Annotated in this window: 60 protein-coding genes and 1 pseudogene (1 of these 61 running past the window's edge); 17 read left to right on the top strand and 44 right to left on the bottom strand. The window is 64.2% G+C overall.

The features are described 5' to 3' along the window. The 3 genes and pseudogenes from AC4D1W_RS14965 to AC4D1W_RS14975 all read left to right on the top strand — a co-directional run. Positions 1-124 (top strand): annotated as a pseudogene (locus AC4D1W_RS14965) (pyridoxal 5'-phosphate synthase lyase subunit PdxS); the annotation flags it as partial. 179 nt (positions 125-303) lie between these two features. After that, positions 304-1407, top strand: a complete 1104-nt coding sequence (locus tag AC4D1W_RS14970) for an S-(hydroxymethyl)mycothiol dehydrogenase (protein ID WP_490899246.1) — start codon at positions 304-306, stop codon at positions 1405-1407. Beyond that, positions 1407-2030 carry an MBL fold metallo-hydrolase gene (locus tag AC4D1W_RS14975; RefSeq protein ID WP_490899247.1) on the top strand — a complete coding sequence of 208 codons (624 nt, stop codon included), beginning with the start codon at positions 1407-1409 and terminating at the stop codon, positions 2028-2030. Before AC4D1W_RS14970 ends, AC4D1W_RS14975 begins: the two co-directional genes overlap by 1 nt. A 34-nt stretch (positions 2031-2064) precedes the next feature. Here AC4D1W_RS14975 and AC4D1W_RS14980 read toward each other — a convergent pair whose 3' ends face one another. Both AC4D1W_RS14980 and AC4D1W_RS14985 read right to left on the bottom strand, forming a co-directional pair. Beyond that, on the bottom strand, positions 2065-3417 hold the full coding sequence (locus AC4D1W_RS14980) for a permease prefix domain 1-containing protein (protein ID WP_490899310.1): 1353 nt from the start codon (positions 3415-3417) through the stop codon (positions 2065-2067). Then, positions 3417-3779 carry a PadR family transcriptional regulator gene (locus AC4D1W_RS14985; RefSeq protein ID WP_490890392.1) on the bottom strand — a complete coding sequence of 121 codons (363 nt, stop codon included), beginning with the start codon at positions 3777-3779 and terminating at the stop codon, positions 3417-3419. Before AC4D1W_RS14985 ends, AC4D1W_RS14980 begins: the two co-directional genes overlap by 1 nt. A 114-nt stretch (positions 3780-3893) precedes the next feature. Between AC4D1W_RS14985 and AC4D1W_RS14990 the strand changes: the two genes are divergently transcribed. Continuing rightward, positions 3894-4097 (top strand): hypothetical protein, encoded by a 204-nt coding sequence (locus AC4D1W_RS14990; RefSeq protein WP_490890391.1) that lies wholly within the window; start codon positions 3894-3896, stop codon positions 4095-4097. Positions 4098-4215: 118 nt separating this feature from the next. Here AC4D1W_RS14990 and AC4D1W_RS14995 read toward each other — a convergent pair whose 3' ends face one another. From AC4D1W_RS14995 to AC4D1W_RS15060, 14 genes are all read right to left on the bottom strand, one after another. Beyond that, on the bottom strand, positions 4216-5229 hold the full coding sequence (locus AC4D1W_RS14995) for a pirin family protein (protein ID WP_490899248.1): 1014 nt from the start codon (positions 5227-5229) through the stop codon (positions 4216-4218). Positions 5230-5305: 76 nt separating this feature from the next. Continuing rightward, entirely contained in the window at positions 5306-5689 is a 384-nt protein-coding gene (gene rbsD / locus AC4D1W_RS15000) for a D-ribose pyranase (protein ID WP_490899249.1), read from the bottom strand. After that, positions 5686-6636 (bottom strand): ribokinase, encoded by a 951-nt coding sequence (locus AC4D1W_RS15005; protein WP_490899250.1) that lies wholly within the window; start codon positions 6634-6636, stop codon positions 5686-5688. Before AC4D1W_RS15005 ends, rbsD begins: the two co-directional genes overlap by 4 nt. Next, positions 6633-7577 carry a substrate-binding domain-containing protein gene (locus AC4D1W_RS15010; protein ID WP_490899251.1) on the bottom strand — a complete coding sequence of 315 codons (945 nt, stop codon included), beginning with the start codon at positions 7575-7577 and terminating at the stop codon, positions 6633-6635. Before AC4D1W_RS15010 ends, AC4D1W_RS15005 begins: the two co-directional genes overlap by 4 nt. A gap of 55 nt (positions 7578-7632) precedes the next feature. Beyond that, the gene (locus tag AC4D1W_RS15015) at positions 7633-8619 is read right to left on the bottom strand and encodes an ABC transporter permease (protein WP_490899252.1); all 987 of its coding nucleotides are present in this window, start codon (positions 8617-8619) and stop codon (positions 7633-7635) included. Then, positions 8612-10162: a sugar ABC transporter ATP-binding protein gene (locus AC4D1W_RS15020; protein WP_490899253.1), complete on the bottom strand. Its 1551-nt coding sequence runs from the start codon at positions 10160-10162 to the stop codon at positions 8612-8614. The genes AC4D1W_RS15015 and AC4D1W_RS15020 overlap by 8 nt, the downstream gene beginning before the upstream one ends. Continuing rightward, positions 10152-11162 (bottom strand): LacI family DNA-binding transcriptional regulator, encoded by a 1011-nt coding sequence (locus AC4D1W_RS15025; protein ID WP_490890377.1) that lies wholly within the window; start codon positions 11160-11162, stop codon positions 10152-10154. The genes AC4D1W_RS15020 and AC4D1W_RS15025 overlap by 11 nt, the downstream gene beginning before the upstream one ends. A 229-nt stretch (positions 11163-11391) precedes the next feature. After that, on the bottom strand, positions 11392-11856 hold the full coding sequence (locus tag AC4D1W_RS15030) for a cupin domain-containing protein (RefSeq protein WP_490899254.1): 465 nt from the start codon (positions 11854-11856) through the stop codon (positions 11392-11394). 244 nt (positions 11857-12100) lie between these two features. Further along, positions 12101-13021, bottom strand: a complete 921-nt coding sequence (locus AC4D1W_RS15035; RefSeq protein ID WP_490899255.1) for an alpha/beta hydrolase — start codon at positions 13019-13021, stop codon at positions 12101-12103. Between the two features lie 55 nt (positions 13022-13076). Further along, positions 13077-14042: a glycine betaine ABC transporter substrate-binding protein gene (locus tag AC4D1W_RS15040; protein WP_490899256.1), complete on the bottom strand. Its 966-nt coding sequence runs from the start codon at positions 14040-14042 to the stop codon at positions 13077-13079. A 25-nt stretch (positions 14043-14067) separates the two neighbouring features. Further along, positions 14068-14850 (bottom strand): ABC transporter permease, encoded by a 783-nt coding sequence (locus AC4D1W_RS15045; protein WP_490899257.1) that lies wholly within the window; start codon positions 14848-14850, stop codon positions 14068-14070. Further along, positions 14847-16064 (bottom strand): ABC transporter ATP-binding protein, encoded by a 1218-nt coding sequence (locus AC4D1W_RS15050; RefSeq protein WP_490899258.1) that lies wholly within the window; start codon positions 16062-16064, stop codon positions 14847-14849. Before AC4D1W_RS15050 ends, AC4D1W_RS15045 begins: the two co-directional genes overlap by 4 nt. Then, positions 16061-16705: an ABC transporter permease gene (locus AC4D1W_RS15055; protein WP_490890365.1), complete on the bottom strand. Its 645-nt coding sequence runs from the start codon at positions 16703-16705 to the stop codon at positions 16061-16063. Before AC4D1W_RS15055 ends, AC4D1W_RS15050 begins: the two co-directional genes overlap by 4 nt. 67 nt (positions 16706-16772) lie before the next feature. Then, entirely contained in the window at positions 16773-17594 is an 822-nt protein-coding gene (locus AC4D1W_RS15060; RefSeq protein ID WP_490899259.1) for a DUF6282 family protein, read from the bottom strand. A gap of 226 nt (positions 17595-17820) precedes the next feature. Here AC4D1W_RS15060 and AC4D1W_RS15065 point away from each other — a divergent pair, with 226 nt between their 5' ends. Genes AC4D1W_RS15065 through gdhA form a run of 3 tightly spaced genes read left to right on the top strand, consistent with a single transcriptional unit; the run spans position 17821 to position 20824 of the window. Further along, positions 17821-18666 (top strand): nitrilase-related carbon-nitrogen hydrolase, encoded by an 846-nt coding sequence (locus tag AC4D1W_RS15065; RefSeq protein WP_490899260.1) that lies wholly within the window; start codon positions 17821-17823, stop codon positions 18664-18666. A gap of 6 nt (positions 18667-18672) precedes the next feature. Then, complete coding sequence (locus AC4D1W_RS15070; protein ID WP_490899261.1) at positions 18673-19428, top strand: IclR family transcriptional regulator; 756 nt, start codon at positions 18673-18675, stop codon at positions 19426-19428. 55 nt (positions 19429-19483) lie between these two features. After that, positions 19484-20824, top strand: coding sequence for an NADP-specific glutamate dehydrogenase (gene gdhA / locus AC4D1W_RS15075; protein ID WP_490890357.1), 1341 nt, complete (start codon positions 19484-19486; stop codon positions 20822-20824). A 20-nt stretch (positions 20825-20844) separates the two neighbouring features. On the opposite strand, the gene AC4D1W_RS15080 is transcribed toward gdhA, so the two are convergent. Together AC4D1W_RS15080 and AC4D1W_RS15085 are read right to left on the bottom strand one after the other, a co-directional pair. Continuing rightward, a complete protein-coding gene (locus tag AC4D1W_RS15080; RefSeq protein WP_490899262.1) occupies positions 20845-21918 on the bottom strand; it encodes an Ldh family oxidoreductase in 1074 nt (357 codons plus the stop codon). A gap of 85 nt (positions 21919-22003) precedes the next feature. Beyond that, positions 22004-22948: an AraC family transcriptional regulator gene (locus AC4D1W_RS15085; RefSeq protein WP_490899263.1), complete on the bottom strand. Its 945-nt coding sequence runs from the start codon at positions 22946-22948 to the stop codon at positions 22004-22006. An 81-nt stretch (positions 22949-23029) separates the two neighbouring features. Between AC4D1W_RS15085 and AC4D1W_RS15090 the strand changes: the two genes are divergently transcribed. Together AC4D1W_RS15090 and AC4D1W_RS15095 are read left to right on the top strand one after the other, a co-directional pair. Continuing rightward, on the top strand, positions 23030-23503 hold the full coding sequence (locus AC4D1W_RS15090) for an anthrone oxygenase family protein (RefSeq protein WP_490899264.1): 474 nt from the start codon (positions 23030-23032) through the stop codon (positions 23501-23503). A gap of 39 nt (positions 23504-23542) precedes the next feature. After that, a complete protein-coding gene (locus AC4D1W_RS15095) occupies positions 23543-23941 on the top strand; it encodes a RidA family protein (RefSeq protein WP_490899265.1) in 399 nt (132 codons plus the stop codon). A gap of 9 nt (positions 23942-23950) precedes the next feature. On the opposite strand, the gene AC4D1W_RS15100 is transcribed toward AC4D1W_RS15095, so the two are convergent. The 3 genes from AC4D1W_RS15100 to AC4D1W_RS15110 all read right to left on the bottom strand — a co-directional run bounded on the left by AC4D1W_RS15100 (position 23951) and on the right by AC4D1W_RS15110 (position 25776). Continuing rightward, positions 23951-24601 (bottom strand): class F sortase, encoded by a 651-nt coding sequence (locus AC4D1W_RS15100; RefSeq protein ID WP_490899266.1) that lies wholly within the window; start codon positions 24599-24601, stop codon positions 23951-23953. Between the two features lie 28 nt (positions 24602-24629). Further along, positions 24630-25406 carry a hypothetical protein gene (locus tag AC4D1W_RS15105; RefSeq protein WP_490890344.1) on the bottom strand — a complete coding sequence of 259 codons (777 nt, stop codon included), beginning with the start codon at positions 25404-25406 and terminating at the stop codon, positions 24630-24632. Positions 25407-25596: 190 nt separating this feature from the next. Further along, positions 25597-25776, bottom strand: a complete 180-nt coding sequence (locus AC4D1W_RS15110) for a hypothetical protein (RefSeq protein ID WP_490899267.1) — start codon at positions 25774-25776, stop codon at positions 25597-25599. 549 nt (positions 25777-26325) lie between these two features. Here AC4D1W_RS15110 and AC4D1W_RS15115 point away from each other — a divergent pair. Beyond that, complete coding sequence (locus AC4D1W_RS15115; RefSeq protein WP_490899268.1) at positions 26326-27264, top strand: DUF368 domain-containing protein; 939 nt, start codon at positions 26326-26328, stop codon at positions 27262-27264. A gap of 87 nt (positions 27265-27351) precedes the next feature. Here the strand turns inward: AC4D1W_RS15115 and AC4D1W_RS15120 are convergent, their stop codons facing one another. Both AC4D1W_RS15120 and AC4D1W_RS15125 read right to left on the bottom strand, forming a co-directional pair. After that, positions 27352-28008 carry a hypothetical protein gene (locus AC4D1W_RS15120; RefSeq protein ID WP_490890332.1) on the bottom strand — a complete coding sequence of 219 codons (657 nt, stop codon included), beginning with the start codon at positions 28006-28008 and terminating at the stop codon, positions 27352-27354. A 206-nt stretch (positions 28009-28214) separates the two neighbouring features. After that, the gene (locus AC4D1W_RS15125; RefSeq protein WP_490899311.1) at positions 28215-29525 is read right to left on the bottom strand and encodes an MFS transporter; all 1311 of its coding nucleotides are present in this window, start codon (positions 29523-29525) and stop codon (positions 28215-28217) included. A gap of 327 nt (positions 29526-29852) precedes the next feature. Between AC4D1W_RS15125 and AC4D1W_RS15130 the strand changes: the two genes are divergently transcribed. Further along, entirely contained in the window at positions 29853-30536 is a 684-nt protein-coding gene (locus AC4D1W_RS15130; RefSeq protein WP_490899269.1) for a DNA alkylation repair protein, read from the top strand. Positions 30537-30562: 26 nt separating this feature from the next. Here AC4D1W_RS15130 and AC4D1W_RS15135 read toward each other — a convergent pair whose 3' ends face one another. Both AC4D1W_RS15135 and AC4D1W_RS15140 read right to left on the bottom strand, forming a co-directional pair. Next, complete coding sequence (locus AC4D1W_RS15135; protein ID WP_490899270.1) at positions 30563-30973, bottom strand: VOC family protein; 411 nt, start codon at positions 30971-30973, stop codon at positions 30563-30565. A 20-nt stretch (positions 30974-30993) separates the two neighbouring features. Beyond that, a complete protein-coding gene (locus AC4D1W_RS15140; RefSeq protein WP_490899271.1) occupies positions 30994-31425 on the bottom strand; it encodes a helix-turn-helix transcriptional regulator in 432 nt (143 codons plus the stop codon). A 166-nt stretch (positions 31426-31591) separates the two neighbouring features. Here AC4D1W_RS15140 and AC4D1W_RS15145 point away from each other — a divergent pair, with 166 nt between their 5' ends. Continuing rightward, positions 31592-31777, top strand: a complete 186-nt coding sequence (locus tag AC4D1W_RS15145; protein ID WP_490899272.1) for a PspC domain-containing protein — start codon at positions 31592-31594, stop codon at positions 31775-31777. 93 nt (positions 31778-31870) lie between these two features. Here the strand turns inward: AC4D1W_RS15145 and AC4D1W_RS15150 are convergent, their stop codons facing one another. From AC4D1W_RS15150 to AC4D1W_RS15175, 6 genes are all read right to left on the bottom strand, one after another. Then, entirely contained in the window at positions 31871-32200 is a 330-nt protein-coding gene (locus AC4D1W_RS15150) for a hypothetical protein (RefSeq protein WP_490890323.1), read from the bottom strand. 76 nt (positions 32201-32276) lie between these two features. Further along, a complete protein-coding gene (locus AC4D1W_RS15155; protein ID WP_490899273.1) occupies positions 32277-33002 on the bottom strand; it encodes a hypothetical protein in 726 nt (241 codons plus the stop codon). A gap of 124 nt (positions 33003-33126) precedes the next feature. Beyond that, complete coding sequence (locus tag AC4D1W_RS15160) at positions 33127-34068, bottom strand: sugar kinase (protein WP_490890319.1); 942 nt, start codon at positions 34066-34068, stop codon at positions 33127-33129. Then, a complete protein-coding gene (locus AC4D1W_RS15165) occupies positions 34065-34694 on the bottom strand; it encodes a bifunctional 4-hydroxy-2-oxoglutarate aldolase/2-dehydro-3-deoxy-phosphogluconate aldolase (RefSeq protein WP_490899274.1) in 630 nt (209 codons plus the stop codon). The genes AC4D1W_RS15160 and AC4D1W_RS15165 overlap by 4 nt, the downstream gene beginning before the upstream one ends. After that, on the bottom strand, positions 34691-35446 hold the full coding sequence (locus AC4D1W_RS15170) for an SDR family oxidoreductase (RefSeq protein WP_490890315.1): 756 nt from the start codon (positions 35444-35446) through the stop codon (positions 34691-34693). The genes AC4D1W_RS15165 and AC4D1W_RS15170 overlap by 4 nt, the downstream gene beginning before the upstream one ends. Next, the gene (locus AC4D1W_RS15175; RefSeq protein ID WP_490899275.1) at positions 35443-36468 is read right to left on the bottom strand and encodes a zinc-dependent alcohol dehydrogenase; all 1026 of its coding nucleotides are present in this window, start codon (positions 36466-36468) and stop codon (positions 35443-35445) included. The genes AC4D1W_RS15170 and AC4D1W_RS15175 overlap by 4 nt, the downstream gene beginning before the upstream one ends. 157 nt (positions 36469-36625) lie before the next feature. Here AC4D1W_RS15175 and AC4D1W_RS15180 point away from each other — a divergent pair, with 157 nt between their 5' ends. Genes AC4D1W_RS15180 through AC4D1W_RS15200 form a run of 5 tightly spaced genes read left to right on the top strand, consistent with a single transcriptional unit; the run spans position 36626 to position 41134 of the window. After that, positions 36626-37636 (top strand): TRAP transporter substrate-binding protein, encoded by a 1011-nt coding sequence (locus AC4D1W_RS15180; protein ID WP_490899276.1) that lies wholly within the window; start codon positions 36626-36628, stop codon positions 37634-37636. Further along, a complete protein-coding gene (locus AC4D1W_RS15185; RefSeq protein ID WP_490899277.1) occupies positions 37636-38169 on the top strand; it encodes a TRAP transporter small permease in 534 nt (177 codons plus the stop codon). The genes AC4D1W_RS15180 and AC4D1W_RS15185 overlap by 1 nt, the downstream gene beginning before the upstream one ends. After that, entirely contained in the window at positions 38166-39473 is a 1308-nt protein-coding gene (locus AC4D1W_RS15190) for a TRAP transporter large permease (protein ID WP_490890310.1), read from the top strand. Before AC4D1W_RS15185 ends, AC4D1W_RS15190 begins: the two co-directional genes overlap by 4 nt. Positions 39474-39494: 21 nt before the next feature. After that, positions 39495-40328, top strand: a complete 834-nt coding sequence (gene kduI, locus AC4D1W_RS15195; protein ID WP_490899278.1) for a 5-dehydro-4-deoxy-D-glucuronate isomerase — start codon at positions 39495-39497, stop codon at positions 40326-40328. Between the two features lie 8 nt (positions 40329-40336). After that, positions 40337-41134, top strand: coding sequence for an IclR family transcriptional regulator (locus AC4D1W_RS15200; protein WP_490899279.1), 798 nt, complete (start codon positions 40337-40339; stop codon positions 41132-41134). 100 nt (positions 41135-41234) lie between these two features. Here the strand turns inward: AC4D1W_RS15200 and AC4D1W_RS15205 are convergent, their stop codons facing one another. From AC4D1W_RS15205 to AC4D1W_RS15265, 13 genes are all read right to left on the bottom strand, one after another. Next, entirely contained in the window at positions 41235-42071 is an 837-nt protein-coding gene (locus AC4D1W_RS15205; protein WP_490899280.1) for a class I SAM-dependent methyltransferase, read from the bottom strand. 53 nt (positions 42072-42124) lie between these two features. Beyond that, complete coding sequence (locus AC4D1W_RS15210; RefSeq protein ID WP_490899281.1) at positions 42125-43021, bottom strand: alpha/beta fold hydrolase; 897 nt, start codon at positions 43019-43021, stop codon at positions 42125-42127. Positions 43022-43193: 172 nt separating this feature from the next. After that, the gene (locus tag AC4D1W_RS15215; RefSeq protein WP_490899282.1) at positions 43194-44834 is read right to left on the bottom strand and encodes a helix-turn-helix transcriptional regulator; all 1641 of its coding nucleotides are present in this window, start codon (positions 44832-44834) and stop codon (positions 43194-43196) included. Positions 44835-44929: 95 nt separating this feature from the next. Beyond that, positions 44930-46297, bottom strand: coding sequence for an aldehyde dehydrogenase family protein (locus AC4D1W_RS15220; RefSeq protein WP_490899283.1), 1368 nt, complete (start codon positions 46295-46297; stop codon positions 44930-44932). Continuing rightward, complete coding sequence (locus AC4D1W_RS15225) at positions 46294-47136, bottom strand: SDR family NAD(P)-dependent oxidoreductase (RefSeq protein WP_490899312.1); 843 nt, start codon at positions 47134-47136, stop codon at positions 46294-46296. Before AC4D1W_RS15225 ends, AC4D1W_RS15220 begins: the two co-directional genes overlap by 4 nt. 219 nt (positions 47137-47355) lie before the next feature. Continuing rightward, on the bottom strand, positions 47356-48237 hold the full coding sequence (locus tag AC4D1W_RS15230; protein WP_490899284.1) for a hypothetical protein: 882 nt from the start codon (positions 48235-48237) through the stop codon (positions 47356-47358). Positions 48238-48365: 128 nt separating this feature from the next. Continuing rightward, the gene (locus AC4D1W_RS15235; protein ID WP_490899285.1) at positions 48366-49100 is read right to left on the bottom strand and encodes a DUF72 domain-containing protein; all 735 of its coding nucleotides are present in this window, start codon (positions 49098-49100) and stop codon (positions 48366-48368) included. A gap of 24 nt (positions 49101-49124) precedes the next feature. Next, positions 49125-50201 (bottom strand): Ldh family oxidoreductase, encoded by a 1077-nt coding sequence (locus AC4D1W_RS15240; protein WP_490899286.1) that lies wholly within the window; start codon positions 50199-50201, stop codon positions 49125-49127. Positions 50202-50228: 27 nt separating this feature from the next. Continuing rightward, on the bottom strand, positions 50229-51395 hold the full coding sequence (locus AC4D1W_RS15245; RefSeq protein ID WP_490899287.1) for an MFS transporter: 1167 nt from the start codon (positions 51393-51395) through the stop codon (positions 50229-50231). 13 nt (positions 51396-51408) lie between these two features. Beyond that, entirely contained in the window at positions 51409-52203 is a 795-nt protein-coding gene (locus AC4D1W_RS15250) for an IclR family transcriptional regulator (RefSeq protein WP_490899288.1), read from the bottom strand. Positions 52204-52273: 70 nt separating this feature from the next. Next, positions 52274-52936: an RraA family protein gene (locus AC4D1W_RS15255; protein ID WP_490899289.1), complete on the bottom strand. Its 663-nt coding sequence runs from the start codon at positions 52934-52936 to the stop codon at positions 52274-52276. Next, positions 52937-53938 (bottom strand): tripartite tricarboxylate transporter substrate binding protein, encoded by a 1002-nt coding sequence (locus tag AC4D1W_RS15260; protein ID WP_490899290.1) that lies wholly within the window; start codon positions 53936-53938, stop codon positions 52937-52939. It abuts the gene before it with no gap. Between the two features lie 51 nt (positions 53939-53989). After that, positions 53990-54878: the 3' portion of a tripartite tricarboxylate transporter permease gene (locus AC4D1W_RS15265; protein WP_490899291.1), read on the bottom strand. The gene runs 617 nt beyond the window's last position; 889 of the gene's 1506 nt are visible here — the last part of the coding sequence; its start codon lies beyond the right edge, outside the window — the gene reads right to left on this strand; it ends in the stop codon at positions 53990-53992.

Consider the following 54878-nt stretch of genomic DNA (forward strand, 5'->3'; position numbering starts at 1 on the left):
CACCACGTTCCATGATGATCCGGACATGCTCGCGAAGGTCTCCCGGGGCCTGGGCGAGGCTATGGTCGGTATCAACGTTGAGGAGATCCCGCAGCCGCACCGCCTCGCCGAACGCGGCTGGTAAAACAGTGGATATCATGTCATGCGTTGACAGCCTATGGGCGCCAGATTAGCGTACTCATATATCAGTTGTCGCATAAGCGTTATACCCGCATTCTGGAATCGTTGCACAGGTGCCGAACTGCGCTCGACCGACCATCTACCATCCCCTGAGTCCCTGCGTCTCTGGAAAGGAACCAACTCATGGTTCATAAAGTCCAAGCTGTCATCGCCAAGGAAAAAAACGCTCCGGTCACACTGGAGACGATCCTGGTGCCGGATCCGGGTCCGGGAGAGGCGCTGGTGGACATCCTCACCTGCGGGGTGTGCCACACCGACCTGCACTACCTGCAGGGGGGCATCTCTGACGACTTTCCTTTCCTGCTGGGTCACGAGGCCACAGGCGTGGTCAGCGCCGTCGGTCCGGACGTCACCGAGGTGGCTCCCGGCGACCGCGTCATCCTGAACTGGCGTGCCGTCTGCGGTCATTGCCGTGCATGTGCAAAGGGCCAGCCCCAGTACTGCTTCAACACGCACAACGCCACGCAGAAGATGACCCTCGAGGATGGCACGGAGCTTTCCCCGGCGCTGGGTATCGGCGCCTTCGCGGAGAAGACCCTGGTTGCTGCCGGGCAGTGCACCAAGGTGGACGAGGAAGTCGATCCCGCCGCCGTCGGGCTGCTGGGCTGCGGTGTCATGGCAGGCATCGGCGCGGCCATCAACACCGGTGAGGTCAAGCGCGGTGAATCCGTGGCCGTGATCGGCTGCGGCGGCGTGGGTATCGCCGCGATCGCCGGCGCAAAGCTGGCCGGGGCCACCACGATCATTGCCGTGGACATCGACGCCAACAAGATCGAGATGGCGAAGGAGCTGGGAGCAACCCATGGCGTGGACTCCCGGGCCGAAGATCCGATCGAGGCAATCCGGGCACTGACCGGAGGCAACGGCGCGGACGTGGTGATCGACGCCGTCGGCCGTCCTGAGACCTACAAGCAGGCGTTCTACGCCCGCGACCTCGCCGGTCGCGTGGTGCTGGTAGGTGTCCCGACGCCGGATATGAAGCTGGAACTGCCGCTGCTCGATGTCTTCGGCCGGGGCGGTTCGCTGAAGTCGTCCTGGTACGGGGACTGCCTGCCCTCGCGTGACTTCCCCATGCTCGTCAGCCACTACAAGCAGGGCAACCTGGACCTGGACGCGTTCGTCACGGAACGCATCGGCATCGACCAGGTGGATGAGGCCTTTGCCAAGATGCACGAAGGTAAAGTTCTCCGCTCCGTCGTCGAGATCGATCGGTCGGTGGTCTCCTGATGAGCCTGCGTATCGAGAAGCTGGTCACGTCGGGCACGTTTTCCCTCGACGGCGGCACCTGGGACGTGGACAACAACGTCTGGCTCGTGGGTAACGACGACGAATGCGTCATCATCGACTGCCCGCACGACGCCGCCGCCATCATCAACCAGGTTGGCAGCCGTAAAGTCCTGGCCATCCTGCTGACCCACGCGCACAACGACCACATCGGCGCAGCCCGCGAAGTTGCCGAAGCGGTCAAGGCACCCCTCTATCTGCACCCCGAGGATCACGTGCTGTGGGAGCAGGTCTACACGGACCTACAGCCGGATAATGAGCTGAATGACGGCGACGTTTTTCGGATTGCGGGTGGGGAATTGCGAGCGCTGCACACGCCCGGCCATTCGCCCGGCTCCACGTGCTTCTATCTGGAGAGCAAAGGAAGGGTCTTCACGGGCGACACGCTGTTCAACGGCGGTCCGGGTGCAACAGGGCGGTCCTACAGCGATTACCCGACCATCGTGGCCTCAATCCAGGAGAAACTCCTCACGCTGCCCGAAGACACCGTGGTTCACACGGGTCACGGTGATGACACGACCATCGCGGCTGAGCGACTGACGCTGGCTGCGGCTGAGAAGGGGTAACTCACGTGAGCCCTGAGCCGCTGCCAGGGTCAGGTCAGGAGAACGCGAACAGGGGCGGAAACACAACGACGACGACGGCGGCCCACGCGCCGTAGACCGGCAGGTACCGTGTCTGCCAGTTTTCGAGCTGCGCAAACGGGCGCCGTCTGCGCAGGAAGCTGACTGTCAGCCATGCCGCCCGGATCAGATGCACAAGCAGGAGAACGTTCAGCCCGAGCGCAGCAATCTTGTTGGCGCTGAAGCCGAACTCGGCGATCCGGGTGAGCATTGCAGTCAGCATCACCGCGTCGACCGCAATCGCCGCCACGACCAGAACGAGTTGCAACCCATCGAACAGGTTGGGACGGGCGAGAGAGTCCCGCGCGGAGATCGAGTACAGCAGCAGGCTCAGGACGAGCACGAGGATCGCGTCCATGAGGATGAGCAGTTCACGGTCGACGTCCACCAGGCCGCCCGACGCAGCAATCACTCCCAGCAGGGCCAGCAGCATCACAATGGTCAGCGGGGTGAAGATGCGCGTGAGCACGGGGGCGATGTTCTCGACGACGTTCTGCTTGGCCTCGACGAGCCAGGTTGCCACCACCAGTGCCCCCGGCACAGCGAACGGCAGGATCCATTCGCCGAGGATCGGCTCGAAGTCGGTGCCAATGAGCGCGAAGGCGCCGATTGTGAGGCCGATCAGCACGCCGCCGCCGAGGGCAATCAGCGTGTAGTAGATCGCGAACTCGCCCGTGAAGCGGACAAAGTCCATGCGGCGGCTGTCGGACCGCCACCGGCCGCCGACATACGCAAGCCCCGCCAGCAGCCACAGGACCACCGGGGCATGGAGAACCGCGAGTAGCTCCGTGGAACCGCCGGGAGAGAACGGATACAGGTTGAGTACCGCGGCGAGGGCTACGAAAGGGATCAGCAGCGCCGCGCCGACATAGGAGGTGAGCTGCCGCTTCCAGGCGAAGTAGCCGGCCAGGAACGGGAACACGAGCAGACCAAGGTTTCGCGCGAACACGTTTTCGTTCTCGATGAGCGAGAGACCCACCTTCACTGCGATGCCCGCACCCACAGCCAGGGCGAGGACCACGGCCAGTTCGCGCCAGGGCGGGGTGGCGCCGTCGTCGTTTGTTGATCCGGGGAGCAGCACAAGCTGCTTCCACAGCCGGTCGGTGTGTTCGCGGGCAAATTCGCGGGACACGGCGTCGAGGTTGCCGAGGCGCTTGATGGCGACGAGGAACGCTTCCTCGTCGTCGAGGCCTGTGGCCTGCCGCTCGGCGATCTGTTCGCGGAGGTGGTCTTCGAGCTCGTCGACGTCGGCGGGGGAGATCGCCTGGCTGCGTTGAACGTAGCTGCGCCAGCGGTCGATCTGCGCCTCGAGCTCTGCGTGCATCGCCATCACGCCCACCCCTCGGTCACTGCGGGTGGTCTCGGCGCAGTGTTCCATACCTGCCGCAGCGCGTCGGCGACGACGGTCCACTGCTGCTGGCGTTCGGCGAGGGCTTCCCGCCCGGTCTGTGTGATGGCGTAATGCTTACGACGGCGACCGGCCTCCGAGGTGCCCCACGATGAGTCCACGTAACCGAGCCGTTCGAGCCGGTGCAGCAGCGGGTAGAGCATTCCGTCGGTCCATTGCATGCTGCCGCCGGAGAGCTCGCCGACGCGTTTGAGGATGGCATAACCGTAAAGGTCGCCCTCCGCCAGGATGCCCAGAACGAGCGGGGTGGCGGAGGCCGCCACAAGGTCTTTATCAATGCGCACTGGATCTCCAGATACCTAGAGGTGTTAGGTAAGCAAAGCATAGCAGCGCTAGGTATGTTGCCACCGCGTGTGCAGGCCTACCGTGGAAGCCCAGACTGATTCGAGGGGTGCGTCATGGCAGAGCTTCGCATTGAGCAGTGGTGGATACTTCTGGACACCAGGCACAAGGAATGGTTCCGCGAGAATCTGCGGGCGCCGGAGGTTGACCCGGGTGCCGCGAACGCCGTGCGTGAGGCGGGCGGGCCGGACCTGAGCGGGTCCACGCTTGATCCGCGGGACTGGGACTTCATCGAGATCCAGTCGGAGTTCGTGGACTGAGTCCTCCGCTTACCGCATCACCAGGCCGCCGTCGACAGATCGGCACATCAGGTGATGAAACTGGACCAGCCGCTCGCCAAGAACAGGACAGCCTGCGCGCTCGCCGCGCTCCGCGTGCCTAGCCCCGGGGACGCAATCGTACTGTGGGCATCACCGGCGCCGGCAGCGGAGCAGGCTGCCCCTCCGGGTAAGGGCCGAAGCGAGGGTAGGGGGCACCGTCGTCGTAGTGGTCGTCAGCGGGTGCGCCGGACCGTTCCGCGCCGATTTCGGCCTGCCAGGCAGCACGGTAGGCGACCACCTCGTCATGGGTACGCCCGATGAAGTTCCACCACATGACAATCTGCTCGCCCAGGGGCTCGCCTCCGATCAGGATGAGCCGGGCCGGTTGTTCTCCGGCCTCCAGCATCAGGGAGCGCTGCTCGGGCGGGAGGTAGGCCAGGTGGTTTCCCGGAACCTCTGAGCCGTTGAGGGTGAGGTCGCCGCTGTCCAGCAGTACGCCGTGCTCGAACTTCGGGTCCAGGTTCAGTTCCAACCGGGCTGCGGCCTCCAAATTGACTTCGGCGGCCAGCAGCGGCGGTGTGTAGGTCTCGACCGGTGACGTGGACCCCGCCAGGGATCCGAGGAACACCCGGAGCAGCGTTCCCTCGCCTGTGATCGGCTCGGGTTCGTAGTGTTCGAATGTCGCCGGCATGTGGCGGGTTGCGTCGGGCAGTGCGTACCAGAGCTGTACGCCGTGCAGGAGAGAGGTGTCGGGTGTGGAGAATTCCTGATGGGAGATTCCGCGCCCGGCGATCATCAGGTTGACCTCTCCGGGGCGCACCAGCGCGTGGGCGCCGGAGGAATCGTGATGGCTGATCCCCCCGGTGAAGAGCAGGCTCACAGTGGCCAGTCCGGTGTGAGGGTGCCGGGGCACGCTCATTCCGCCGGACTCCGACACCGGGTCCGGGCCGTAATGATCCAGAAAACACCATGAGCCGATCATGCTGCGCTGCCGCTGCGGCAGGGTCCGGCGCACGGTCATTGCCCGCGGCCCTCCCAGCGGCACGTCGCGGGGGGCCAGCAGCTCAGCAGCAACCGGGGTTGGGTTTCCCGCACAGAGCATTTCCTGCGGGTGCGCGTCCAGATTGGTCATCACAATCCTCTGCTGCGGTGGCGGGTAGGTTCAGAGTGGCCTGCAAGAAATCTAGCAGGGTCGGCCCTGGCGGCCTCTAGAACGTGACCCCGCAGCGGAGCGCAACGTTTGCGTACGACGTCGCCTCGCCCGTTCGGATGATGAGCCGCGCTTGAGTGAGCAGTTCCTTCAGCTCCTCGTGACTTACCGAGTCGGGGGAGAGGCCCTCGGCCCGCACAGTTTCCTCCACAACGGTCCCGGATGCTTCCGCTGCGATGACCGAACCTTCAACCTCGAGGTCGGCCAGCACCGCGCGGAGCACCTCCGCGAATGCCGGCGTCCCCTTCACCAGGGCGAGGTCGACGACGGCGGCAGAATCTGGCAGCGGCATGCCGCAGTCCGTGATCATCACCAGATGCCCGTGACCCAGAGTGCTGAGCCGGGCGCTGATGGGGCCGTTCAGTATTCCGTTCTTCTTCAAGCTTCGGCTCCTTGCGGGGTCGGTGCCTCGGGGAGCGTATCGGTCAGCGACGGGTAGGAAGGCTGTGCGCCCTCGGCACCGACGGCGAACGCGCCGACCCGAACAGCGACACGAACGGCGTCGGGCAGCGCGTCTCCGACAACCAGCCGGGCAGCCAGCGCTCCCACAAAGGCGTCCCCGGCGCCGGTGGTATCCACCACCGCTACCGACGGCGCGGGCACCTCGAGGACACCGGCAGTATCCGACAGCAGCGCGCCCGCACCGCCCAGCGTCATGACAACGGACTGGAAGCCGCACTCGGTAAGCGCCCTGGCTGTCTCGGCGTGATCGGAGGGTGCCGGAGCGCCGGTGAGCTGCGCCAGTACCAGCGCCCCCTCGTGCTCATTGACCACCAGCGGGTCTGCGCGTAGCAGCGTCTCACGGTCCAGCTCGATCACGGGTGCAAGGTTGATCAGCACCCGCGTATGACCGCCCGAAAGCACAGCCCCAACCGCCGCAGCGACCGAGGCGGCAGGGATCTCGCCCTGCAGGACCAGCACCCCGGCGTCGGCAATCCGATCCGCGGCTGAGGCGACCATCGAAGGCGTGACTTCGCCGTTCGCGCCGGGGATGACGACGATAGTGTTCTCGCCGGCGTCGTCGACCTCCACAATGGCGACGCCGGTAGTGGTCCCTACGCGCTGCACGGCGTCAGTATTGACGCCGGCCGCATGCAGACCGGAAAGTGCGACGTCGGTGTAGGAGTCTTGACCGACCGCACCGATCATCGTGGTTGGGGCTCCCAGCTTCGCCGCAGCTACGGCCTGGTTGGCGCCCTTGCCGCCGGGCATCACTGTCATGGTTCGTCCCAGCAGGGTCTCGCCCGGCTGGGGGTGGCGTTCCAGTGTTACTACGAGGTCGGCGTTGATGGACCCTACAACGACGACGCCCGGCGACTGAGTGCTCATTCGGTGAATTCACCAACGTTCTCCGAGTTCACGGTGGTGACCGGAACAGGGATGGTTTCTTCGACGGTCTCACCGGCAAGGACCTGCTGGAGGACCTCGACGGAGCGCTTGCCGAGCTCGGCCGGCTGCTGCGCGATGGTGGCCGTCATGGTGCCTTCCTGGATGGCGGCGAGGCCGTCCTCGGTGCCGTCGAAGCCGACAACCTTTACCTCGGACCCGGCTTTGTCGCCGAGAGCCTGGATGGCGCCGAGGGCCATTTCGTCGTTCTCCGCGAAGATGCCGGTAACGTCGGGGTTGGCCTGCAGCAGGTTGGTGGCAACGTTGAGGGCTTCAGCGCGGTCGAAGTTGGCGGTCTGCATGGCTACCACCTCGATGTTCGGGTACGCGGCAATGCCCTCTTCGAAGCCTGCGCCGCGGTCCCGGCTGGCGGAGGTGCCGGCAACGCCCTGCAGGACGATGACCTTGCCCTCTTCACCCATGGCCTTGGCGAGCTCGTCCGCTGCCTGCTTGCCACCGGCTACGTTGTCGCTGGAAACGAGGGAGGCCACCTCGGCGCCGTTGACTGCGCGGTCGACGGCGACGACCGGGATGTCTCCCTGGACCAACGGTGCAACTGCGGCCGCAGCGGCGTCGGAGTCAACCGGGTTGATGATGACGCCGTCGGTTCCGCTGGTTTCGGCGGTGGCCAGCTGGTTGGTCTGGGTCGCGGAGTCGTTCTGCGCGTCGACCACCTCAAGTTCAATGCCCGCCTCTTCCGCGGCGGCTTCGGCACCGTCGCGCAGTTCAACGAAGAACGGGTTGTTCAGGGTGGACAGGGCGAGGGTGGCCGACGTCGATCCTTCGGCTCCCTCTTCGCCGCCGCGGTTGCACGCGGTGGCGGAGAAAGCGAGTGCCAGCGACATGGTGAGTACTGCTGCCTTGCGGGGGGAAGTGAACTTCATTGTTGGTTCCTTTTCTGTGTTTTCCGTGTGAGGACGGTTTTCGGACGGGAAGTCTTTAGTGCGGGGTGTTCTTGCGGCGCAGGGAGTCGATTCCGACGGCCACGGCAATCACCAGGCCGATGACCACCTGCTGCCAGAAGGAGGAGACGTTGAGGAGGTTGAGGCCGTTGCGGATCACCACGAGCACCAGCGCGCCTACCAGCGTGCCGCTGATGCGCCCGATACCGCCCGCGAGCGAAGCGCCACCGATGACGACGGCGGCAATCGCGTCGAGCTCGTAGCCCGCGGCCGCTTGTGGCTGGGCGGAATCGAGGCGCCCGGAGAGCAGGAGCCCGGCGAGCCCGGCGAAGAGCCCGGAGAGCGCGAACACGGTGACGAGGACCTTGCGGACGGGAACACCGGAGAGGCGCGCCGCTTCCTTGTTTCCGCCGACCGCGTACATGTAGCGGCCCATGACGGTGAAGTTCAGGATGAACGCGGCAACCAGTCCCGCAACGACCAGCACGATGATCGGCATGGGGATGACGCCGAGATCGCCGCCGAGGAAGGACACAGCGGGCGCGGTGCCGATCGGGCGGCCGTCGGAGATGACGAGGGTGAGCCCGCGGGCGATGCTGAGCATGGCAAGCGTGGCGATGAAGGAGGGGAGCCTGCCATAGGCGACGGCGAAACCGCTGACCGCGCCGGCGAGCGCACCGATAGCAAGCCCGCCGATCAGCGCGATCCAGCCGGGCATGGAGCCCTGCGAGAACATCCATGCCGAACCCATGGCCGAGAGTGCTGCGACTGAACCGACCGAGAGGTCGATGCCGGCGGCCACGATGACGAAGGTCAGCCCGAACGCGAGGACCGCGATGACGGAGGCCTGGATGCCGATGTTCAGCAGGTTGGGCCCGGTGAGAAAGTCCGGCGTCGCAATGAACAGCGCCAGTCCGAGGACGAAGAGTCCCACCAGTGCGCCGTTGTCGGCCAGGAACCTGCCTACCCGTGAGCCGCCGTCGCGCGTTTTCTTCGGCGCCGCCGCGGTTGCAACCTTATTCATGACCGTCCTCCATCAGCTTGTCTTCAAGATCGCGCTGTACATCGCGCACCGCCAGCGACATCACGGCGTCCTGCGTGGCGTCGTCGGCGCTCAATTCACCGGAAATATGTCCACCGCTCATCACCAGCACGCGGTCGCTCATGCCGAGCACCTCCGGCAGTTCGCTCGACACCATGACGACGGCGCCGCCTGCTGCGGTGATTGCGTTCATCAGTTCGTAGATTTCGACCTTGGCGCCGACGTCGACGCCGCGGGTAGGCTCATCCAGCAGCAGGACGTTGGAACCCGCCACGATCCAGCGGGCGAAGACCGCCTTCTGCTGGTTGCCGCCCGAGAGCGAGCCGACCACCTGGTCGAGGTTGTGCATGCGGATGCGCAACTTGTCCGAGACGTCCTGTGCGCGCTTGCGCTGACCCGTGCGGTCCACGAGTCCGGATTTCGCCGTCGCTGCGAGCGTTGCGTAGCCGATGTTCTCGTTGACCGGTGCGCCGAGCACCAGCCCGTGTGCCTTCCGGTCTTCCGGGACGTGCCCGACGCCGGCACGAATGGCCGCGCCGATGCTGGACTTGGGCAGTTCCTTGCCGCGCACGCGGACGGACCCGCTGATGTAGGGGTCGACACCCGCGACAGCACGGATCACCTCGGTGCGTCCGGCGCCGACCAGCCCAGCAAGCCCCACGATCTCACCGGCCCGCACGGTAAAGGAAACGTTGTTCACCAGGCCCTTGGTGGAGAGGCCTTCCACTTCGAGGAGTGTGTCGGCCGGGCCGTCGTACTCACGGCGACGGGGGAACTGCTGTTCGATGGAGCGTCCGACCATGAGCCGGACAAGTTCGTCCTCGTGCGTGTCCGCGGGAACCTCGGCGACGAATTCGCCGTCGCGCAGCACCGACACGGAGTCGCCGATTGCGGCGATTTCGTCCAGGTGGTGCGAGATGAAGACCATGCCCACGCCGCGCTGGCGAAGGTCCTTCACAACCGAGAACAGGGCGGAGATTTCTCGTTTGGTGAGTGCCGCCGTCGGCTCGTCAAGAATGAGCATGCGGGCGTTCAGGCTGAGCGCCTTCGCGATCTCGACCAGCTGCTGGCGGGCGATGCCGAGTTCGCTGACCTTGTGGTCCACATCGATGTCCAGTCCGATCATGCCGAGCGCTTCCCGGGCGATCTCGCGCATTTTCCGTCGGTCCACCAGCCCAAAGCGGCGGGGAAAGCGTCCCATGCAGATGTTCTCGGCGACGGTCATTGAACCCACGAGGTTGAGTTCCTGGTGAATGGTGGCAATACCCAGGGCTTCGGAGGCGTTGGTGTCGGGGAGGCGGACTTCCTTGCCGTCGACGAGGATTCGGCCGCCATCAGGCTGGTACACGCCGGCCATCATCTTGATGAGCGTGGACTTGCCGGCGCCGTTCTCTCCGAGGAGCACCTGTACTTTGCCGGGGTAGACGCTGACGGTCACACCCTTGATTACTGTCACGGGTCCGAAGGATTTGGTGACGTCTTCCAACGTCAGGATGGGATTGTCGGTCCCTGAGTTATCGCTCACGATGAATGCCTCCTGGAAGGGTCGTGGTGGAACCGCGGACAATGAGGCGGCTGGGGAGTATCACGGAATCCGGGGTTTCACCGGCGATGACCTGCGTAAGGAGGTCCACGGCGAGACGGCCCATGGCGTCGACGTCGTGGGCGATCACGGTGAGAGCCGGGTTGATGAGGGTGAAGGCTTCGATGTCGTCGTAGGCAACGAATGCCAGGTCAGTGCCGATGGCCAGACCGCGTTCGTTGCAGACACCGATGGCACCGATGCTCATGAGGCTGTCGGCTGCGAGCAGGGCGGTAGGCGGCTGGGGGAGTTCCAGCAGGTGGCGGGCACCTGCTGCACCGCTGGCTGACTGGAAGTCGCCGAAGAAGATGAGGCCGGCGTCGTCGTCTGCGTTGGTGTCCGCGAGTGCGTCCTGGTAAGCGGCGAGGCGTTCGCGCCCGGTCGAGGTGGACTGGGGGCCGGCGATGTAACCGATGCGGCGGTGGCCCAGGTTGGTCAGGTGACGGACTGCTTCCTGGATGCCGGTGGTGTTGTCCGGCGTCACGCTCGGAACGGCGGTGCCGGGGATGACACGGTCAACGAAGACGGTGGGAACGCCGCTGTCGAGGACCGCCTGAAGGTCAGCAATGTCTCCCTGCGGGGCCGCGATGAGGCCGTCGACGCGCTGCGTGAGCATGATGTCGAAGTAGCGGTCCTGCTGTTCGGCGTCCTCGTTGGCGTTGCCGAACAGCGTGAGGTATTTGAAGTCGCGGGCACGCTGTTCGACGGCGTGGGCAAGGTCCGCGAAGAAGGGGTTGCGGACGTCGGGGAGCACCAGGCCGATGGTCTGGGTGCTGGTCTTGCGGAGCGATCGCGCCTGCGCGTTGGGGCGGAAGCCGAGTTTATTGGCCGCACCATTGACCGCTGTGCGCGCTTCCTCGGAAGTGGAAGGGTGGCCGGAGAGCACGCGGGAGGCGGTGGCTACTGAAACGCCCGCCATGTCGGCGACGTTCTTGATCGTCACTGATCGCACCTGTGCTCCTACGCTTGCTCATGGAATCGTTTCCATGGAATCGATTACAAACTATGGCACAGGTCACTGGTGGAGGTCAACAGCGGCATCAGGCGCGTTATCGTTTGCACCGCGGACCACCTTCCCCGGGTTCTGACCTGCCCGGCGGCGTGTCTCTGCGACACGCCGCCGTTGGGACTGTCTGCAGGCAGGAGTTGGGGAATCCGGGGCGGGATGAGCTTCAGAGTTCGGCGGGAGGCGGTCCCAGGATTTCAATATTGTGGCGCGTCGCCGCTGCGCCGAGCGCCGCAGGATCAACGGGCCCAGGGTGCGGAAGTTCACGCTCAAGGGCGGGCTGGCCCGCCTCGGCGGTGAACTCCTCGAAGCCGGCAGGCACCGTGATCTGGAGGGACCTCAGTGGTTTCTCTCCGAGAACCTTGAAGGTGTGGGTCGATCCGACCGGCAGGAAGACGTGGCCGCCGGGGCCCGCGTCGAAGGTTTCGCCGTCGCACTGGAACCTCGCGGACCCGGAAATGATGTAGAAGCACTCGTCCTCGGAGACATGGCGGTGCACGGGGGGTGAGAATCCGGCGGGGTTGACGAACTCGATGACGGTCAGCTTGCCCCTGGTCTGCTCGCCGGAAACCTTGACGGTGGCCAGACTGCCGAGGAACCAGTAGGCGGCGCCGTCGTCGTCGTGGAGCACTGTTCCCTTTACGGTGGATCGACGCGCTATGGATCCACAATGACCCGGCCCTCTATCGCGCTCTGGTTCTCACCTGTGGATGGACGGAAGAGTCGTACAAGCGGTGGCTGACCAGACAATTGAAGACGTCGCTCGCCGAGCCGCTGAACGGTGGTTAGCCCATCGGGGCACGAAAGAGGCCCACTACGCGTGCATGCGGTGAGCCCATTTCGTTGCCGTTGAACGCCGTGCCGTTGGAACGCCGTCAGGCGGAGATGCTCCGCGGGGGAGAGGCGCTGAAGGCGAAGGCGTTGTCGAAGAACGTCTGCAGCTCGTCGCACAACAGCACGAACTCCGGATGGTCGACATACATGAAGTCGTTGTGCCGCCCATCGATCGTGTAGAGCGTCTTTGGCGAAGACGCTGCAGCATACAGCGAAGCCGCTTCACTGAACGGGTGGAGCGTGTTCCGTGAACCGTGGCCGATGAACAGCGGAACCGGAGCGAGGCCGGCGACCACCTTCTCTACGTTCAGGTCCATGATCGACTCCGTGAACTGGATTCGCGTCGGATGGCCGAAACCATACACCTGGGAAAGTTCCTTCCCCACGTAGTCCTTGGTGGCGGGGTCCAGCGGGTAGTGCTCAAATGTGTCGGCGAGCCGGGATTCCCCCTCGAGCACCCGGTGGATGCGGTCCTGCTGCACCTCGTCAAGGATTTTCGTCCACTCGTCATAGGTGTGGATGGACTGCAGCCACCGCTCGCCGTCGTAAAAGCCGTTCAGAGCTGCTACGCCGGCAACGTTCCGGGCGCGTTCTCCGGCGACAATCACGTTCGCCGCCCCCATGCCCCACCCGACCAAGCCCAGACGGGCGTCATCCACGTCCTCCTGGGACTGCATGAAGGTGACCGCATTGCGGACGTCCTCGACCTGCTGCTCAATGAGAACCGTGCCCTTTTCCCCCTCGCTGTCGGCAAACCCGCGGTAGTCGAAACCGAGGCAGATGTAGCCGCGCCGAGTGAGTTGCTTCGCGAACATTCTCGGATAGAACTCGTTGAATCCCTGATACCCGGAGTTGACGATGATTGCCGGGTGGGGGCCCGGGCCCGGCAAATCGTCCGGATAGTAGAGGGTCGCCTTGAGGCGGCTGCCCTCACTGAAGAACGTTGTTTCCTTCTCGATCATTTGTGTTCCTTTTATCTGGCTTGCGGGGCATGTGCTGGCTGTGGCCAGGCCTGCGCTAGCCAAGCAGCCCCTCGCTCTCAAGCCACTCCTCAGCAACATCACGGGGCTGTTCGCCATCGTTGTCGATCCTGCCGTTCAGCTCGGTGATCGTTTCGTTCGTCAGGGACTCGCTGATGGGCGCCATGATCTCCACGATGGCCGGGTACTCATCGAGGGTTTCCTGTCGCAGTGTCATGGCGCCCTGGTATTCGACGAAGAATTCCTCGTCATCCTCAAGGACCGTCAGGTCATTGGAGACGATGCGTGCATCGGTCGAGAAGACCTCTCCGAAATTGCACTCCTCGCCGATCTGCGTGTAGATCAGGTTCAGGTCCAGCTCGACTACACTGCTGAACTCGAACCCGTAGGCCTCCTCGAGCCCTGGAAGGCCGTCGTCGCGGTTGATGAATTCGCTGGCAGCGCAGACTGCACCCTCATCCGGGTTCTCCTGGATGTAAGCCGCCGCGTCACTCATGGTGGCGAGGCCGTTCTCCTCCGCGAAACTGCTCGGGACAGCGATGCGATAGGTGTTCTGGAAGGGAGCCGGTTCGAGCCACGCGATGCCGTTTTCGGCGTCGGCTTCCGAGACGGCGGCGTACAGGTCTTCCGGAACGTCCTCAGTCGAGTTGCCCAGGATGTTCACCCAACCGGTGCCGGTGTACTCCCAGTACATGTCGACTTCATCGGTTTCCAGCGCCTCGCGGACGGTCGCGCTGCCCGAGATACCGGTCCGGTCTTCAATCTCCGCGCCGGCATCTTCGAGCGCGACGGCGGTGATCTGGCCCAGCAGGATGGACTCGGTGAATTCCTTCGAGCCAACTGCCAGCTGCGCGCCTTCCAGCTCTCCGCCGCCGGCAGCTTCGCCGCCACCGCCCCCGGCCCCGCCATCGCCGTCGCCGCCTCCGCCACAAGCGGACAGCGTCAGGGCAAGACTGATTCCGGCTGCAGTAAGCGCCGATGCCTTTCCAAGGGTTGTTTTCATGATTCCTCTTTTGTTGTCGGGTGTTCTAAAGGCCTTTGGGGCGCAGGAAGTCTTCCGCTATTCCTGCCAGGTAGTCGATGAGCAGTGCCAGTACGGCGGTCAGGCCGGCACCGACAAGCTGAATCAGCACACGGTTCGTGGAGAGGCCGGCGACGATGATGTCGCCGAGGCCGCCCGCGTTGATATAGGTGGTCAGGGTTGCTGTGCCGACGTTGATCACCAGGGCGGTGCGGACGCCCGCCAGGATGATCGGCACCGACAGTGGAAGCTCGAGGCGCCACAGCACTCCCATCTTCGAGATGCCCATTCCGCGGCCTGCTTCCAGGACGGACTCGTCGACCTGTTCCAGCCCCACCATGGTGTTCAGCAACACCGGGATGATCGCGTAGAGCACAAGGCCGACGACTGCCGCCTGGAACCCGAGGAACAGGAAAGCCACCGCCAGTAGGACGAGCACGGCAATGGTGGGAATGGCCTGCGCGAGGGTCAGGGCAGTGATCACGTAAGGACGGAACCGTTGGGTGAACGGCCGCGTGAGCAGGATTCCGAGAGGAATGGCGATGATCAGCGTCAGTATGGTCGAAACCACCGTCAGCTGGATGTGTTCCCAGGTTGCAGTGGCCAGCGACGCCGGGTTCAGGGAGCGGGCTTCGATGCTGTCCAGTTCGCGCGAGGTGACGTAGAGATACATGGTGAGGCAGGCGGCTGCCAGGAACGCCGGCATGACCAGATATCCGCCGATGGTGCGGGGGTGGGTGCTCGGCGGGGTCTGAACTACGACGTCTCTATCCCGGACTGGAACGCTCATGACAGGCCCTCGCCCGTTTGGACCATAGCGTCGTCCGGATTTCCGGTCTGTCCTGTACCGGACCGGCGCATGGAACGGATGGCGGCGTTGAGCTGCTTGATGTCAACCACGCCCTGGTATGCCCCGCGATCGTCCGTCACGATGGTGACGCTGTTTTCGGACGAGAGCAGATCGTTGAGCGCATCGCTCAGGGTTGCATCCGGCCGGACCATCGATTGGGGCGGAACTCCAATTCCCTCCAGCGCGACGCCGGTTGCGCCCTGAAGCTCCTCAGCTCTCACCCAGCGGCGGGGCCGGGATTCGTCGTCGAGCACCAGCACGGCGTCGCGGCCGCTGCCCTCCAGTGCTGCCATCGCTGCAGCAGGACTGGAGCCTGTGCGTACTGTCGGCCACTGGGAGAGCTCGATATCGGCCACGCGGCTCAGGTTGAGGCGTTTGAGCGATGCCCCTTTGCCGATGAAGTCGGCAACGAATTGGTTCGCCGGAGCAGTCAGGATCCGCTCCGGGGTGTCGTACTGGGCGATGTGGGACGCCTCCTGCAGAATGACGATCCGGTCGCCCATCTTGATGGCTTCATCGATGTCATGGGTTACGAAGACGATGGTCTTTCGGACCTCGGCTTGCAGGCGCAGGAACTCGTTCTGCAACCGGTCGCGGGTGATGGGGTCGATGGCTCCGAACGGCTCGTCCATCAGCATGACGTCGGGGTCGGCACCAAGTGCCCTCGCAACTCCCACACGCTGGCGCTGACCACCTGAGAGCTGTTTTGGATACCGGTCGCGGTATTCCGCCGGAGGCATGTTGACCATGTTCAGCAGCTCGTCCACCCGGGCCGAAACCCGCTTGGCGTCCCAGCCCAGCAGTTTCGGAACGGTCGCCACGTTCTCGCCGATGGTCATGTGGGGAAAGAGGCCCACCTGCTGGATAACGTACCCGATACGACGCCGCAACTTGTCCGGATCAGCCCGGGTCACGTCCTCGCCGTCGAGAATGATCCGCCCCGAGGTCGGCTCGATGATCCGGTTGATCGTCTTCATGGTGGTGGTTTTCCCACAGCCGGAAGGTCCGACGAAGACAACGATCTCTCCCTCGTAGATGTCGAGGGTCAGGTTATCGACAGCGTTGTCCTGCTGCCCCGGGAACCGCTTTGTGAGGTTTTCGAGGCGAATCATGACCTTTCGCGGCGGCTGACTGCTTCCGGTAGAGACATTCATCGGATTCCTTGAGACGTAGTGAGCCTGCGGATGGCGTAGAACAGGACATCGAACAGGATGGCGAGAATGATGATGCCGATCGTTCCGGCCAGCACAAGGTGGACAGCGACCGGGGTGCCGACCCTGGCGAGGCCGGTGAAGATGAGTTCGCCGTAACCCGGGCCGAGAACAATGGAGCCGATTGCGGCGATGCCGAGCAGCACAAGGGTGGTGACGCGAACCCCGGTGATGATGACCGGCCAGGCCAGCGGCAGTTCGATCCGCAGCAGCTGTTGCAGGCGGCTCATTCCCATTCCGTTGGCCGCTTCGACGATGGCCGGGTCCACCTCGCGGAGCCCGGTAATTGTGTTCCGCACGATCGGGAGCAGCCCGTACATGGTCAATGCCACCACCACCGGCAGCGCGCCCAGGCCGAGTGGACCGATGAGCAGGATGAACAGCGCGAATGAAGGCACGGTGAGGAATGCACCGGTGACCGCCAGGACCGCCTCACGGGGGCGTGGTTTTCGGTAGGTGGCCACACCCAGTCCGACGCCGATGACGGTGGCGAGCAGTACCGAAACCCCGACGACGGCGGCATGTTCGAGACCAAGTTCGAGCATGTCGTCGCTGCGCCTGATCAGGAAATCCAGAAATTCCATGGGGCGCTCCTTCCCGGTTGGTGCCTAGCGGTCCGTCGCCTGCCGCTGGTTCGGGTCGCGGATATGGTCACAAGACGAGCTCCCTTGGCTTGTCGGCTGCGCTGGCTTCGAGCCACTTTCGGTCCAGTCCCTGCTTGGCCAGCCGTTCAATCAGCTCCCTGAGCGCCAGCGGCGGTTGTGGGCTGTCGGGCTGGCCGGCGTCCGATGCGAGGATCAGCATGTCCCCGGCAGCGCGGGCCACGTCCCCAAGGAGGGCATCGGTCATTCCCGGCTGATGCCACAGCTGGTACGCGGTGATTTCCACGTGCGCGCCCAGCTCCGCCAATTCGGCTATCTCTGCCGGACTCATTCCGGGGACTGTGTAAGAGGGATGGGTCAGCAGGAAACGCCTGATGTTCCGGCTTCTTGCCTGTTCGAAGAGCCAGCGGCACTCCGGACCGCTGAGGTGGCCGGTGCACAGGACTGCGTCGAACTCGGCGATGAGGTCCAGCACCAGGGAGATGTCACCGAGTTTTTTGTCATCGGCAGCCAGGACCGGAGGAGTGGCCAGCGCCGAGCGGCCGAGACGCGGCTGGAGATCACAAAGCCGGGGGAGGGCCGCCGATTCCTGCGTGTGCGCATCAGCGGTGGGAAACCACACCACGCGGCCACCGCTGTGGAGCGTCGCCGCGACGGAGGAAGGGTTGATCCCACCGGCGGGCCGGTTGAGCGCTATACCGCCGACGACGTCGAGGCCGAAGGTGCGTGAGAGTACTTTGGCTCGGCCAACTGTGGATTCCTGGTGTCCCTTGAGTACGAACCCACTGAACCCCGCTGCGACATATTCGGCACAGATCTCATCGTCGTACCCGATGCGGTCAAGCACGTCGGGCGCGGCGTGGACGTGCACATCAAACAAAACGCCTCGTCTCGTTGCGCTCCATGCACTTCAGCGTGCGTGGGTCGTCATGCCGATGACTCTAGAAGTACACCGTGATCTGCGCAACGGTACGGTGCAAAATCAGCAACGAGCGATGCATCTTTGTGTTGCATAGTTTGCATCGACGTGTTGCTGTGCTTCACCCTGCGGTGGATAGTGATGGCGAGTACAAATACTCCGCGCAGAAAGAAATTCAGTGAACCAATACGACGGCTTCCGGGAGTCGGATTCCGTGAAGGTCCGGCTGCTCCAGACGAACCCCGTTCTGGGCGACGTTGATGGGAATCTGCAGAGGCTCGATACTCTCGTTGCGGACAGTAGCGGCCGGGACCTGGTGGTGGCGCCTGAGCTAGCCACCCACGGCTATCACCTGAGTGAGGTTCCCGATGCGCTGCCGCTGCGTCCTACGGATGAACGGCTGCTCAAGCTCGGCACACACGGCCCCGTGGTGGTGGCAGGATTCGCGGAAGCCTTCCGCCACCACTCGTTCAACAGTGCCGCGACGATTTCGGGCGGTGAGGCCATAATCCAGCGCAAAATGTATCTCCCCACGTATCGTGGCTGGGAGGAGCGCAAGCATTTCCGGCCGGGCGGCACCCTGCGGTGCGAAGACGTCCTTGGCACAAGAATGTCGGTGCTGATCTGCAATGACGCCTGGCAGCCCGCGGTACCGTGGCTCGCCGCCCATAGCGGGGCAGAGGTGATGGTTGTGCCGGTGAACAGTGCTACCAGCACCGTCGGCGTGCCGACAGCACGCGCCTGGGAGATTCTTCTGCTGCATGCCGCAGTCGTGCTCCAGTCCTATGTCATCTTCGTGAACCGCTGTGGTGAAGAGGATCGGCGGGATTTCTGGGGCGGCTCCCGCGTCTACCATCCCTCGGGTGACGTGATCGCAGAGCTTGGCCCGGACGAGGGCGTCGCTGATTGTGAGCTCGATTTGCAGGAGCTGCGTTTGTTGCGCCGCCGGTGGCCTCTGCTGCAGGAATCGCGTGCCGACGTCATTGCCCGAGAGGCTGCAAAGCTGGCTGCCGAGGAGCTCTAGACCCTGATGACTGCCGAGCAGAAGCAGAGCAGCGCCGCCAAAATGATGGCGCTGTTGGAGGTGCTGGCCGCCGCGGATGCCAGTGTGCACCCGCGGGGAATGACCGTCTCCGAAGTTGCACGGGCGCTGGACCGGGATAAGTCGATCATCTCCAGGCAACTGAAAAGCCTCCTGGAGTCGGGCCTGGTCACCCGCGACTCAGGGGGTTGTTTCGAACTGAGCTGGCGCCTGTACGCACTGGCCTCACGGGCCGGTGACCAGCATCTGGCAAAGAATGCGGGCCCAATCATGCGAAGGCTCACCGATAACGTCCGGGAGCGCAGTCATCTGACCGTCCTGAGCGACGGGGAAGTGCTCACCGTCCGCTCGGAGGGCTCCCGGCGTTCCCTTGAAACCCAGGGCTGGGTCGGCCGGACGATTCCCGTCGTCCGAAGTTCAAGCGGCATGGCATTGCTGATGGACCATGACGATGACGTGATCCTCGAGATTGCACGCAGTTCAGAGCCGAAGATATCAAAACGGCAGGCGACAGCCTTCCTCGACGGCGTCAGGCAGTCCCGCGAGCGCCAGTACACGGTCGCCAACCGGATCTTTGATCCGGAGATTATCGGCATAGCCACTCCTGTGCGGGATATCTCGGGACAAATCATCGCCGCCCTCAACATCTCCGGTCCGGCTGCCCGGGTGGAGGGGCACATAGAGTACTTCGGGGGTCATCTTCTGGCCGCTGCCAACAGTCTTCGTCAGACCGCCCCCGCATGATCAGCTAGAGCACCAGTAAGCTGGCTTGGTAAGTCACGTAGCGAAGGAGCTCCTTATGGACTCGGTATTGGAAGCAATCCGCGATGAAGTGGTCCGTCGGAATCCCGGCGAAACTGAATTCCACCAAGCTGCGTCTGAGGTGTTCGATTCCCTCACCCCTGTGATGAAGAAACATCCGGAGTTTGTCGAGGCCTCGATCCTCGAACGCATCTGCGAGCCCGAGCGCCAGATCATCTTCCGCGTCCCGTGGGTCGACGACGAGGGCAAGGTCCGCATCAACCGCGGCTTCCGCGTCGAATTCAATTCCGCGTTGGGACCCTATAAGGGTGGGCTGCGGTTCCACCCCTCGGTCTACCTTGGCATCGTGAAGTTCCTCGGTTTCGAGCAGATCTTCAAGAACGCGCTGACCGGCTTGCCGATAGGCGGCGGCAAAGGGGGATCCGACTTTGACCCGCGCGGCCGCAGCGACGGCGAGGTCATGCGCTTCTGCCAGTCGTTCATGACGGAGCTCTACCGGCACATCGGTGAACACACGGACGTTCCCGCCGGCGACATCGGTGTCGGCGGCCGCGAGATCGGTTACATGTTCGGCCAGTACAAGCGGATCACCAACCGCTACGAGTCCGGTGTTCTGACCGGTAAGGGCATTGGCTGGGGTGGGTCCCTGGTCCGCCCGGAAGCAACCGGCTATGGTGCCGTGCTGTTCACCCGGGAAATGCTCGCGAGCCGGGGCCTCGGGTTTGATGGGCAGCGGGTCCTCGTCTCGGGCTCCGGAAACGTCGCCCTGCATGCGATCGCGAAAGCACAGGCGCTGGGAGCAAACGTGATCACTTGCTCCGATTCAGCCGGGTATGTCGTCGAGGAGCAGGGCATCGACGTCGAGCTGCTGCGCGACATCAAGGAAAACCGGCGCGGACGCGTCAGCGACTACGCGCAGGAGCGCGGCTCTGGCGCGGTCTTCGTTGCCGGCGGCTCGGTGTGGGATGTCGACGGCGGGGTTGCGCTGCCGTGTGCCACGCAGAACGAGCTGGATGAAACTGCCGCCAAGCGGTTGCTCGCCGGCGGTCTGGTAGCGGTGGCTGAAGGCGCCAATATGCCATGCACACCCGAGGCGATCGGATTGTTTGAGGAAGCAGGAATCCTTTTCGGTCCCGGCAAGGCGGCCAACGCAGGCGGTGTGGCGACGTCGGCTCTGGAGATGCAGCAGAACGCCAGCCGTGACGCCTGGTCCTTCGAATACACCGAGCAGCGGCTGGAGGACATCATGATCAACATTCATGAGCGCTGCGCTGCCACGGCTGACGAGTATGACCTGCCGGGTAACTATGTGGCGGGCGCGAACATCGCCGGCTTCGTTCAAGTGGCCAACGCGATGCTTGCGCTGGGCGTGGTGTAACGCGCACGCCTGGACCCGGATCAGAGGTGGAACGGGGCCTCGTTCCGGGCACAGATATCGCGGATGTGACCGACCAGGGCGTCGTTGAGCGGGATGCCGGTGTTCAGCCGTTCCGCCCGCACAGTCCGCTCCATGTCGCCGGCCACGAGGACCGGACTATCCGGCGACGCGGGAGGTTCGGAACGCAGCGTGTCCAGGATCTGTGAGACCGACGTCGTGAACTGTTCGGGCTCTCCGAAGAACCCGGGGTCGATGGCCAGGCAGAAGTGTCCTATATCGCTCGGGTCCGCCGGCTCCCTCAGCGGAGCGAAGGTGGCACCGGCGAGTGCGCCTGCCAGAATCTGGACCATGACGGCGAGCCCGTAGCCCTTGTGGCTGGATAGCGCCTCGGTTCCTCCCAGTGGACTCAATCCGCCCTGCTGTTCACTGCGGAGCTGGCTGTAGGCAGCGTGTGAATCGGTGACGGGTTGGCCAAGACCATCGAGTACCCACCCGGCGGGCAGGGGCTGGTTGAGGTAGTCGTACACCTTCACCTTGTTCACTGCGACGGTGCTCGTCGACATGTCCAGGACGAACGGAACATCGGCGTCGGCGCTCGGCGCTGCGAACGCCAGCGGATTCGTCCCGAGGACAGGCCTCGACCCGCGGGTGGGGACCACGGACTTGGTGGGTGTGGTTGAGGTGACCAGCCCTAGCTGGCCGGTCTCGGCAGCGATTCTGGCGTAATGTCCTGCCGCGCCGAAGTGGTGGGAACGATGGACGGTGACCACCCCTACGCCGGTTTCCCTGGCCTTCGAGGTGGCAAGCTGCATCGCTGTCACCATCGCGGAGTGTCCCAGGTTGTGGCCGCCGTCGATCACCGCGGTTGATGTGCCCTCCCGCTCGATGACCGTGTCGGCGCCGGTGTTGAGTTTCCCGTCGTCGATGAGCTGCTGGTACATGGGCAGCATGGAGATCCCGTGAGAGTCGATCCCGATCAGATCCGTCTCCACCATCACGCCGGCGGTGGTTTCAGCTCTTTCCGGAGCCAAGCCCCAGGCGGACAGGACCGCGAGGATCTGTTCCCGTACGGTGTCTGCCGCGTATTGCTTCATAGCTGCCCCTCGTCATCGTGAGTGCTGATCTGCTTCCCAATTCATACACGGACAACACTAGGCGGGCGGGCTAGTGAATGCCCGCTTACGCAGGCGCGGCATATTTACGACGGCGGTACTCGGTTGGGCTTACCCCAAACCTGCGCTTGAAGGCCGTGCTCAGCGAGAACGCGCTGCCGTAACCGATCTCGCCCGCAATCCGTGCCGTGGTGCGGTGCGGATCCGCGAGGAGTTCGCTGGCCAGAAGCATCCGCCAGTTGGTCAGGTATGTCATCGGCGGCTCGCCGACGGCGGAGCGGAAGCGAGCGGCCAGGGTGGCCCGCGAGACATTGAGGCGGCGGGCAAGCGATTCCAACGTCCACGGCTCGGCGGGCAGTTCGTGAAGCAGTTCCAGGGCCTTTCCGACGACGGAGTCGGCACTCGCCGACAGCCAGCCCGTCGCGCGTCCGGGGTGTGCATCGGTCCAGGCACGCACGGAGTGGACGAGGAGCACGTCCAGCATCCGGTCAATCACGCTGCCCTGCCCGGGCGCATCCGTTCCAACCTCCTCCGCGAGGAGTTGCACCAGTGCGGGATTGACGGCGCCCGCGGGAATGACGGCGGTGCGCGGCAGGGCTGCCGTCACCGCGGAACCGATTTCAGCGTCGCTCTCGTAGGTACCGATCAGCATGGTGGTCTCACCGGACACGGTGTTCCCCCATGTGCGGACCCCGTGGCTCATGGTCAGGTGCACCGGCTCTCCGACGAGGGTGGTGCACTCCTGCCCGGGATGAATAACGATGCTCGGCTCGCGCCCGGGCTCATCAGAAACGACGTAGGGCTCCGGCCCACGAACCAGTGCTATATCGCCCACACCAAGTGAGATTGATTCGCCATCCACCCCGAGCCACACTTGCCCCGACAGCACAGCCATCACAGTCAACGGAGCATGGTCCCTCACGTCCAGCGACCACGGAGGGGTCATAGCCACGCGTAGCGCGAAGGCCTGACGGGCATGCGGGCCGTCGAGAAAGCGAACGAGCGGATCCATGCCGCCTACGCTAGACGATTGCGTATGTATTCGCCCAGCATAACTATGTAAAGTCTGAACTAATCACGGTGTGCTTGAGCCATGACTGCTCCTGACTTCCTTGAAACCGCCGCTACAACTGCAGCGGCGGTGTGCGCCGGGGCCACCGGCGGCGTCTACGTGGCGTTCTCCACCATGGTCTTGCCCGCCCTCAACGTCCGGGCGGGGAGTGAAGCAATCGGCGCAATGCAGCGGATCAACGTGCTTGCGGTCCGTCCACCGTTCATGGCCCTCTTCTTCGGGGGCGCACTCGCCTCCGTGGTCGCAGGGGTGACCGCCGGGACCTCAGGGTCGCCCATGCTGCGGCTGACCGGTACGGCACTGTCCTTGGCGAGCTTCGGTGTGACGATCGCCGTCAACGTTCCGCTCAACAACGCGCTTGCCCGTGTGCCTGTCAGAAGCGTGGGCCCGGATGTATGGCGAACGTTCGAGCGTCCCTGGGGCCGCGCAAATACCGTGAGAGGCATCCTGGCGCTCGCCGGTGCGGCAGCACTCGCAGGTTCCCTGACGGGGTGACGCGTGGACCGCGCTCCATAACTACGTAAGGTGAACCCCATGCAACCGAACGAACCGAACATCAAGCAGATCAACGCAGACGGGCTGATGCTTCCTCGGGGGAAGTACAGTCACGTCGCCATCGCTCATGGCACCGCCTATATTTCCGGACAGTTGCCGGTGAACAGTGAGGGGAAACCTGTCACCTCCAAGACCTTCGCACTGCAGGTCGAGCAAACTCTGCATAACCTCGATGCCTGCCTGGTATCTGCAGGACTTCACCGCTCCGGTCTGGTCCAGGTGAGGGTGTACCTCACGGACATGTCCGACTGGCCCGCGTTCGACGAAATCTATGGCGAGTGGATCGGTTCGCATCGTCCTGCTCGAGCTGTCGTGGGGGTGAGCGCGCTCAACCACGGTGCGGCCATTGAACTGGAAGCCACCGCCGTCGTCGTCTGAGGATTCGTTCTATTTCGTGGCGACCAGAGTTGCATAGACGACGAGGTTGTTCACGAACTCCCCGGTTGATTCGGTGAATCCGTCGCAGGTAATCAGGCGCAGTTCCGCATCATCCACGGGGAAGTAGACGGCTTTGGTGGGAAAGTCGTCCTTGGGGTAAAGCTCGCTTTTGTAGACCTCAAAAACGGCCGTGGAACCGTCTTCACGGGCAACTTCGATCTGATCGCCGTTCTTCAACGCTTCCAAGTTGTAGAAGACACCGGATTCATCCTCGGTCGAGTTCACGTGCCCCAGTAAAACCGATGGTCCAAGCTCTCCGGGTGTCGGGGAACCCGTGTACCAGCTGGCAGGCGCGCCTTCGTGGTCGGGCGGAACTTCGAGTGTGTTGTCTTCACGCAGCCCGGTTTCGATGATGCCGCCAGTGCGTTCGAGCGCCGGTATGGCAAAACTGACCGGTGGTGATGCCTCCATTACCCGCACCTCGTCGGCTTGCTCGGTGCTGCCCGGTGCCGGGGCACTTGAAGCTTCGGCGGAGGGGCTCGCGGCTATTTGCGAGTTCGTCGCGATCTCGTTGTCGCCGGTAACCGGAGAGGCACAGCCAACCGTCAAAAGTATGAGAGCCGCCGCCCCCGCTGCGAAGCGGGAGCGGCGGCTCGTCATACCCTGGATCATGGGTTAGTTGCTGGTCCTAGTGGTCAGCGACCATGCGGCGACGAACAGCGTAGGCTGCACCGGCTGCAGCGAGCAGGCCCGCTCCACCAAGGGCAAGCATGCCGGCGTCGTTGGCTCCAGCGTTTTCGCCGGCAGCAACAACTTCAACGCCCGTGTCGGCTCCGCCTGCAGGCTGCATCTGCAGCGGTCCGCACAGAGCCGGTGCAGTTGCCGCAAGCGGCAGTGATTCGGCTCCGGGCAGTGTGCTCATCTTTTCGGTAGCTGCGGGTGGCTGAGTAGCGGGATCCAGGCCGTGAACAACAACGACACCGGTTCCGTTAGCCAGGGCGTCCTGGGTTTCCTGGTTCAGTTCGAATGTGCGCTCGTAGGTGTAGCTGCTGCCTGAGGGAGCAGCCGAAATGGCCGTGGCGGCGTCAGGTCCGGTGCTGCCCTCGAGGGAGAGGGTGGTGCCGACATTGCCGTATGCGGGCACACCTTCAGGGGTGTTGATGATGCCGTCGCCGTCGGCGTCATCAGCCATGGTTGGGCAGACGCCCTGACCACCGATGTGAATGTGCTGCACATGGGGGAAAGGTCCGTCCATGAAAGTTTCCGCGAGGCCGGATGCCTTGACCGTGACGGTCGCCTGGGCGCCGTTGACCTCGATCCAGGCTGAACCTGTTGCACCGCTATTGTTGAGCTGGTTCAGCGTCGTGGAATAGGAGCCGGCGGCGTGGTCGGCCATGGCTGGAGCACCGGCCATAGTGGTAAGTCCGAGTGCGACGGCGGGAGCGATCAGTAGTGCTTTCTTCATCAGAGTTGCCTCCTCATAGAATCCTGCGGATGGTCTCGCCGGCACATACGGTCTGGTTGGAGCTGTGGGATGCGCGGTGTGCGTGCGAGTAGGGTTTCCCCTGTGACCCGACAGTGCCACAGGACCTCACCCCACCGATAGAAAGCTAGCTGATCGTTATGGTGCTGTTACATACGGATGGGGCGATGAATCAGATCTCCGCAGTGCCCTGGAAGCAGGTGGTCGTGGCGCCGCCCACCCAGACGGTGCCGTCGTCATCGGCGGTGATCGTGATGTCTCCGGCCCTGCCCAGCCGGGTCCCCTGGGAAACCCGGTACGTGGACGGAACCTCGCCGGCTCCGGTCAGCCACTGACCCACGGAGGCGTTCATGCTTCCGCAGACCGGGTCCTCCACGATGCCGAGCGGCAAAAAACAGGATCCCGTTCCCCCGCCGGACGTTGATCAGGCCCGCGGTGCACTCCTGCACGATGATGTCGTCGCGCCGTGGACAGGTTGGTCCACCGCGCGACGCGCTGCATCGCTACATCGCTACATCGTCCAGTCCTTCACCATCCAGTACGACGGCGACTGGGTTGCCAAGGTAGGGAGTCGGAGAGAACACATCGACCTGAGCAAAGGGACGGGAAGAAGTCATGCGAGAAATCTTGTCAGGACTGATGCGGGCGAGGCCAGCCCCGCTCACATCAGGGGTCCACGGAGGGGCCGGTTGCCACCCCGCTACGGAGCTGGGCGGTGGTATTCATTTGGGTCCTTCCAGGGGGATGTGGTAGCACTCAATGTAGTCCTCAAGGGGCCTCCCGAACATACGTTTCAGAGGGAAAATTTCGCTGTACGTGAGTTGCGGGATTCGTCACAACAGGGCACACTGCCGGCGCTTCCGTATGGGTGTGTTCCATGACCTCACGTACGGTAAAAGGGATGAGTCACGTACCCGCATCCAGCGCACCTGCACCTTCGAGGGGATGGGGTCGGTCACTTCCTGCCATCCTTCAGGGGGTGCTGATGGGCCTCGTGGAACTGGTGCCCGGTGTCTCCGGGGGCACCCTCGCGCTGGTCCTCGGGATCTACGACCGCCTGATTGTCTCCGCTAACCATGCTGTCCGGGCAGCAACCTCTCTCGTGGGTAGGCAGGGCCGAACGCTGGCCGTCGCGAACCTCAAACAGGTCGAGTGGTCGCTGGTCCTTCCGCTCCTCGCCGGCATGGTTCTGGCCCTGTTCATGTTGGCGGGGCCGCTCCACCACTTCGTGGAGACTCAACCCGTCATCTCACGGGCGCTCTTCCTGGGCATGGTGCTCGCGAGCCTGCTGGTGCCGGCGACCATGGTTCAGAGGCTGACGCCGCCCGGGCGAGGTCCTTTGATCCGCAACGCCTGCGTTGTGCTCGCTGTGGCGGCTGTGGTTTTCCTCCTCCTCGGCATCCCCGCGGTGCAGGTGGAAGAACCGACATGGTGGGTACTGCTCATCAGTGGCGCGGTGGCTATCTGCGCACTCGTGCTGCCCGGATTGTCGGGTTCTTTCGTCCTGCTCACCGTGGGAATGTATGAGCCAACCCTTGAAGCAGTGAGCACCCGGGACTTGGGGTACATCGCCCTCTTCGGAGTCGGCACGGTGATAGGGCTCGCAACTCTGGTACGGGCCCTCGCCTATCTGCTGCGCGAACACCGGCGCCCCACGCTGGTGGTCGCTACCGGTTTGATCCTTGGTTCCCTTCGGGCGATTTGGCCGTGGCAGGACGGTACGGCGCTCCTTGCCCCAGACCCGGAGGGCTGGGCCTGGCCCTTGGCTGCAGCGGTGGCAGGCGCCGCGACGGTAACTCTCCTTTGGTTGCGTGAGCATCGGGCGATCCGGCTCTCCTAGCCTCCTGATCAATCGCCAGCGACAGGCAATCGGCCCACCTCCCCGATAGGGGAGGTGGGCCGAGAGTTGAGCGCTGGGACTCTGTTCTTACCGGTTGTCGATGAGGTTGGCGTTGTCGACCTTGCGGTGGAATCGCATTCCGGCCAGGCCGCCGAGGACCGCACCGGCGAGGGCTACGATCGCGGCGATGAGCGCGGAGATGATTCCTGTTGTGGTCAGATTTTCCGCGTTAGGGATCTGCGGGAAGGTGTTGACCTGCGCGAGGATGTTGAACTGGTCACCGGCGATTGCGCCGAGGATGCCGACGATGATCGCGATGACGATTGCCCACACCCACACGGCAATGCCCTGCTTCACGCCGTTGAACCGCGCCATCCGGCCGGCGACATAACCGCCGCAGAAGTAGGCGAGGAACAAGATGATGGCCAGGATGATCGCCCCAATGATTCCGGCGGTCTGCGGATCGGGTGCATCCGCATTTGTTGCGTTGCCGATGATTGCGCCGAATGCTGCGGCCAGTGCGGTCAACAGCACTGCGGTTCCGGTGGCGGTGAGCCAGCCGAAGAAGGCCGAACCAATCTTGACGCCGCCGAACTGTTCTTTTTCCCGTTCCAGCAGGTGATCGCGCTGGTCTCTGTCGATGTCGTTGCGCCGGGTGTCGTCCCGGTCGTCGTCGAGGCGCCGGGTGTGGTCCGGGTCATTGTCGTCCGGCCCGCTGTGGGCGGATCCTGCGCTTGTGCTCATGGTCTCTCCTGGGGGCTTATTCAGTGCTAGTGGATGGAATTCGCTAGTTGACGGCCTTCGGATATCGACGTCGTACTTAACGGTAGTTCCAAAAGAGCCAGATAGGAAGCACGCTTATTACTAGTTAGCCTGCCGAAGTGGCCGTTCGGCAGCGCAGAATCTCCTCACCCGGGCCATACGGCACGGTTGCGGTGTCAGCGGCTTCGTCACGGCGTAAGCGTCCCCGGGCTTTCGGCCGCCGCCCGTGCATATGAAGCTGACACCCGACGGTAGACCGGAGTCGCGAAGGCCAGCAATGCGGCAGCAATAATGGTGAGCCCCGCGATCAGGAATACGAGGGCTATGCCGCGGGAGGTTCCCTCCCCGAGTAGCGGGGCCAATTGGGTTGCGCCTTCTGCTGAGCGGGCGTACGGGATGATCCAGATCTGGGCGATGGGCGCGATGAGGAACGCGGTGATGGGTGCGGCCGCGGACTCGAGAGCCATTGCAAGCCCGAACACCCGCCCCTGACGGTGCAGGGGCACGACCCGCTGGATGACCGTTTGCTCGGCGGCCTCGATAAATGGAATCAGAACCAGGTACAGCCAGATGCCGGCGATGTAGAGCCATGCCCACTCTCGGATCGTGAAGACCGCGCCGATAACTCCCATCACCACCACAGCGACGAGCATGGTCCGCAGCGGATTGGATCCGAGGCCAAACTTGGCGATCAGGGCGCCGCCCACAATGAACCCGGTGGCGCCGAGCGCGAAGAAGGTTCCCCAAAGCTCCACGGGGAACAACTCCAGCCCGTACGGGTCCATCAGCGCCATGTAGACGCCGCCCACGAAGTTGTTGAATGTGGAGAACAGGATCAGCGCGAAGAGGCCCGAAATAGCCATGACGGCCGCCCAGGAGCCGCGTAGGTCGAAGCTCCCGTGTGCGTCTGTGGCGGCGGCACGTATCTCTTCGGGCATGCGCAGCGTGAGCAGATGCGCGAACGCAAGCGCCGTCAGGACGAGGGCGACAACGATCGTCCAACCCATGCCGAGCAACCCCACCGACAGCCCGGAAAGCACCGAGGTGATAATGAACATCAGCCCCTGCACCAGCCCAACCATCCCGTTGGCGTTGGCCCGCCGGTCCGGCTCGATGAGGATGGAGACCGTGGTGGAAAGGGCGATGTTCCGCATGTTCTCCACGACCGCCCCGATCAGGATGATCAGCGTAAAGACCCAGAACCAGGGTTGCCTCAGGTCCAACAGACTGGTTCCGGGGGTGAGCAGGAACATGATCCCGGCGAGCAGGAACATCACCAGGGTGAATGCGCCGGCAAAACGCATCACTGCGAGCTTCCGGTAGCGGTCCACGAACGTGCCGAAACTGATGCTCGACAGGGCGATCAACAGCATGTATGCGCCGCCGATCACCCCGGTGGCAATCACGTTTCGCGTCTCCAGATAGGCCCAGAACGTGAGGGCGAACCAGAGGTAGCTGGTGGTGATGTTCGCGACGCCGGTGTTCACGAGGATCCCCATGAAAGTGCGGAACCTTTCCGCCGGGCTGCGGAGCGATGTGTCAATGACGTCGTCGTCCGGCGGCCGCGCGGTGCCACCGCTACCGGCGCGGATAGAGGGAATTGTCGCGTCCGCGGAGAGGTCCGCACCGTGGGGAACCGCACCGGCCTCGAGCGGAGCCGGATCCTGTCCGGTCATGCGCATCAGTTTACTCAGAAGCCCCGACGGGGCCAGTAGCTTCCGAACCCTCACCACCGGTAAATGCGGTGTCGTAATTCAGGCGGCCAGGGAAGCTCCTTCGGTCGGCAGTGCCTCTTAAGCTGGTTGGACCGACGACTGGAGGCTGGCATGATCACGACAGCGAGTGAGACGACGGTGGACGAGGTGCTGGCCGAGTTGACTGCCCTCGAAGACCCCAGGATCCGTGAGGTGAATGAGAAGCACGGCGATAACCATGGGGTCAATCTCACCAAGCTGCGGGCGCTGGCGAAGCGGCTGAAGACCCAGCAGGACCTCGCGCGTAAGCTCTGGGCGACTGGTGACTCTGCAGCGCGACTACTGGCGCTGCTGATCTGCCGGCCGAAGGATTTCGGACGCGATGAACTGGACGCGATGCTTCGACAGGCACGCACGCCCAAGGTGCAGGACTGGCTCGTGAACTACGTGGTGAGGAAGTCACCACATGCTGAGGATCTGCGGTTGGCATGGTTCAACGATGCGGATGCAGTGGTGGCGAGTGCGGGTTGGGCGCTTACCTCTGAGCGGGTAGTGAAGAAGCCCGAGGGACTCGACCTGCCCGGCTTGCTCGACCTCATTGAGGCGCAGATGAAGGATGCCCCCGAGCGGTTGCAGTGGGCTATGAACACGTGCCTGGCGCAGATCGGTATCGGGCAAGCCGAGTACCGTGACCGTGCGCTCGAGATCGGTGAGCGGCTGGAAGTGCTCAAGGACTATCCGACACCGCCCGGTTGCACGTCACCGTACGCGCCCATCTGGATCGGGGAGATGGTGCGGCGGCAGGGCGCAAAATAACTAAGTAGGAGCCCTGCCGCCGAAGCTCAGTCGAGTTGGTTGATGCGAATGAGGTTCCCGGCCGGGTCCCGGAAGGCACAGTCGCGGACTCCGTAGTCCTGATCGGTTGGCTCCTGCACGACGTCGACGCCTGCAGCCTGGAGCCGGTCGAACAGTCCGTCGAGGTCGTCTGTGGCAAGGGTGATGGCGGAGTAGGATCCTTTGGCGATGAGCTCAAGAATCGTGCGTCGTTCATCGTCAGTGATACCGGGATCTACAGCGGGTGGGTGCAGCACTATCGAAGTACCCGGTTGTCCGGCCGGCCCGACGGTGATCCAGCGCATGTCCTCGTAGCCGACGTCGTTGCGGACTTGGAATTCGAGAATGTCGCGGTAGAAGCTCAGTGCTGCGTCAGCGTCGGTGTGCGGGAGGAAGGTGTAGTGAATGGTGATGTTCATGCGCATCACCCTAGACTCGGCTACCCGCGGCTCGCTTCTTGATTCCTGACCGGTCTGGTTGCCTGCCTGGCCAGGCAGGGCGGGATTCCCTCGATGTGTTCGTGCTCACGGCGGTAGACGCTCGGCGGGACGCCGACCAACTCGGTGAACCGGGTGCTGAAGGTGCCCAGCGAGGATGAACCAACCGCGAAGCACACCTCGGTGACGGTGAGGTCTCCACGGCGCAGGAGGGTCATCGCTCGTTCGATTCGCCGGGTCATCAGATACGAGTAGGGCGACTCCCCGTAGATGCGCTTGAACTCACGGCTCAGGTGACCGGCCGACATATGGGCACCGCGAGCCAACGCTTCGAGGTTGAGCGGTTGGGCATACTCGCGGTCGATGCGGTCGCGGACGCGTCGCATGACGGCGATATCACGCAAACGTTGCGCCTCAGCGCTTCCAATCCCCATGGTTTCATCTTTCCACTGTGGCCATTGATCAGGAATGGAGAAGCATCACTCAAGAAGATCGCAAGCCGAGAAAATGATCGCGGCCCAGGTCAAGAAAGCAGTGAACCAGGGCGGCGTGCGGGCGCCCGGGGTTCCCTCTGTTCCACCGGAGGCGTAGAGTCGCCGCATGGCTGGCACACTCGTTCGTCCCCGTAGCGGCAAAGTAATAGCAGGAGTCTGCGCGGCTCTTGCGACCGCGTTTGGGCTGCCCAAGTGGCTCGTCCGGCTCGGATTCGTGATCTTCGGATTGGTAGGAATTGGAGAGTTGGTCTACATCATTCTGTGGATCGTGCTTCCCAAAGAAAACTACTGATCCGGTAGCGTGCGGCAGACCTGATTAGCGGTCTCCCACCGAACGCCCAGGCGGGCTATCTCGCGGCCTCTGGTGCCCGGGGTGCGGTCGCGGTCAGTCTTCGACGAGAATTGCTTCCAGGATGTCGATGACCTGCGCCCGCTGTATCGCGCAGTTCGAGGCCGGCCATCCCGTGTCCGCGAAAACGCGGCCGACGTCGGTGCTGGCATCCCATTCCACCTCGTCGTTCGCGTTGAGGCGGTACACATTGAATATGATTGGTCGGCCCTGCGCCAGGCGGCGTTCGGCGATGGCCGCGATACGCTCTGCAGCCTTCCGGGGTGTGGAGAGGAACTGCCCAGCAGCAATGCCCACCTTCACCTCCCATAGCTTGCCCGTAAGGGAGGGAATGGTCTGGAGCTGTTCGATCATTTGTGCCGTCATGCCCGGTATGTTTGCCACGGTTCGCACTCAGTTACACGGTGATGGGAACAATTCGATTACGGCGGGCAGCGTGCTCTTAACCACCGCCCGGGCCGGTACCCGGGTTCATAGGCACAGGTAATTCAGTCGGAGGGGACCGGTGCAATACACGCGTCTCTTTTGAACGCCAGAGGAGCCAGCCCCACCAGAGCTGAGCACCACCGAGGAGTAGTGCGGACAACACCCCGAGGACAGGCAGGAACGGCCCCTCAAGGGCGAAGAAGGCCGGGCCGCCCAAGGCCAGGAGGATACCGGCGCCGCGGGGGAAGACGCGAGCACGTGCAGCCGCTACGCCCAGGATGGTCAAGCCGATCGGCCATCCAAGGAGGAGTATCGCCACACCGATCATCGTCGGAGTGGTGAGCAATGGGCCGTCCAGGGCAAGGAGTTCCGGAGCATCGGTTGCGAGGATGGGAAACGCGATCGCTTCCAGCCCCATGACCGCGGACCCGCCAACGCTGCCCGCCAGGCTCGCGGCCAAAGCGGCTTGACCCCAGCGGCCGAGCTGGTTGTGGTGTGCGGCCACTATGCCGCAGGCCCCCACGAATGCCAGCGCTATCGCGATCAGAAGAGCGAGGTGAATGGCGGTCCACAGAGGGGTGCCCTCAACGGACTCACTCACGGAGTTGGTGAGGATATTGGGATGCAGCGGCGTGGTGGCCGCCACCAATAAGCCGCTGATCGCCATGCAACCGGCCGAGACCCGAAGCGGAACCCGTACTACCGGCACGCCATTGGGCTCCCGCGGCTGAGGGCTGGACATTCTGAATCATCCCCTTACGGGTGCTGAAGCAGTCTGCGCCGGACACCAATGTCCGGGCTTGTGCACATGCTGATCCCGCTGGCGGTATAAGTCAAGAGCCTGCTTTGTACTCCGCGGTAGAGAGTTAGCGTTGCACGGGGTCGCCTTCTCCGAGCAGGCGCGCGATCGCGCTCCGGTCAGGGGCGGACTCCCAGTCGCCCGGCGCCGTGCACGCAATTGCACCGCACGCGGCGGCTGTGCGTAGACGCTCGCCCAATGAGGCACCGCCGACGAGCTCGGCAAGGTAACCGGCGACAAAGGCATCGCCGGCACCGACCGTATCGACGGCCTGCACCGGAAATGCTGGCTGCTGGGCGGTGCGACCGTCGGCGAGCGCAAGGGCACCGTCGGCGCCGAGCTTCACGATCGCCTGCGTCGGACCCAGCCTGGTGATCGCCTCAACCTGCGTAGCCGGCTCGCTTTCGCCGGTAAGCAACTCCGCCTCGTCGTCGCCGGCGAACACGATATCGGCGCGGGCAGCGATCTCGCGATATGCGGCAGCGGCTGTTTCGCTACTCCACAGCCGCGAGCGGTGGTTCACATCGAAGGAGACAAGCGTGCCGCCCTCCACCGCCGCATTGATCGCGGCGTCCAGCGCTGCCCGTGGTCCGGCACCGAGCGACGCCGTGATACCCGTAATGTGCAGGATCCGCGCTTCGCGGATGAGGGTCATGTCCAACTGCTCGGGTGAGAGAAAGGAGCCCGCGCTGGCTGTCCGGTAGTAGGAGATGGCGCTGGAGCCCGCCGTCGGGCGCTCCTTGAGCATGAGGGCAGTCGGAGCATTCGGGTCGCGGGTTGCTGCGGCGTTCACGCCCTCGGCCCGCAACTGTCGTTCTATCAGGCGGCCCAGAGCGTCATTACCAAGACGGCCCATCCACGTGGCGGGCACGCCGAGGCGAGCGAGGCCGATCGCGACGTTGCTCTCGGCGCCACCGAAGCTCAGGTCCATTGAAGGTACGAGCTCAAGTCGACCGATGCGGGTGGCGACGAGCAGGCCGAGAGACTCACCGATCGTCACGACGCTCACTGTTCAGCTCCTCGGCTCGTCTCGGTGTGAACTGCAACGGCTTCCCGGGCAGCTTCGGCTACAGCATCAGCGCCGGCAGCAATCCGCGCCGGTGAGGCGATCCAGGAACCACTCGCCGCAAAGACGGCCGGATGCTCCAGGTACTCGCGGAGGTTGGTGGCACTGACGCCGCCACTGGGCATGAAGCGCACGCGAGGGAACACCGGGGCGAGCGCGCCGATGAGCGCGAGACCGCCCGCGACGCCGGCGGGGAAGAGTTTCATCCGCTCGAGGCCGAGACGGAGGCCGCGCTGAATTTCGCTTGGCGTCATCACGCCGGGAAGCACCGGGACACCGGCGTCGAGCGCACCCTCGACGATTTCCTCGTCAAGACCTGGCGCGACGATGAATGCGGCACCCAGGTCGAGCGCACGGCGCAACTGTTCGGGGTCGAGCACCGTGCCTGCGCCGACAAGAACGTCGCCTCGGGCGGCAATGCGCTCGATCGCCGACATTCCGTAGTCGTTGCGTAACGCGACTTCGAGCACCGGCAGGCCGCCGGCAACAAGCCCGTCCGCGAGAAGGTCTGCTTCCTCGGCGCTATCAACTGTCGCAAGCGGGACGACGCCGCTGAGTTCGACCTTCATCGCGCCATCCACCCGCCGTCGACCGGGAGCGTTACTCCGGTGACGTAGGCAGCTGCCGGACTCGCGAGGAACACTGTCGCGCCCTGGAGGTCCTCGGCGTCACCCCAACGGCCGGCTGGGATGCGCTCGAGGATCGCCTGTGAGCGTTCCTCGTCGGCGCGCAGCGCCACGGTGTTGTCGGTGGCGATGTAGCCCGGCGCGATCGCGTTCACGGTGACACCGCTCGCGGCCCACTCATTGCTGAGAGCTTTCACCAGACCGGCGATGCCCGACTTCGCAGCGGTGTACCCGGGCACATTGATGCCGCCCTGGAAGCTCAAGAGGCTCGCGGTGAAGACGATGCGCCCGTAGCCACGCTCGAGCATGCCGGCTGCGACGGTCTGCGTGAGCACGAACTGATTGCGCAGGTTGACGTCGAGCACCTCGTCCCACCACTCGAGTGGATGCTCAGCTGCGGGGGAACGGCGGATGGTCCCGGCATTGTTGACCAGGATGGCGGCACGGTCCCGCACCGAAGCGCCGAAGGTTGTGACGGCGTCGCGGTCGCGGAAGTCGACGGCGTAACCTTCGAAGCTCCGTCCCAGTTCGCGAACGCGCGTGCCGATCGCGCCGCCGTCGGCCTCCTGGCTGGCGGATGCTGCGATGATGTCGGCGCCGGCCATTGCAAGCCCCTCCGCCATCGCAAAGCCGATGCCGCGCCGGGCGCCGGTGACGACGGCCGTGGTGCCGGTCAGGTCAAATGAGATGGTCATGCGCGAACTCCCTGTACGTCGACGAGAATCTTCATTGCGGACGCTGAGAGCAGTGCCTCGAACGCTTCCGAGGTGTCATCGAGCGGCACGATGCGGGTGATGAGCGCATCCGCCGGCACCGCGCCGGAGGCAAGCAGTTCGACGGCGCGTTCAAAGTCCTCGCGCTCGTAGACCCGCGCACCGAGCACCTCAAGCTCCCGCCAGAAGATGCGGTGGAGATCCACGGGCACCGGTTCGGGGTGAATCGCAACGAACACCACGCGGCCCCGGGTGCGTGCGTGGTGGGTGGCATCCAGGGCGGTGCCGCGGGTCCCCGCAACTTCGAAGACGACGTCGGCGCCGGCACCGTTGGTCTGCTCTTCGACCACGGCGGCGAGGTCGCCCGCGATGGGATCGACGACGGTGGCGCCCTGCTGGGCAGCGAAGGCGCGGCGGTCGGCGTCGGGCTCGGCGAGGATGACTTCCGCGCCGGCGGCGCGGGCCACGACGGCGATGAGCTGGCCGATGGGACCGCCACCGATGACGACGGCGGTCTCGTCTGACGCGAGCCGCGAGCGCCGCACATCATGTACCGCGACGGCGAGAGGTTCGACGAGTGCTGCGTGCTCAAGAGAGACGCCATCGGGGAGCGGGACCACAAGGGAGACAGGCACCGTCCACTGCTCCTGCAGTGCGCCGGGCGAGTCGATACCGACGAAGTCGAGGCGCTGACAGATGTGCTTGTGGCCGGCAATGCAGGAAGCGCACTCCCCACACCAGCGCAGCGGCATCACCGTGACCGGTTGACCTGGCGACAGCGACTCCACCCCCGGCCCGACTTCGCTGATAACGCCGCTCATCTCATGGCCGATCACCGCCGGCATGGCCACCCGTGAATCCATGTGGCCCTGCACTATGTGTAGGTCGGTGCCGCAGATGCCGTTGTATGCCACACGGATCGTGACCTCTCCGGCGGCTGGCGTTTGGGCTTCGGCGTCGACGACCTCTATCTGCCGGTCGCCGGTGTATCTCGCTGCTCGCAATGCCATCTCCTTCTCTTGTTCCCTGAACCATAGATGAAACTTTGTTCCAACGGAAGTTCCGTCTGGCGTAACTAGGTTCTATCTGGTTATAGTAGGCTCTGGCTTCGCCGGTGGTGCAAGTCACATCACCCGCAAACTACTCGACGAGGAGATACCTATGCAGGGACTAAGGAAGGTAGGCGCGTTGAGCGCCGCCGCGATCATGGCATTCGGATTGGCTTCGTGCTCAGCCGCCGCAGGAGAAGACGGCGAGTCGCAGACGGTCTTGCGCGTGGCATTCAACCAGGACGTCAACCATCCGCAGGCGCAGGCGCTGACGGAGCTCTCCGACGAACTCGAGGCCCAAACCGACGGACGGTACGCGCTCGAGCTTTACACCGATGAGACGCTCGGTGACCAGGCCGCGACGATCGAGCAGGTGCAGTCCGGCACGATCGATCTCGCCGTTGTCGCAGGCAGTCTGCTGGAAAACTTCGAATCGGACATCTCCGTTGTCAACCTGCCCTACCTGTACGAGTCGCCCGAGCACCAGATGAGCGTGCTCAACGATCGTGAGGTTGTCGGGGAGCTGTACGACACACTGCTCGACGACAACATCAAGGTCCTCACCGCGTACCACGGTGGTGTCCGCAACGTGTACTCAAGCGTCGGACCGGTCGAGACGCCCGCTGACCTCGATGGTCAGAAGATCCGCGTGATCGGTTCGGACACCAACGTGCAGATGATGAAGCTGATGGGCGGCGTCGGCACGCCGATGGGCCAGGGCGAGGTCTACACGGCAATCCAGTCGGGTGTTCTCGACGGCGCGGAGAACAACGAGCTCATCTACTCGACGCTTTCCCACGATGAGATCGCACCGTACTATTCCCGCACCGAGCACCTGATGCTGCCCGACTATCTGGTCACCAGCCCGACCGTCTGGGACGGCATCTCGGAGGAGGACCGCGCGGTCTTCGAGGAGCTGCTCGCCGGTTCAGTCGAGACCGAACTCGAGGCGTTCGGCTCCGCCGTCGAAGAGGCGACCGCAGCTGCTGAAGAGGCCGGCGCAGAGTTCAACGAGGCCGACGTCGAGGCGTTCCGCGAGGCAACCCGTCCCCTGCACGAGGAGCTCGTCACGTCCGACCTTGCGCAGGCCGTCTACGACGCCATCGAGGCGGCGCGCAGCTAATGGCACCCGGGAAGCTCATGACGACGGCGCGGGCATGGCTTGATGGCGCGCTCCGCACGGGTTGCGTCGCCCTCTTCGCGCTGCTGGTGCTGCTCGTGACGTGGCAGGTCTTCACCCGCCTCGTGCTCGGGCAGCCCAGCGCGTGGTCCGAGGAAGCTGCGCGGCACACTTTCGTGTGGGTGAGCCTGATCGGCATCGCTATCGCGGTGGGCGAGAAGGCTGACGTCATCATGGACTTCCTGGTGGCACGGCTGCCCGTGCCGGTCCAGCGAATCGCCGACCTCGTCGCCTACCTCGCAACGCTCGCCTTCGTGCTGTACGTGATGGTGTACGGCGGCATACAGCAGGCCATGCTCGCCTGGGGGCAGCAGAATCCGCTGCTGCCCCTCACGCAGGGCCAGCTTTACCTGTCTCTGCCGGTGTCCGGCGTGCTGCTCGCGATCTACCTGACCATACATATCGTCGGAACGTTCTCGAGCCGGTATGCCGGCCATGAGGACCGCGACGAGGACCTTGAGGCGGCGGCTCTGTGATTGATCCCGGTACCATCAGCGTCATCCTCATCGGCGGGCTAGCACTGCTGCTCGCGGTTGGCGCCCCTGTCTCCATCGCGATCGCACTGCCGTCAGCTCTGTGCATGCTGTTGATCGTGGACTTCGAGCGAGGCGCTATCACCTCGGCGCAGCAAATGGTCGGCGGCGCCGACTCGTTCGCGCTGCTTGCCATCCCGTTTTTCATCCTGGCCGGCGTGATCATGAACAACGGCGGCATCGCCGAGCGGCTCATCAATCTGGCTCGGGTGCTGGTGGGCCGCACACCGGCGCCGCTGGTGCAGACCAACGTGATCGCGAACGCCATCTTCGGTTCGGTCTCCGGCTCGGCAGTAGCCAGTGCCGCCGCCATCGGCTCCACCATGGCACCGATGCAGCGGAAGGCGGGCTATGACCGCGCTTTCAGTGCCGCAGCGAACATAGCCTCTGCGCCGGCCGGGATGCTGATCCCGCCCAGCAATACGCTCATCGTCTACTCGCTCGCTGCCGGCGGCACGTCGCTGGGCGCGCTCTTCGTCGCGGGCTACATTCCGGGTGTCCTGTGGGCGCTCGCTTGCGCGGCGGTTGGGTTCGTCTACGCGCGTCGGCACCCGGAGCTCCGGGGCGAGCCATGGCCCAAGTTCTCGGCCTTCCTGGTCACGTTCGGCCGGGCCGTTCCGTCGCTGGGCTTGATTGTGGTGGCGATCGGCGGCATTGTCGCCGGCTTCTTCACTCCGACCGAGGGCTCGGCAGTGGCCGTGATTTACGCGTTGCTTCTCTCGTTCCTTTACCGCACCATCTCGGTAGCGGACCTGCCGCGCGTGCTGTTCGACGCCGCCCGCACCAGCGCGATCGTTATCTTCCTGATCGCAGTGTCCACCATCATGTCCTACGTCATGACCTACGCACGGCTGCCGCAGCTGATCGCGGAGACACTGTTCGGGTGGACTGATTCGAAGATTGTTGTCCTGCTGATCATGATGCTCGTGCTGCTGTTGATCGGCATCCCACTTGACCCGACGCCGGCGATCCTGATCTTCACGCCGATTTTCCTGCCGATCGCGGTCTCCTACGGCATTGACCCCGTGCATTTCGGAATCGTGATGGTCTTCAACCTCTCCATCGCCGTGATCTCCCCGCCATCCGCGCCGGTGTTGTTCGTCGGCACCCAGGTCGCGAAGGTCAAGCTCGAGCCGGTTATCGTCAAGTTGATGCCATTCCTGGTCGTGCTCATCGCGCTCTTGTTCGTCATCGTCTTTGTCCCCCAGCTTTCCCTGTGGCTCCCCGGCCTCATGGGCCTGCTCTGACCCTCACCGGAAGGAACCCTTATGACCGCCGTCTACGGCCCTACATCTCCCGAGCAAATCCCGGGCGCCACGCAACAGCAGCTGCGTGATCGCTATCTAGTCGAGGACCTATTCGTGCCCGGCAGTGTACGAACCGTCGTCACCCACTACGACCGGGTGGTCGCCGTCGGCGCTGTGCCGACGGAAGCGCCGCTGGCGCTCGAGACGGTGCCGGAGATCCGTAGTGAGCAGTTCCTGGACCATCGCGAGATCGGCATCGTCAACATCGGTGCGGCCGGCACCGTCCACGCCGACGGAGAGAGCCACGCAATGGCGACCGGCGCATGCCTGTACCTGGGCCGCGGTGTGAAGGACGTTTCTTTTGAGTCCGACGACGCCGCCACCCCCGCCCGCTTCTACGGCTTCTCCGCACCGGCGCACGCCAGCTACCCCACCGCGCTCGTCGAACCCGGGCAGGGAACCGTGCGTGAGCTGGGGGATCCGCTGACTTCCAACCGCCGCACGATCAACCAGTACATCCATGAGAACGGTGTGCGCAGCTGCCAGGTGGTCATGGGCGTGACGCAGCTGCATCCCGGCAGCATGTGGAACACGATGCCCGCGCATACGCATGACCGCCGGACCGAGTTCTACGTGTACTTCGAGGTTCCCGAGGAAGCGCGGGTTGTGCACCTTATGGGTGAGCCGAGCGAGACCCGCCACATGCTGGTGGGCGACGGGGGACTGGTGCTGTCGCCGTCGTGGTCGATCCATTCGGGCGTCGGAACGTCGAACTACTCCTTCGTCTGGGCGATGGCCGGAGAGAACCAGGCCTTCGACGATATGGATGGCGTCGCGATTGTGGACATGAGATGATGCGGGCCATGACCGTGGACCGCAGGGAGCTCGACACCAGCCCGGCGCCGTCGATGGGCGCGAGTGAGAAGACGCTGCGGGTTCTCGAGGCCGCGATCCTGTACGACCGCTTCACGGACATCGTCGAGGAGACGAAGCTGCCGAAGGCGACCGTGCACCGGATCCTCGCGACCCTTTCGGAGCTGAACTTCATCACCGGCGACAGCGAGCGCGGCTATCACCCAGGGTCCCGCCTTCTCGGTATTGCAGGCAGGGCCATCTCGCGACTCGACATCTCTTTCATCGCGGAGCCGATCGTTGACGCGCTCGTCCGGGAAGTGGACTGCACCATCCACGTAGGCGTCGCCAACGGCTTTGAGATGGTCTACGTCATCCGCAAGGATTCGACGAAGCCCTACCGGATGGCCTCCCGCGTGGGCTTGTCCATGCCGATGCACTGCTCGGGTATGGGAAAGGCCGTGCTCGCGAGCTGGACGCCGGAGCAGGTGGCCCGGCTCGTCGCTGAGGTCGGCCTGCCGGCCCGCACTGACAAGACCATCACTGACGCCGAGCAACTGCAGGCCGAGCTCGACAGGGTGCGGAAGCGTGGCTATGCGCTCGACCTCGGTGAGAATGAGCGCGGCACCGTGTGCGTCTCAGCCCCGATCCGTGACCACCTCGGCCGGGTGATGTACGGCCTGTCAATCTCATCGCTCGAACTTGAGTATCCGGGCTCGAGCATCGAGCAGTTCGCTCCGCAGGCGGTCGCGGCCGCGGACGCTATCTCCCGAGCCTTGGGTTCCTCAGTGGAGCGTGCCAGCGCGTAGTCTCGCTGGATGACTGTGGCGAGTCCATTCTGCGTCCGTAATCGATCAGAGAGCGGTATCGCGAGGTCCGCTGGCTTAGTCGGTCAGCCCCTCCACCTATTCACTTCCGCCCAGTACCGATGTTGATCTCTGCATGGAGGACGGCTCCCGGTTGGCCAGCAGATCGCTCACGCAGCATGCCAGCCAGTATTTGGATCGCATCCGAGCGTTCCTGGTTGGACAGACTTGCGTTAACGCCTGCTCCAATCGGGTTGCTCGATGTGACGGTGTTCCAAAGGTCTTGAGCCGACCCGATCTGCATGTCCCAGGTGATCGTTTCCACAGCAACCTCGGACAGGCCCGTTTCTGCGAGCTTGTCGCGGAAGACGTTGGGATCCGCCAACTGAAATGGCAACGGGGGAGGATCCGCCTGCAAGGACGGGATCCCCGGTGCCGCCGCCTGAACGGCGCTCAGGAAGAAACCGAGGAATTCGGCTTTCCGCAGGTCGCCGAAAGCCGCGACAATCACCTGTCCGCCGGGTTTGGTGACTCGCCGCAGCTCGAGCAGTCCGCGCATCAGGTCAGGGAAGATGGATACCCCGTGCTGTGATGCGGCGACGTTGAATGTGTCATCGGCGACGTCAAGGTCGCAGCCGTCCATCACGCGGGCCTGCAGATTCGGCAACGATTCCGACCGTGCGCGTTGGACGAGATGTTCGATCATTGCCGGTGAGATGTCGACGGCGAGGACGTCCCCGCCCAACCGGGCGGCCGGGATGCTCAGGGCGCCGCTGCCGGCGGCGACGTCCAGAAATGCAGTGCCCGGTCCAAGATTGGCCCTGCGTATCACCTCTTGTCCGCAGGCGATGTTCTCAGGGGTTACATATTCGTCGAACGCCGGTGCAATAAGGTCCCAGGCTTCCTGGACCGGTGAGCCGGTTCGTGGGTTGGCAGTCATGGTGAGGTCCTCCTTTGAGATGAGTGTGTTGGTGTTGCGGGTTCGGGAGCCCGTCAGGAAGGGTCCAATGCACTGTGCAGGGCGTCGAAGAAGGCCGAGGGCTGTTCGATGGCGGGATCGTCACGGCATTCTTCGATCACGTGCAGTTTCCACCCGTAGCGGGCAGCGGCCTGCTCAGCTGTCTTCAGACGCACCTGCAGGTCGTACCGGCCGTGAATGAGCGTCGTCGGAACGTGGATGCTGGACACCGACCGTATCGGTGGCATTCCCAGCGTGCGCACGAGCTGGCGTACTGCCGCCTGAACACTCGGGGTTCGGGCACGATCGAGGGCATAGTCCATGAGCGTCTGCCAATTTTCGCCGGTTTCGCTCCGGACCTGGTCCCGATCGAAGAAGCACTTGTCGAAGAATCGGTCCTGGCTTTTGGTAGAGGGCCGGGCAATGAAACCCATCATCGGCACTGCAAACTTCAGCGAGGGCCGGTACCACTCCAGTCCCAGGGTGTCGACGAGAATCAACCGGGAGATACGGTCCCCATGTTCGACCGCGTACCTTGCAGCGATGGCGCCGCCCAGTAGATGACCCACAAACACGGGCGGTGAATCACACGTTTGGCGTATAAGTTCATCGAGCCACCGGAGCACACCCTCTGCATCGGGAAACTCGCCGGTGACTTCGGAGGCACCCTGTCCCGGCAGATCGGGAACCACGAGATGGTGTTTTTTCATCAGCTCAGATATCACGGGTTGCCACACGGCAGCGAACTCTCCGATGCCGTGCAGGAGGACCATGGGTGAACCCTGGCCGCCCTCGAAAACAGCGGTGGAGACGCCGTTGATCTGGCGGATGCTTTCAGCCAGCGGCATAGTGGCGGCCAGCCGACGTCGTACCTCACTGGTCAGGGGATGGTTGCCGTGGAGAGGCTCGTCCTGCTTGCCAACACTGCTCATCTTTCTCACCTGTTGTGCTCGAAGTATTCCTTGTGATTGAGGGTCTCACTCCGACGCAGCAGGCACATCGGATGTATGGCCCAAAGAGGGCGTGCGAATGGAATGGGTCATTATGTGTAGGCGACCCGGCGCTCACGCCGACGGAAGGCATCCGCTGGTGCGGTTGCGAGCGTTATACGAGCCCGTGGCCGTACGCATAAGCTGCTGCAGCAGTCCGTGATGACAGCCCGAGTTTGTTGAAGATGTTGCTGATGTGACGGGCGACGGTTTTTTCGCTGATCACCAAGGTCTGCGCGATTTGGCGATTGGTCGCGCCGGTCGCGACGAGACGGATGACCTCCACTTCCCGTCTGCTCAGTCCACCGGAGGCGTGTGTGGCGGCACGATGCGATACCGCTGAAATTTCGACCAGGTCGGGTTCCGCGCCGAGCTGTTCGAAGACGTGGCCCGCTGCATCGAGTTCCAGCTCCGCGGTGTCGTCATCGCCAAGTGCCTGGTACGCGCGGGCCATGAGAACGCGAAGACGCGCGGCTTCGTAGGGCGCATCCACGTCCTGCCAAGCAGCCCGGGCTTGCAGCAGGGTGGCGCAGGCGGCGGTGTATTCGCCGTCGTGGAGCTGCATAATTCCGCGTGCCGACCCGGCCATTGCCTGCAAGTAAGGGGAACGGAAGCGTCCGGAAACCTCATCCAGCTCAGCGACGGCCAATCGGGCAGTGTCAGTATCATCTGCCGCCAGTGCAATCGGGACGAGCGCTGCAAGGACCTTTGGTTGTCCAACCGGGCCCTCGGTACCTGACACCACCCGGCGGATCGCCGCATACGCATCGCTGACGTTGCCCTGGGCCAACCGCAGTAGGGCCATCCCCGGGTGCACTGGGTGCCCCAGAGCGGAAGCCTGGCGGTAGGCGTCCTCCGCTTCAGCATATTTGCCGCGCAGTCGGAGGATCTCTGCGCGCTGGTAGTGCGCCATTCCCATCGCAGGCTGCCCGGTCTGCTGCGTCGAGAAATGGTCACAGGCTTGAAGAACCTCAGTCATTGCGTCCGCCCACTGGCCGTGCAATTGCATGATCTCCGAGCGATGCACCAAGCACTGTCCCCGGTACGGTCGGAGGCCTTGCTGCTTTGCGCACCAGCGGCTGAGTGCCGCCGTCCACTCCTCGGCCCGTCCCAGATCGAAAATATCCCTGCAGGCCAGGATCACGGCACAATAGACAATTCCTGCAGCGACCGGCGACACCTCCCCGGTGGTCACACAGAGCATTGCCTCATCGAGCAGTGCGACGCCCTCTCCGGGTTCGCCCAGGGCAACCAGCGACTGGCCGACGCCGAGCTGACCGAGAGCGATGAGGTCCGCGTCGTTGAATTTTTTGGCGATAACCGTGGCTTTGCCGAACGTTTCATGGGCGGCAGCAGGATCACCGCTGCCCAGGGCCTGCAGACCGGCAGGTATCAGAAGGTATCCCTCTTCAACCGAATCCGGCATCCTTTCCTCGACCAGCCGTTGTGCCCGGCCCAGCCATCCTCCACCGCGTGCGTGCTCACCGCCCAGCACCAGCGTGATTCCGAGCCAGAAGGCACATCGCACGGATCGGCTGATCTCCTCCCGCTCCAGATACGCCTGATAAGCCCGTTCCAGATTCTCGACGGCAACGTCATCCCGACCTGTCAGGTAGGCAGCAAACGCAAGACGTTCGAGATCCGCCCCTTCCAGAGAGGACGAGATGTCCGCCTCCGACAACAGCTTGTACGTGTCCTCCCAGGCGCTGCGTTCGTATGCTTCGCGCCCGAGTTCGACCGATTCCGTGATCCCCATGACTGCCTCTCACCGGGCCTATATTCTACGCGTGCGACTCAGCACGTATCGAGTTGAGTAAGGATGTCTCTCAACGAACGCCCGAGCCTGCTCATTCAGAGAAGCCTGCGCAGCAGCTTCCTCTTGATGCACCCGAAGGGCGGGTAGGCAAGCCGAAGGGTGTCCACTGCTGTGGGCTTGGAGAAAACCGGCTGCACATGGCTGAACGTGTCGAAGGACTGACGGCCGTGGTAGCTGCCGGTGCCGCTCGCGCCGACGCCGCCGAAGGGCAGCCCCGGTACCGCTAACTGGATGGTGCAGACATTGTGGGCGATGCCCCCGGCCTGGACCCGCTCGGTGAAGGTCTGAAGGTGTTTCTTTCGGTCGCTGAAGAGATATGCGGCGAGCGGATGGGGGCGCTCGCCGATGAACCGGATCGCGTCGTCGACGTCGTCCACCTCGAGGATCGGCAGGAGCGGGCCGAAGATCTCTTCCTGCATGAGTGCGGAACCAGGGTCGACGTCGCGCAGAACAGTCGGCTCGATGTACCGCTCGGATCGCTCGTGCCTTCCCCCGGAGACGACGGTGCCGTCCGCCATGAGTCCCACAAGCCGGTCGAAGTGGTGCTCGTTGATGATCCGCCCGTAATCGCCGGAGGTTCGCGGATCACTTCCATAGAAATCTCGGACGGCGTCCGCGAGTGCCTGCGCCAACGCAGGAGCGGCGGCCGGCGTCGTCAGGATGTAGTCCGGTGCCACGCAGGTCTGGGCGGCATTCATGAACTTGCCGTAGACGATGCGCCGGGCTGTGGCCCGGAGATCACCGCTGAGGACGACGGCGGGGGACTTGCCTCCCAGCTCGAGGGTCACCGGCGTCAGATGTTCGGCTGCGGCATTCATGACGATTTTCCCTACGCGCTCGCCGCCCGTATAAAAAATGTGGTCAAACGGCTGCGCGAGCAGGTCGGTGCTCACGTCTACTCCGCCCTCGGCGACGGCTACTGCCGATGGGTCGAGGTACTGCGGAATGAGATGGGCGAGTACCCGGGAGGTCGCCGGAGCCAGTTCGCTGGGCTTGAGGACAGCTGCATTCCCGGCAGCGAGCGCGCCGGCGAAAGGCGCCAGGATCAACTGGAGCGGATAGTTCCAGGGCCCGATGATCAGCACGACGCCCAGCGGGCGAGCTTGCGACCAGGCACGGGCCGGACGCAAGCCAACCGGAACGGCGACCTTTTCCGGCGCCATCCAGCGGTCAACGTGTCTCAGGGCGTAAGCCGCTTCCGCGCGGACGATGGCGATCTCGGAGAGGAACCCCTCCGTCCGGCTCTTTCCGAGGTCCACCTCCAAGGCGCCGGTGAGCTCGTCCTCACGTTCGGCGAGCATTCGCAGGAGAGCTTCAAGCTGCCCCCGTCGCCATTCGGCTGGCCGGGTGACGCCTGTGTGGAAGTACCGGCGTAGGTCCGACAGGAGCGCTGCGGCGCTCATCGGCTGCCATCCTTCTGGACTGGGGGATTCGGACGTCCGGTGAAGCGGTCCATCGAGCTATACACCTTGAAGACCCGGGCAGCGATGAGGTCCCAGACCGGTTGCGGCAGGACGTTGCGAAGGACTCCGCCGAGCTGCACGGTCCACGGCAGTTGAACACGCGCCTTGCCTGCGAGGGTTGCCCGCCAGGCCTTGTCCACCACGTACTCCGGTTCCATGAGCGGGGTCAGCAGGGGGCCGCGTGCTCCCTCGAACATTCCGGTCTTAATGTAGCTGGGGATGAGAGTAGTGACGGCGATTGGGTGACCGGTGGAACTCAACTCGAGGCGCAAGGAATCACTCCAGCCGATCACCGCCCACTTCGATGCCGCGTACACGCTCATGCGGGGGACAGCGAGTGTGCCGGACGCGGAGGCAACGTTCAGGATGCGCGCCGGTGCTCCGCGTTCCATCATCGGCGGCAGGAACGCACGCGTGACATGCATGGGCCCGCCGGTGTTGGTGCGGAGGGTGAGGTCTATGTCCGAGTGGTGGTCGTGCTCCCAGAAGTATTTCCCGCGCACAATCCCGGCGTTGTTGATGAGGACATCGGGCACACCGACGTCGTTCATCACCGACTCCGCGGCGGTGGTGATGGACTCCACCGAGGCTACATCGACCACGTAGGTGTGAACGGCCGTCGCGCTGGACTCAAGACCCGCCGCGACGTTCTGAAGGGCGGATCCGTCAATATCCCACAGCACGACGGCGGCAGCACCTTCAGCGACGGCACGCTCGGCATAGAGCTTGCCCATCCCCATTCCGGCGCCGGTGATCAGGACGGTGCGTCCGCGAACCATGAATACCACGATGGGATCCTCTCAAGGAATGACGGAGAACGATTCCCGCTGTCATGTGCTTCGGGTGGTCGTCGCACCGACTGTAGCCGTTCGTAAGGGGAAGTGCGCGTGGACCGCCGGCTAGACACCAGCAGTTCGCGCAGACCGTTGCGGCCGCTGACGCAGTCTCGCGGGCACTGGGATCCACGGTGGAACGCGCGAGCGCCTAGCGTCGAAGGCTCAGGGAAGGCCGTTCACCTTACCGATCCCGCATTTCGCGACGACGTATCCCCACAGCAGGAGGGCATGCGGGCGGGTTCCTTGCCAGGTCACCGAGATCGAGGTGCCACTTCGCTCGGTGATCTTCGCTTTCCAGCGGCGCCTCAGCAGTCCGGGTCGGCGCAGTTGAAGCTGACCCAGGTAAGGGTAGGGGATCCAGTTGCCTGCATGCTGCTCGGCCAAGCGTGCGGCACGGTCAGAGGTGAGTTTGGCACGCTGGAAATGGGGGTTGTCACTGGGGTCCAGTGCGCCGTGTGGAATCGCCTGTGCCGGCAGGATGAGGATTCCGTCCTGGTTGACCCACAGCTGAACGGTGCGGCCTTCGCAACGCGCGTCCCCGGTGACCAGCCGGGAGGCGGCGTCGTCTTCTGCAGTAGAACCAGCAGCCGGCGTTGCGGCTGCCGTAGCGGGGGGAGCGCCGCCGTCGTCGGCTGATTGATTAGCCGGGGCGGGCTCGTGGACGCGCTCGTTAGCTGCCGCGACGGCCAACATGACGGCGGCCTGCATCCCGTCGGCACACAGCTCGGGTGCGCTCACTATGAGAACCTCGCGGTCGAGTTGCACCGCCGAGCGGACGCCGGGCTGTTCTCCCAACAGGGTCTCTATGTCATCCCGATCTGGGTGGACCAGAATGCCAACCGCATCGTCCCACTCCACCAGCCAGCCGTGACCCTCGATTTCGGGTTCGTCCTCGGCTCCGACGGTGATCCACTCCGCCAACTCGGCGGGCTGGATCGGCGTGTCCACTTCCTCGATGCCCGGAATGAGCGGGTCGAGGCGCCCGACAACATCGCTGGTATGAACCGTGCAAGTGTGCTTCTTCCATCCGTGGTGGTGCGGCATGCCAGTAATTCCTCCCCCGAGTGTCCAATGTCAGCGAGTCTAAGGCCGTTCCTCCGCCGTGTGGCGGATCATGCCGAAGGGTGTCCACCGGACGTTATGAGTTACCGGTCCCGGTTCGTCGCCCAGGGTTACCCGATCCCGACCAGTCCCCGTAGGGTCTCCGCGTTGCGCACGGCATGCCCGCCGCCGTCGTTGTTGAAGTACACGTAGACGTCCCGGCCGGCACCGTGCCACTCTAGGATCCGGTCCGCCCACCAGCGCAGATCCTCGTCCGAGTACGAGCCCGCATACAGATAGCCGTGGTCCGGCCCGTGCAGCCGCGCGTACACGAACGGCGCCGTCGCCCTCAGGACGCAGGGCAGTCCGGCTCCGCTCATCACGCAGTACGCGGCCCCATGCCGTTCGAGCAGCGCGTAGACGGCATCGTCGTCCCAGCTCGGGTGCCGGAATTCGACGGCGACCCGGATCCACCACGGCACGCGGGACAGGAAGTAGTCGAGGCGGGCGTCGTCGCGCTCCATGGCCGGCGGGAGCTGGACGAGCAGAACGGCGCGGCGGTCGCCGAGCTCATGCCAGCAGCGGGCGATCCGCTCGATCCAGACCTCCGGCGCGTAGAGCTTCTTGCCGTGCGTCAGTCCGCGCGGTGCTTTGACTGACAAAGCAAACCCGTGGGGAAGACGACGTCGCCACCCGGCGAACGTTGTATCGCGCGGCCAGCGGTAGAAACTGGCGTTCAGCTCGACCGTGTCGAACCGCGCCTTGTAGTGGTCCAGCCGCTTCGCCGACGGCGTGCCGTGCGGGTAGCAGACGCCGTTCCAGTGGTCATAGCTCCACCCGGAGGTGCCGATGCGGATCTCACTCACCTCCGACACACTACCGATGCCCACCTATGCAAGCAGGAAGGCCGCTCCCGTTCTGACGCAAACGTCCCTCAGCTGTTCGCTGAGCGCAGCGCTCACGGGAATCCCGTCCGCCAGCCGTTCAGCTCGGACACTCCGCTCCAGGTCCCCGGCCACCAGCACGGGTCGGCCCTGCGAGGCAGGCTGTTCTGCGCGGAGCATGTCGAGGATCTGTGAAACGGAAGCGGTGAAAGCGTCGGAGCCACCGAAGAACGCCGGGTCGATCGCGAGGCAGAAGTGGCCGATATCGTCCGGGCCGGAAGCCTCCTTCAACGGTGCGAAGGCCGCTCCGGCCAAAGCGCCGGCGAGGATCTGCACCATGACGGCGAGTCCGTACCCCTTGTGGCTGGAAAGCTCCTCCGATCCACCCAGCGGGCTAAGACCGCCACGCTCCTGTGAGCGAAGCTGGCTGTACGCGGTGTGGGAGTCGGTGACCGGGTTGCCCAGGTGGTCCAGCACCCACCCGGACGGCAACGGTTTATTGAGGTAGTCGTACACCTTGACCTTGTTCACGGCCACGGTGCTGGTGGACATGTCCAGCACAAACGGCTCGCTGTCCCGGGCGCTTGGCGCTGCAAACGCCAGCGGATTGGTGCCGAGGAGTGGGCGGGAACCCCTTGTCGGGACAACGGCCTTGGTCCGCGTGGTCGAGGTCAGCAGTCCGATCAAGCCCCGGTCCGCAGCCAGCTTCGCGTAGTAACCGGCGGCACCGAAATGGTGGGAACGGCGAACTGTCACAACTCCGACGCCGTGCTCCCGTGCCTTGCAGGTCGCCATCCGCATCGCCTCCACCGTAGTCGCGTGTCCGAGGTTATCTCCACCGTCGACCACGGCGCTCGCTGCCGATTCCCGGATGGTCACCGGGTCGGCGTGGATATCAAGCGTGCCCTGCTCGAAGAGCCGCTGGTAGCCGGGCAACATGGAAATACCGTGTGAGTCGACGCCGGACAGATCAGTTTCGACCATGACTTCCGCCGTCGTCTTTGCTTTTGTGGAAGGCATTCCCCATGCGTCCAGTACAGCCAGGATCTGTGCTCTTACAGTGTCGGCCTGATACAGGTTCACGGTGGGTCCTCGCGTCGTCGATGGGTGTCAGGATTCAAGCGGATAACGGGCGGAAATAACGCCGGCGGCGCCCAGTGCCAGGGCAATCCCCCACAGGGCACCCGAGGCTCCCAGCCCGGCGGCGACTGCACCGGCGGCGGTGGGGAAGACAATCTGTCCCAGCCGGCTGCCACTGATGCGCAACGACATGGCGCGACCCTGGCTGCCTGGCGGCGCGGCGGCCGCGAGCCACGCCATGGTGACCGGTTGGCCGACGCCGAGCCCGAACCCGAGCAGTACCAGCAGGACAACCAGCGCCGGCATCGGGAATCCCAACGGGACCAGCGCCATTGATACTGCTGCCACTACCAGGCTGAGCAGGAGGAGGCGGTCGGAGCCGAGCACGCGGACCAACGATCCCAGGAAGAACCTGGAGAGCATTGACGAGGCAGCACGCACGGACAGCAGCAGTCCCACCACTCCAGCGCTGATTCCGAGTTCGGCGCCCAGCACCGGCAGGTAGATGAGCGTGATGTCGACCGCGGCGAGCACAATCGCGGTGATAGTGATCGCCGGAACCAGCCCGCGGATCCGCAGAATCTCCCGCCAGCTCGCCGGTTGGGCCTCTCCGCTGCCCCGGCGGGAACGGGGCACCGGAAGAACGACGGCGAGCACCACTGAGGCAGCCATCAGTACCGCCGCGACGGCGAAAATCAAACCCGTGTCCGGAATGGTGGCACCGGCACCGAAGACCGCGATCAGTACGGGGCCCAGCGCCTGGCCGAGTGATCCCGCCAGCGTGTAGTGCCCGAAAGCGGACTGGAGCTTTCCGGGTGCAGTCAGCCCGGCCACCCCGGCCTGCTGCCCGATGACGGCCATCAGGTGGCCGATTCCAAGCAGCACGCTTCCGAGGATGAGCACGGCGACTGTCCCGCCGACGAAGGTCAGCGCCATCCCCGAGAATGCCATCAGCACCGTGCCGACGACCATGATCCTTTTGGGCCCGAACCTATCCGTCGCCTGGCCCACCAGCAGTGCGCAGAGCAGCGGAGCGGCTGCGTACGTTGCGGCGAGGGCACCCAACCAGGCGGGAGCAATCCCGATCTCCAGGGCCCGGTAAGAGATGGTGGGGCGGACCGTGAACGCCATGCCCTGGGTGATGACGGCCTGGACGAAGATCAGCCAGAGCGCGGCAGAAGTGCCCCGTGAAGTCATCCGCCGCTCACCATCAGCGTCCTATGGTGTTCCGGGTCTGCGCCGGTTCCGGCGCGCTCAAATGGCGCTGGCCGATCGACCGGGCCGCCTGCCGGACTTCCCACACCACCTGCTGGATCTTCTCCTCCGTCATGTGGGCATCGGCACCACTGACGATGACGACGCCGACCATCCGCCCGCTTGCACTGAATACCGGAGCAGAAACCGAGGTAATGCCGACGGCGCGCTCACTGTGCGCGACGAGGTAGCCATCGTCGCGAATTGTTCGAAGGGACTCCTTGAACTGCTCGGTGGTCAGCTGCACCCCGGACTGCATTTCGATGACGTCGAGGGTCTGCAGGAGCTCATCCACCTCCTCGTCAGTCATTCCGGAGGCGAGAACGCGACCGGCTCCAAGATGAAGGGGCAGCCGCTCGCCGATGGGCAGCGCGTACCGGAGCGGATGTTCGCCCTCGACGCGGGCAACCACCACGCGGCTGAGCCCGGACCGGACAAAGAGCGACGCCGTAAGTCCCGTCGCAGACGCGAGTTCCTGCAGTACCGGAAGCGCAGCGGCACTGAGACGGTTGCCGCGCAGGAAGGCGTGCGCCATCGGGACGGTGCCGACACCCAGCTGGTAGGTCGAGTCATCGCGCTCCACCAGGCCGCGGCCTTCCAACACATTGAGAATTCGCTGGGTGGTGCTGACGGCGAGCCCCGCCTGCTGGGCGATGTCCGTCAGGCGCAGCGGACGGATGTTCTGCTCGAGGACGGCCAGTACATCGAAGGCGCGTTCCAGCGATCGCATGGGCGATTCGTTCGGTGCCACGGTGTCTCTTTCAGCTGGTTCTTCGGGGGGACGTTCCCGGCCGGACGTGGGGGCCCGGCCGGGAAACACTTTAGCCCGAAGCACCTACGCGGGCGTCCGAGACCGGCAGTTCCAGGTCGCGGTCGATCTGGTCCCGCGTTGCCTGCTCGACGTCGCGCTTGGCCTCCGCGGCGGCTATGACCGCCTCGGCATGCTGTCGCGGAATGACGACGACGCCGTCAGCGTCACCGACGATGATGTCACCCGGGTTGACCGGGACACCGCCGACTGCGATGGTCGCCCCAACCACGCCCGGCCCGTTCTTGTACGGGCCGGCCGCGGTGACCGTGCGGGCGAACACCGGCATCCGGTATTCCTCCAGACCGGGAGCGTCGCGGACCGCGCCATCGATGACGAAGCCCTCCACACCGCGGATCTTTGCCTTCCCGCCGATGAGCTCACCGATCAGTGCCCGGGTCTCGTCAGCCTGGCCGCTGACGACGATGATGTCTCCGGGCTGCACTGTGGCCAGCGCCTCGTGGATGTACTTGTTGTCGCCGGCGCGTGTCCACACCGTATGGGCCGTGCCGACACACCGGGCACCGTTCCACACGGGGTGGATCGCCGGGTCCATGACACCGAGGCGTTCCATGGCGTCACCGATGTTCGCCGTGGGAACCGCCCAGAGGCGCTCCTTCAGCTCCGAGGTGAGCGGCTGGTGTGCACGCTCCGGAATGGTGGCGAACGCGTTCATTTAGCCTTCCTCGCGAACCAGCGGGAAGAGCTCCTCGAAGGTGCCCTGGGTTTCGGTCCAGTATTCGGCGTAGGCTTCGGCGTCGCGGTAGCTGGGAGCCAGGCCGAGGTCAGTCATCTGCGTGGTGAATTCCTCGTCCTCCATGATGGTGCCCATGGCTTCCGAGATCGTCGTCACCGCTTCCTCAGGTGCGCAGGCAGGGAAGGCATAGCCGCGCGAGGAGGAGATTTCGACGTCGTGCCCTGCTTCGGTGAAGGTGGGCACGTCCGGGAGGAAGGGGCTGCGCTCGGAATCCATGATGCCGATGACCTTGCCCTGGCCATTCTCGGTCATTTCGACGACGTCGCTGACGTTGGCGACATAGACCTCGACCTCGCCGCCGAGGAAGGCAGTCTTGGGCGCGCCGCCACCGTCGGGGAAGTGAACCGGTGAGAACTCGGCACCGGTTGCTTCCTGGACTGCGACCATGGCGAAGTGCTCGTTGCTGGCGACGCCGGTGGTTGTGTAGAGAAGGTCGCCCGGCTTCTCTTCAGCAGCGGCGAGGAGGTCATCGATGGTGTCATAGGGGCTGTCCGGGGCGACGACGATCGCCGTGGGGTCGACGACCTGCAGTGCGATGGGCGCGAAGCTTTCGCGGTCGTAGGTGGCGCCGCGGCTCTCATCGAGCACGGAAACAATCGCGGAGGGGAAGTTGGCGGTGCCGAAGGTGTAGCCATCGCATTCTGCATTGGCGACGGCGGTGAGGCCCACCTGGCCACCGGCTCCTTCCTTGTTCTCCACGGTGACGTTCACGCCGAGCTGATCCTCAAGGGCGTCGGCCATGAGGCGGGCGCCGACGTCGGTGCTTCCGCCGGGACCGTACCCGACGATCATGGTGAGGTTTTCCTCGGGGTAATTTGCACTGGCTTCGCTCTGCTCCGGGGAGCCGGAGGCATCGCCACAGGCGGCCACGGAGATCAGGAGCAGCGCTGTTCCTGTTACTGAAGTGATTGTCTTACGCATTGTCGAACTCCTTAGCGGATGGGTAGTACAGGTTGGACGGATAGAGGGGGTTTAGTTTTCAGCGTCGGTGGGCAGAAGTGCTTTGCGCTTCAGCCCGCTGGCCGCGACGGAACCGATGAAGATCAGGGCGGCGATGATCAGCAGGGTCAGGGTGATCGGGCGGGTGAAGAATATGTCGAAGCTTCCCTGCGAGAGCTGGAGCGACTGCCGCAGCGCCGACTCCAGGAACGGGCCGAGGACCACGGCCAGTACCAGCGGTGCCAGTGGGATGCTCAGGCGGCGGAAGATCAGCCCGACGATGCCGAACGCGATCATGATGAACACGTCGATCACGCTGTTGCTCACTGAGTAGGAACCGATGATGAGGAACGCGAAGATCAGCGCCACCAGCACCTCGTGGGGGATCGACAGTACGCGTGTCCACAGGCCAACCAGTGGAACGTTCAGGATCAGCAGGATGATGTTGCCGATGAAGAAGCTCGCGATGATCGTCCAGACCAGGAGCGGTTCCTGGGTGAACAGCAGCGGCCCCGGAGTGAGACCGTTTTGCAGGAAGGCGCCCATCAGGACGGCGATGGCCGGTGTCGCGGGGATACCCAGTGCGAAGAGCGGGACGAGCGACGCGCTGGAGTGTGCGTTGTTGGCTGTTTCCGGCCCGACGACGCCTTCGATGGCTCCGGTTCCGAGCTCGTGGCGGTAGCGGCCTACCTTCTTTTCCACGCTGTAGGACAGCAGGGACGAGATGGCGTTGGTGATGCCAGGGACCAGTCCGATCGGTACGCCGAGGGCGGTTCCGCGCAGCATGGCGACACCGCCGCGGCGGAGATCGGTCCTGCCGGGAATCAGGTCACGGAGGCGGGGGGCGCGGGGCCGGAGCGTCGGTGCCACCAGGTTGTCCAGCAGCTCACCGAGGCCGAAGATGCCGATGATCACCGGGACG

This window comes from Arthrobacter sp. TJ-170 (assembly GCF_058269305.1).

Coding starts and splice junctions, on each gene's coding strand:
- AC4D1W_RS14970 (WP_490899246.1), top strand. CDS start 304: ATGGTTCATAAAGTCCAAGCTGTCATCGCCAAGGAAAAAAACGCTCCG.
- AC4D1W_RS14975 (WP_490899247.1), top strand. CDS start 1,407: ATGAGCCTGCGTATCGAGAAGCTGGTCACGTCGGGCACGTTTTCCCTC.
- AC4D1W_RS14980 (WP_490899310.1), bottom strand. CDS start 3,417: ATGGCGATGCACGCAGAGCTCGAGGCGCAGATCGACCGCTGGCGCAGC.
- AC4D1W_RS14990 (WP_490890391.1), top strand. CDS start 3,894: ATGGCAGAGCTTCGCATTGAGCAGTGGTGGATACTTCTGGACACCAGG.
- AC4D1W_RS14995 (WP_490899248.1), bottom strand. CDS start 5,229: ATGACCAATCTGGACGCGCACCCGCAGGAAATGCTCTGTGCGGGAAAC.
- AC4D1W_RS15005 (WP_490899250.1), bottom strand. CDS start 6,636: ATGAGCACTCAGTCGCCGGGCGTCGTCGTTGTAGGGTCCATCAACGCC.
- AC4D1W_RS15010 (WP_490899251.1), bottom strand. CDS start 7,577: ATGAAGTTCACTTCCCCCCGCAAGGCAGCAGTACTCACCATGTCGCTG.
- AC4D1W_RS15015 (WP_490899252.1), bottom strand. CDS start 8,619: ATGAATAAGGTTGCAACCGCGGCGGCGCCGAAGAAAACGCGCGACGGC.
- AC4D1W_RS15035 (WP_490899255.1), bottom strand. CDS start 13,021: ATGATCGAGAAGGAAACAACGTTCTTCAGTGAGGGCAGCCGCCTCAAG.
- AC4D1W_RS15040 (WP_490899256.1), bottom strand. CDS start 14,042: ATGAAAACAACCCTTGGAAAGGCATCGGCGCTTACTGCAGCCGGAATC.
- AC4D1W_RS15045 (WP_490899257.1), bottom strand. CDS start 14,850: ATGAGCGTTCCAGTCCGGGATAGAGACGTCGTAGTTCAGACCCCGCCG.
- AC4D1W_RS15050 (WP_490899258.1), bottom strand. CDS start 16,064: ATGAATGTCTCTACCGGAAGCAGTCAGCCGCCGCGAAAGGTCATGATT.
- AC4D1W_RS15055 (WP_490890365.1), bottom strand. CDS start 16,705: ATGGAATTTCTGGATTTCCTGATCAGGCGCAGCGACGACATGCTCGAA.
- AC4D1W_RS15070 (WP_490899261.1), top strand. CDS start 18,673: ATGACTGCCGAGCAGAAGCAGAGCAGCGCCGCCAAAATGATGGCGCTG.
- gdhA (WP_490890357.1), top strand. CDS start 19,484: ATGGACTCGGTATTGGAAGCAATCCGCGATGAAGTGGTCCGTCGGAAT.
- AC4D1W_RS15080 (WP_490899262.1), bottom strand. CDS start 21,918: ATGAAGCAATACGCGGCAGACACCGTACGGGAACAGATCCTCGCGGTC.
- AC4D1W_RS15085 (WP_490899263.1), bottom strand. CDS start 22,948: ATGGATCCGCTCGTTCGCTTTCTCGACGGCCCGCATGCCCGTCAGGCC.
- AC4D1W_RS15090 (WP_490899264.1), top strand. CDS start 23,030: ATGACTGCTCCTGACTTCCTTGAAACCGCCGCTACAACTGCAGCGGCG.
- AC4D1W_RS15095 (WP_490899265.1), top strand. CDS start 23,543: ATGCAACCGAACGAACCGAACATCAAGCAGATCAACGCAGACGGGCTG.
- AC4D1W_RS15100 (WP_490899266.1), bottom strand. CDS start 24,601: ATGACGAGCCGCCGCTCCCGCTTCGCAGCGGGGGCGGCGGCTCTCATA.
- AC4D1W_RS15105 (WP_490890344.1), bottom strand. CDS start 25,406: ATGAAGAAAGCACTACTGATCGCTCCCGCCGTCGCACTCGGACTTACC.
- AC4D1W_RS15110 (WP_490899267.1), bottom strand. CDS start 25,776: ATGAACGCCTCCGTGGGTCAGTGGCTGACCGGAGCCGGCGAGGTTCCG.
- AC4D1W_RS15115 (WP_490899268.1), top strand. CDS start 26,326: ATGAGTCACGTACCCGCATCCAGCGCACCTGCACCTTCGAGGGGATGG.
- AC4D1W_RS15120 (WP_490890332.1), bottom strand. CDS start 28,008: ATGAGCACAAGCGCAGGATCCGCCCACAGCGGGCCGGACGACAATGAC.
- AC4D1W_RS15125 (WP_490899311.1), bottom strand. CDS start 29,525: ATGGGGATCCTCGTGAACACCGGCGTCGCGAACATCACCACCAGCTAC.
- AC4D1W_RS15130 (WP_490899269.1), top strand. CDS start 29,853: ATGATCACGACAGCGAGTGAGACGACGGTGGACGAGGTGCTGGCCGAG.
- AC4D1W_RS15135 (WP_490899270.1), bottom strand. CDS start 30,973: ATGAACATCACCATTCACTACACCTTCCTCCCGCACACCGACGCTGAC.
- AC4D1W_RS15140 (WP_490899271.1), bottom strand. CDS start 31,425: ATGGGGATTGGAAGCGCTGAGGCGCAACGTTTGCGTGATATCGCCGTC.
- AC4D1W_RS15145 (WP_490899272.1), top strand. CDS start 31,592: ATGGCTGGCACACTCGTTCGTCCCCGTAGCGGCAAAGTAATAGCAGGA.
- AC4D1W_RS15150 (WP_490890323.1), bottom strand. CDS start 32,200: ATGACGGCACAAATGATCGAACAGCTCCAGACCATTCCCTCCCTTACG.
- AC4D1W_RS15155 (WP_490899273.1), bottom strand. CDS start 33,002: ATGTCCAGCCCTCAGCCGCGGGAGCCCAATGGCGTGCCGGTAGTACGG.
- AC4D1W_RS15165 (WP_490899274.1), bottom strand. CDS start 34,694: ATGAAGGTCGAACTCAGCGGCGTCGTCCCGCTTGCGACAGTTGATAGC.
- AC4D1W_RS15170 (WP_490890315.1), bottom strand. CDS start 35,446: ATGACCATCTCATTTGACCTGACCGGCACCACGGCCGTCGTCACCGGC.
- AC4D1W_RS15180 (WP_490899276.1), top strand. CDS start 36,626: ATGCAGGGACTAAGGAAGGTAGGCGCGTTGAGCGCCGCCGCGATCATG.
- AC4D1W_RS15185 (WP_490899277.1), top strand. CDS start 37,636: ATGGCACCCGGGAAGCTCATGACGACGGCGCGGGCATGGCTTGATGGC.
- kduI (WP_490899278.1), top strand. CDS start 39,495: ATGACCGCCGTCTACGGCCCTACATCTCCCGAGCAAATCCCGGGCGCC.
- AC4D1W_RS15200 (WP_490899279.1), top strand. CDS start 40,337: ATGACCGTGGACCGCAGGGAGCTCGACACCAGCCCGGCGCCGTCGATG.
- AC4D1W_RS15205 (WP_490899280.1), bottom strand. CDS start 42,071: ATGACTGCCAACCCACGAACCGGCTCACCGGTCCAGGAAGCCTGGGAC.
- AC4D1W_RS15210 (WP_490899281.1), bottom strand. CDS start 43,021: ATGAGCAGTGTTGGCAAGCAGGACGAGCCTCTCCACGGCAACCATCCC.
- AC4D1W_RS15215 (WP_490899282.1), bottom strand. CDS start 44,834: ATGGGGATCACGGAATCGGTCGAACTCGGGCGCGAAGCATACGAACGC.
- AC4D1W_RS15220 (WP_490899283.1), bottom strand. CDS start 46,297: ATGAGCGCCGCAGCGCTCCTGTCGGACCTACGCCGGTACTTCCACACA.
- AC4D1W_RS15225 (WP_490899312.1), bottom strand. CDS start 47,136: ATGGTTCGCGGACGCACCGTCCTGATCACCGGCGCCGGAATGGGGATG.
- AC4D1W_RS15230 (WP_490899284.1), bottom strand. CDS start 48,237: ATGCCGCACCACCACGGATGGAAGAAGCACACTTGCACGGTTCATACC.
- AC4D1W_RS15245 (WP_490899287.1), bottom strand. CDS start 51,395: ATGACTTCACGGGGCACTTCTGCCGCGCTCTGGCTGATCTTCGTCCAG.
- AC4D1W_RS15255 (WP_490899289.1), bottom strand. CDS start 52,936: ATGAACGCGTTCGCCACCATTCCGGAGCGTGCACACCAGCCGCTCACC.
- AC4D1W_RS15260 (WP_490899290.1), bottom strand. CDS start 53,938: ATGCGTAAGACAATCACTTCAGTAACAGGAACAGCGCTGCTCCTGATC.